This is a genomic window from Allopusillimonas ginsengisoli (assembly GCF_004153455.1).
Taxonomy (GTDB): domain Bacteria; phylum Pseudomonadota; class Gammaproteobacteria; order Burkholderiales; family Burkholderiaceae_B; genus Allopusillimonas; species Allopusillimonas ginsengisoli.
This window is the reverse complement of the sequence record NZ_SDQE01000002.1, coordinates 568,113-624,500: the sequence shown is the minus strand read 5'-3', so window position 1 is coordinate 624,500 and position 56,388 is coordinate 568,113. Positions and strand designations below refer to the sequence as shown.

At 54.0% G+C, this 56,388-nt stretch carries 59 protein-coding genes (2 of these 59 running past the window's edge); 26 read left to right on the top strand and 33 right to left on the bottom strand.

The annotated features are described in order from the left end of the window. The 6 genes from ERE07_RS07960 to ERE07_RS22340 form a co-directional block, all read right to left on the bottom strand. Positions 1–634 carry the 5' portion of a phosphate signaling complex PhoU family protein gene (locus ERE07_RS07960; RefSeq protein WP_130008245.1) on the bottom strand. 59 nt of this gene lie to the left of the window's left edge, so only the first 634 of its 693 coding nucleotides appear in the window; it begins with the start codon at positions 632–634; its stop codon lies beyond the left edge, outside the window. 28 nt (positions 635–662) lie between these two features. Beyond that, positions 663–1,559: a phosphate ABC transporter ATP-binding protein PstB gene (gene pstB / locus ERE07_RS07955; RefSeq protein WP_113933168.1), complete on the bottom strand. Its 897-nt coding sequence runs from the start codon at positions 1,557–1,559 to the stop codon at positions 663–665. A gap of 31 nt (positions 1,560–1,590) precedes the next feature. Beyond that, positions 1,591–2,559, bottom strand: coding sequence for a phosphate ABC transporter permease PstA (gene pstA / locus ERE07_RS07950; RefSeq protein ID WP_130008244.1), 969 nt, complete (start codon positions 2,557–2,559; stop codon positions 1,591–1,593). Continuing rightward, on the bottom strand, positions 2,560–3,498 hold the full coding sequence (pstC, locus tag ERE07_RS07945; protein ID WP_130008243.1) for a phosphate ABC transporter permease subunit PstC: 939 nt from the start codon (positions 3,496–3,498) through the stop codon (positions 2,560–2,562). It lies immediately after the preceding gene. 92 nt (positions 3,499–3,590) lie between these two features. Further along, the gene (locus ERE07_RS07940) at positions 3,591–4,580 is read right to left on the bottom strand and encodes a PstS family phosphate ABC transporter substrate-binding protein (protein WP_209021104.1); all 990 of its coding nucleotides are present in this window, start codon (positions 4,578–4,580) and stop codon (positions 3,591–3,593) included. Between the two features lie 124 nt (positions 4,581–4,704). Beyond that, positions 4,705–4,962 carry an ArsR/SmtB family transcription factor gene (locus ERE07_RS22340; RefSeq protein ID WP_167670772.1) on the bottom strand — a complete coding sequence of 86 codons (258 nt, stop codon included), beginning with the start codon at positions 4,960–4,962 and terminating at the stop codon, positions 4,705–4,707. A 274-nt stretch (positions 4,963–5,236) separates the two neighbouring features. On the opposite strand from ERE07_RS22340, the gene ERE07_RS07930 reads away from it, so the two are divergent. The 3 genes from ERE07_RS07930 to arsH all read left to right on the top strand — a co-directional run bounded on the left by ERE07_RS07930 (position 5,237) and on the right by arsH (position 6,905). Beyond that, positions 5,237–5,587 (top strand): ArsR/SmtB family transcription factor, encoded by a 351-nt coding sequence (locus ERE07_RS07930; RefSeq protein ID WP_209021103.1) that lies wholly within the window; start codon positions 5,237–5,239, stop codon positions 5,585–5,587. Between the two features lie 76 nt (positions 5,588–5,663). Beyond that, entirely contained in the window at positions 5,664–6,089 is a 426-nt protein-coding gene (gene arsC / locus ERE07_RS07925) for an arsenate reductase (glutaredoxin) (protein WP_130008240.1), read from the top strand. 57 nt (positions 6,090–6,146) lie between these two features. Next, the gene (gene arsH, locus ERE07_RS07920; protein ID WP_130008239.1) at positions 6,147–6,905 is read left to right on the top strand and encodes an arsenical resistance protein ArsH; all 759 of its coding nucleotides are present in this window, start codon (positions 6,147–6,149) and stop codon (positions 6,903–6,905) included. Positions 6,906–6,961: 56 nt separating this feature from the next. Here arsH and ERE07_RS07915 read toward each other — a convergent pair whose 3' ends face one another. The 3 genes from ERE07_RS07915 to ERE07_RS07905 are packed head-to-tail and all read right to left on the bottom strand — an operon-like array spanning position 6,962 to position 10,805. After that, on the bottom strand, positions 6,962–8,353 hold the full coding sequence (locus tag ERE07_RS07915; protein ID WP_130008238.1) for a sigma-54-dependent transcriptional regulator: 1,392 nt from the start codon (positions 8,351–8,353) through the stop codon (positions 6,962–6,964). After that, positions 8,350–9,846 carry a sensor histidine kinase gene (locus tag ERE07_RS07910; RefSeq protein WP_130008237.1) on the bottom strand — a complete coding sequence of 499 codons (1,497 nt, stop codon included), beginning with the start codon at positions 9,844–9,846 and terminating at the stop codon, positions 8,350–8,352. Before ERE07_RS07910 ends, ERE07_RS07915 begins: the two co-directional genes overlap by 4 nt. Beyond that, positions 9,843–10,805: a substrate-binding domain-containing protein gene (locus ERE07_RS07905; RefSeq protein WP_130008236.1), complete on the bottom strand. Its 963-nt coding sequence runs from the start codon at positions 10,803–10,805 to the stop codon at positions 9,843–9,845. The genes ERE07_RS07910 and ERE07_RS07905 overlap by 4 nt, the downstream gene beginning before the upstream one ends. Positions 10,806–10,917: 112 nt before the next feature. Between ERE07_RS07905 and ERE07_RS07900 the strand changes: the two genes are divergently transcribed. The 3 genes from ERE07_RS07900 to moaA all read left to right on the top strand — a co-directional run bounded on the left by ERE07_RS07900 (position 10,918) and on the right by moaA (position 15,142). Then, on the top strand, positions 10,918–11,448 hold the full coding sequence (locus ERE07_RS07900; protein WP_130008235.1) for an arsenate reductase (azurin) small subunit: 531 nt from the start codon (positions 10,918–10,920) through the stop codon (positions 11,446–11,448). Between the two features lie 16 nt (positions 11,449–11,464). Further along, positions 11,465–13,957 (top strand): arsenate reductase (azurin) large subunit, encoded by a 2,493-nt coding sequence (locus ERE07_RS07895; protein WP_130008234.1) that lies wholly within the window; start codon positions 11,465–11,467, stop codon positions 13,955–13,957. Between the two features lie 84 nt (positions 13,958–14,041). Then, a complete protein-coding gene (gene moaA / locus ERE07_RS07890) occupies positions 14,042–15,142 on the top strand; it encodes a GTP 3',8-cyclase MoaA (protein ID WP_130008233.1) in 1,101 nt (366 codons plus the stop codon). Between the two features lie 185 nt (positions 15,143–15,327). On the opposite strand, the gene ERE07_RS07885 is transcribed toward moaA, so the two are convergent. Beyond that, complete coding sequence (locus ERE07_RS07885) at positions 15,328–16,734, bottom strand: Cu(+)/Ag(+) sensor histidine kinase (protein WP_130008232.1); 1,407 nt, start codon at positions 16,732–16,734, stop codon at positions 15,328–15,330. Positions 16,735–16,737: 3 nt separating this feature from the next. Then, entirely contained in the window at positions 16,738–17,421 is a 684-nt protein-coding gene (locus ERE07_RS07880) for a heavy metal response regulator transcription factor (protein WP_013742891.1), read from the bottom strand. 276 nt (positions 17,422–17,697) lie between these two features. Between ERE07_RS07880 and ERE07_RS07875 the strand changes: the two genes are divergently transcribed. Then, positions 17,698–18,033: a four-helix bundle copper-binding protein gene (locus tag ERE07_RS07875; RefSeq protein ID WP_130008231.1), complete on the top strand. Its 336-nt coding sequence runs from the start codon at positions 17,698–17,700 to the stop codon at positions 18,031–18,033. 89 nt (positions 18,034–18,122) lie between these two features. Here ERE07_RS07875 and ERE07_RS07870 read toward each other — a convergent pair whose 3' ends face one another. Continuing rightward, positions 18,123–18,323 carry a heavy-metal-associated domain-containing protein gene (locus ERE07_RS07870; RefSeq protein WP_130008230.1) on the bottom strand — a complete coding sequence of 67 codons (201 nt, stop codon included), beginning with the start codon at positions 18,321–18,323 and terminating at the stop codon, positions 18,123–18,125. 303 nt (positions 18,324–18,626) lie between these two features. Here ERE07_RS07870 and ERE07_RS07865 point away from each other — a divergent pair, with 303 nt between their 5' ends. The 7 genes from ERE07_RS07865 to ERE07_RS07835 all read left to right on the top strand — a co-directional run bounded on the left by ERE07_RS07865 (position 18,627) and on the right by ERE07_RS07835 (position 24,010). Next, entirely contained in the window at positions 18,627–18,917 is a 291-nt protein-coding gene (locus tag ERE07_RS07865) for a DUF2933 domain-containing protein (protein WP_130008229.1), read from the top strand. Between the two features lie 113 nt (positions 18,918–19,030). Further along, the gene (locus ERE07_RS22335) at positions 19,031–19,192 is read left to right on the top strand and encodes a protein-disulfide reductase DsbD domain-containing protein (RefSeq protein ID WP_130008228.1); all 162 of its coding nucleotides are present in this window, start codon (positions 19,031–19,033) and stop codon (positions 19,190–19,192) included. A gap of 171 nt (positions 19,193–19,363) precedes the next feature. Then, entirely contained in the window at positions 19,364–21,226 is a 1,863-nt protein-coding gene (locus tag ERE07_RS07855; RefSeq protein ID WP_129968235.1) for a copper resistance system multicopper oxidase, read from the top strand. Further along, positions 21,223–22,449, top strand: coding sequence for a copper resistance protein B (locus ERE07_RS07850; protein WP_129968234.1), 1,227 nt, complete (start codon positions 21,223–21,225; stop codon positions 22,447–22,449). The genes ERE07_RS07855 and ERE07_RS07850 overlap by 4 nt, the downstream gene beginning before the upstream one ends. A 76-nt stretch (positions 22,450–22,525) precedes the next feature. Continuing rightward, positions 22,526–23,035, top strand: coding sequence for a cupredoxin domain-containing protein (locus ERE07_RS07845; RefSeq protein WP_129968233.1), 510 nt, complete (start codon positions 22,526–22,528; stop codon positions 23,033–23,035). A gap of 14 nt (positions 23,036–23,049) precedes the next feature. Further along, positions 23,050–23,523: a c-type cytochrome gene (locus tag ERE07_RS07840; protein WP_129968232.1), complete on the top strand. Its 474-nt coding sequence runs from the start codon at positions 23,050–23,052 to the stop codon at positions 23,521–23,523. Between the two features lie 70 nt (positions 23,524–23,593). Then, entirely contained in the window at positions 23,594–24,010 is a 417-nt protein-coding gene (locus ERE07_RS07835; protein WP_129968231.1) for a DUF411 domain-containing protein, read from the top strand. Positions 24,011–24,046: 36 nt separating this feature from the next. Here ERE07_RS07835 and ERE07_RS07830 read toward each other — a convergent pair whose 3' ends face one another. The 5 genes from ERE07_RS07830 to ERE07_RS07810 are packed head-to-tail and all read right to left on the bottom strand — an operon-like array spanning position 24,047 to position 28,431. Further along, the gene (locus tag ERE07_RS07830) at positions 24,047–24,781 is read right to left on the bottom strand and encodes an amino acid ABC transporter ATP-binding protein (RefSeq protein ID WP_129968230.1); all 735 of its coding nucleotides are present in this window, start codon (positions 24,779–24,781) and stop codon (positions 24,047–24,049) included. Positions 24,782–24,805: 24 nt separating this feature from the next. Then, positions 24,806–25,489, bottom strand: coding sequence for an amino acid ABC transporter permease (locus ERE07_RS07825; protein ID WP_129968229.1), 684 nt, complete (start codon positions 25,487–25,489; stop codon positions 24,806–24,808). A gap of 4 nt (positions 25,490–25,493) precedes the next feature. Next, positions 25,494–26,228, bottom strand: coding sequence for an amino acid ABC transporter permease (locus tag ERE07_RS07820; protein ID WP_041682645.1), 735 nt, complete (start codon positions 26,226–26,228; stop codon positions 25,494–25,496). A 4-nt stretch (positions 26,229–26,232) separates the two neighbouring features. Further along, on the bottom strand, positions 26,233–27,132 hold the full coding sequence (locus ERE07_RS07815; protein WP_013742875.1) for a transporter substrate-binding domain-containing protein: 900 nt from the start codon (positions 27,130–27,132) through the stop codon (positions 26,233–26,235). Between the two features lie 60 nt (positions 27,133–27,192). Further along, a complete protein-coding gene (locus ERE07_RS07810; RefSeq protein ID WP_013742874.1) occupies positions 27,193–28,431 on the bottom strand; it encodes a trans-sulfuration enzyme family protein in 1,239 nt (412 codons plus the stop codon). 31 nt (positions 28,432–28,462) lie between these two features. Here ERE07_RS07810 and ERE07_RS07805 point away from each other — a divergent pair, with 31 nt between their 5' ends. Further along, the gene (locus tag ERE07_RS07805) at positions 28,463–29,374 is read left to right on the top strand and encodes a LysR substrate-binding domain-containing protein (RefSeq protein WP_013742873.1); all 912 of its coding nucleotides are present in this window, start codon (positions 28,463–28,465) and stop codon (positions 29,372–29,374) included. A gap of 56 nt (positions 29,375–29,430) precedes the next feature. On the opposite strand, the gene ERE07_RS07800 is transcribed toward ERE07_RS07805, so the two are convergent. From ERE07_RS07800 to cadR, 3 genes are all read right to left on the bottom strand, one after another. Then, complete coding sequence (locus ERE07_RS07800; protein ID WP_425330963.1) at positions 29,431–31,764, bottom strand: heavy metal translocating P-type ATPase; 2,334 nt, start codon at positions 31,762–31,764, stop codon at positions 29,431–29,433. Between the two features lie 334 nt (positions 31,765–32,098). Then, the gene (locus tag ERE07_RS07795; RefSeq protein WP_130008226.1) at positions 32,099–32,470 is read right to left on the bottom strand and encodes a hypothetical protein; all 372 of its coding nucleotides are present in this window, start codon (positions 32,468–32,470) and stop codon (positions 32,099–32,101) included. 93 nt (positions 32,471–32,563) lie between these two features. After that, positions 32,564–32,974, bottom strand: coding sequence for a Cd(II)/Pb(II)-responsive transcriptional regulator (gene cadR, locus ERE07_RS07790; RefSeq protein WP_130008225.1), 411 nt, complete (start codon positions 32,972–32,974; stop codon positions 32,564–32,566). Between the two features lie 124 nt (positions 32,975–33,098). Here cadR and ERE07_RS07780 point away from each other — a divergent pair, with 124 nt between their 5' ends. The 5 genes from ERE07_RS07780 (at position 33,099) to ERE07_RS07760 (ending at position 38,452) form a co-directional block, all read left to right on the top strand. After that, on the top strand, positions 33,099–35,813 hold the full coding sequence (locus tag ERE07_RS07780; protein WP_280634363.1) for a heavy metal translocating P-type ATPase: 2,715 nt from the start codon (positions 33,099–33,101) through the stop codon (positions 35,811–35,813). Between the two features lie 203 nt (positions 35,814–36,016). Continuing rightward, entirely contained in the window at positions 36,017–36,220 is a 204-nt protein-coding gene (locus ERE07_RS07775) for a hypothetical protein (protein WP_130008224.1), read from the top strand. Positions 36,221–36,269: 49 nt separating this feature from the next. Further along, the gene (locus ERE07_RS07770; RefSeq protein WP_130008223.1) at positions 36,270–36,908 is read left to right on the top strand and encodes a M23 family metallopeptidase; all 639 of its coding nucleotides are present in this window, start codon (positions 36,270–36,272) and stop codon (positions 36,906–36,908) included. Positions 36,909–36,985: 77 nt separating this feature from the next. Then, positions 36,986–37,510: a copper chaperone PCu(A)C gene (locus ERE07_RS07765; protein WP_130008222.1), complete on the top strand. Its 525-nt coding sequence runs from the start codon at positions 36,986–36,988 to the stop codon at positions 37,508–37,510. Between the two features lie 294 nt (positions 37,511–37,804). Continuing rightward, positions 37,805–38,452, top strand: a complete 648-nt coding sequence (locus tag ERE07_RS07760; protein WP_130008221.1) for a cation efflux transmembrane domain-containing protein — start codon at positions 37,805–37,807, stop codon at positions 38,450–38,452. A gap of 71 nt (positions 38,453–38,523) precedes the next feature. Here the strand turns inward: ERE07_RS07760 and ERE07_RS07755 are convergent, their stop codons facing one another. From ERE07_RS07755 to ccmA, 13 genes are all read right to left on the bottom strand, one after another. Next, a complete protein-coding gene (locus ERE07_RS07755; RefSeq protein ID WP_245153529.1) occupies positions 38,524–39,174 on the bottom strand; it encodes a DsbA family protein in 651 nt (216 codons plus the stop codon). Continuing rightward, positions 39,171–39,605 (bottom strand): disulfide bond formation protein B, encoded by a 435-nt coding sequence (locus tag ERE07_RS07750; RefSeq protein ID WP_130008220.1) that lies wholly within the window; start codon positions 39,603–39,605, stop codon positions 39,171–39,173. The genes ERE07_RS07755 and ERE07_RS07750 overlap by 4 nt, the downstream gene beginning before the upstream one ends. 127 nt (positions 39,606–39,732) lie before the next feature. Then, complete coding sequence (locus tag ERE07_RS07745; protein WP_130008219.1) at positions 39,733–40,479, bottom strand: cytochrome c biogenesis CcdA family protein; 747 nt, start codon at positions 40,477–40,479, stop codon at positions 39,733–39,735. A 46-nt stretch (positions 40,480–40,525) separates the two neighbouring features. After that, positions 40,526–41,140, bottom strand: a complete 615-nt coding sequence (locus ERE07_RS07740; protein WP_130008218.1) for a TlpA family protein disulfide reductase — start codon at positions 41,138–41,140, stop codon at positions 40,526–40,528. Next, entirely contained in the window at positions 41,137–42,015 is an 879-nt protein-coding gene (ccmI, locus tag ERE07_RS07735) for a c-type cytochrome biogenesis protein CcmI (protein WP_130008217.1), read from the bottom strand. Before ccmI ends, ERE07_RS07740 begins: the two co-directional genes overlap by 4 nt. Continuing rightward, positions 42,012–42,467, bottom strand: a complete 456-nt coding sequence (locus ERE07_RS07730; RefSeq protein ID WP_130008216.1) for a cytochrome c-type biogenesis protein — start codon at positions 42,465–42,467, stop codon at positions 42,012–42,014. The genes ccmI and ERE07_RS07730 overlap by 4 nt, the downstream gene beginning before the upstream one ends. After that, on the bottom strand, positions 42,464–42,988 hold the full coding sequence (locus ERE07_RS07725; protein ID WP_130008215.1) for a DsbE family thiol:disulfide interchange protein: 525 nt from the start codon (positions 42,986–42,988) through the stop codon (positions 42,464–42,466). Before ERE07_RS07725 ends, ERE07_RS07730 begins: the two co-directional genes overlap by 4 nt. Then, entirely contained in the window at positions 42,985–44,946 is a 1,962-nt protein-coding gene (locus tag ERE07_RS07720) for a heme lyase CcmF/NrfE family subunit (protein ID WP_130008214.1), read from the bottom strand. The genes ERE07_RS07725 and ERE07_RS07720 overlap by 4 nt, the downstream gene beginning before the upstream one ends. Beyond that, positions 44,943–45,392: a cytochrome c maturation protein CcmE gene (gene ccmE, locus ERE07_RS07715; RefSeq protein WP_130008213.1), complete on the bottom strand. Its 450-nt coding sequence runs from the start codon at positions 45,390–45,392 to the stop codon at positions 44,943–44,945. The genes ERE07_RS07720 and ccmE overlap by 4 nt, the downstream gene beginning before the upstream one ends. Then, complete coding sequence (gene ccmD / locus ERE07_RS07710; protein ID WP_130008212.1) at positions 45,376–45,570, bottom strand: heme exporter protein CcmD; 195 nt, start codon at positions 45,568–45,570, stop codon at positions 45,376–45,378. The genes ccmE and ccmD overlap by 17 nt, the downstream gene beginning before the upstream one ends. Then, the gene (gene ccmC / locus ERE07_RS07705) at positions 45,567–46,304 is read right to left on the bottom strand and encodes a heme ABC transporter permease CcmC (protein ID WP_130008211.1); all 738 of its coding nucleotides are present in this window, start codon (positions 46,302–46,304) and stop codon (positions 45,567–45,569) included. Before ccmC ends, ccmD begins: the two co-directional genes overlap by 4 nt. Positions 46,305–46,310: 6 nt before the next feature. Then, complete coding sequence (ccmB, locus tag ERE07_RS07700; RefSeq protein WP_130008210.1) at positions 46,311–46,994, bottom strand: heme exporter protein CcmB; 684 nt, start codon at positions 46,992–46,994, stop codon at positions 46,311–46,313. Continuing rightward, positions 46,991–47,605, bottom strand: coding sequence for a cytochrome c biogenesis heme-transporting ATPase CcmA (ccmA, locus tag ERE07_RS07695; RefSeq protein WP_245153528.1), 615 nt, complete (start codon positions 47,603–47,605; stop codon positions 46,991–46,993). Before ccmA ends, ccmB begins: the two co-directional genes overlap by 4 nt. A gap of 1,036 nt (positions 47,606–48,641) precedes the next feature. On the opposite strand from ccmA, the gene ERE07_RS07690 reads away from it, so the two are divergent. From ERE07_RS07690 to ERE07_RS07665, 6 genes are all read left to right on the top strand, one after another. Next, entirely contained in the window at positions 48,642–49,175 is a 534-nt protein-coding gene (locus ERE07_RS07690) for a JAB domain-containing protein (protein WP_130008209.1), read from the top strand. Positions 49,176–49,740: 565 nt separating this feature from the next. After that, positions 49,741–50,541, top strand: a complete 801-nt coding sequence (locus ERE07_RS07685) for a DUF3560 domain-containing protein (protein WP_130008208.1) — start codon at positions 49,741–49,743, stop codon at positions 50,539–50,541. Positions 50,542–50,617: 76 nt separating this feature from the next. Next, on the top strand, positions 50,618–51,094 hold the full coding sequence (gene ssb, locus ERE07_RS07680; protein ID WP_130008207.1) for a single-stranded DNA-binding protein: 477 nt from the start codon (positions 50,618–50,620) through the stop codon (positions 51,092–51,094). Between the two features lie 400 nt (positions 51,095–51,494). Beyond that, positions 51,495–53,198, top strand: a complete 1,704-nt coding sequence (locus ERE07_RS07675) for an ATP-dependent nuclease (RefSeq protein ID WP_130008206.1) — start codon at positions 51,495–51,497, stop codon at positions 53,196–53,198. 198 nt (positions 53,199–53,396) lie between these two features. Continuing rightward, positions 53,397–55,604 (top strand): AAA family ATPase, encoded by a 2,208-nt coding sequence (locus ERE07_RS07670; protein ID WP_130008205.1) that lies wholly within the window; start codon positions 53,397–53,399, stop codon positions 55,602–55,604. A 150-nt stretch (positions 55,605–55,754) separates the two neighbouring features. Then, positions 55,755–56,388 carry the 5' portion of a hypothetical protein gene (locus ERE07_RS07665; RefSeq protein ID WP_130008204.1) on the top strand. The gene runs 182 nt beyond the window's last position, so 634 of the gene's 816 nt are visible here — the first part of the coding sequence; the start codon lies at positions 55,755–55,757; the stop codon falls past the right edge of the window.

The window sequence follows — 56,388 nt, the reverse complement described above, 5'->3', positions numbered from 1 at the left end:
AATATCGGGTTTGAGCGATGTGAGAAATATGATCGCCGATTCGGTCCATGTTCTTAAGGCAAAAAAGTAGGTGCGTCAAGTCGCCCGTTCGATCGGGATGATTTGCCAGCCCAATGATAATGATGTCCAATATTTGTGCGTACGCGTCATCGACTAGCCTGTCCACCTGACATAGCTCTTTCAGCTCTGGAATGTCCTTTGATGCATAGGCAAGGGACACTCTTGAGAGGAAATCCGATAGCATCATGGACAAGGTTTCAAGGCCTTGATGAAGATTGTCGGCAGGAGTGGGGCTGTGCAATTGGGTTGAACGCTCTGCAATATTTCGCGCTAAATCGCCGATGTGCGAAAACTCGTTTGCACTGCGCATGGCCGCCAATATTTCCTGCAAATCTTGACTCATCGGCTGGCGCTTTGTCATGAGCAACAAAATATCCTTATCCGCCTGAGCGCATAGCTCATCTATTTGGCCGTCGATTTGGATCGCCTCTTGCGCAGCAAGTACATCTTTGTGCAATAACGCTTTGGAAGCCGCCGTGAATGCATCGACGACGAAATGGCCGACTTGCATCAAGATTTCGCTTAGTGCAGCGAGCTCTTGATCATAGGCACGTACCGTATGCGGATTACTCACTGTGTGAACTCCTTATATACAAGCTGAATTACCCAAAGCGACCCGTAATGTACTGTTCCGTTCGCAGATGGGATGGATTAACAAAGAAATCGTCTGTCGCCTGGAATTCGACCATTCGACCCAAGTGCATAAACGCCGTATAGTCGGAGATACGTGCTGCTTGTTGCATATTGTGGGTCACGATGACAATTGTGTAGTCGGAGCGTAGGTCGTGAAACAGATCCTCAATCTTGGCGGTAGCAATGGGGTCTAACGCTGAGGTGGGTTCGTCAAACAAAATGATTTCAGGATTAGGAGCAAGTGTTCTTGCAATGCAAAGCCGTTGTTGTTGTCCACCCGATAATCCTAGTGCAGATTGGTGAAGCCGATCTTTTACTTCGTCCCATAATGCCGCCTGGCGTAACGAGGACTCCACTCGTTCATCCAGCGCAGCCCGTTGAGTAATCCCCCGCACTCGTAATCCTGACGCTACATTTTCATAGATCGACTTTGGAAACGGATTTGGCTTTTGGAACACCATGCCGATACGTAGCCGAACCATAATCGGGTCTATTTTTACACTCACAATATTCTTTTCTTCGGGTAGCAGCATGATGTCGCCATCGTACCGAGTGCCCGGGTATAGATCATGCATGCGGTTGAAACAGCGCAACAAAGTGCTTTTGCCGCATCCCGAAGCTCCGATGAGTGCGGTCACCCCATTATTTACCACGGGAAGATTGACGGCATGTAGGGCTTGAAAATCTCCGTACCAAAACGATAGCTTGCGGACATCAGCCCGCAACTCACGTTTAGGGTGCACCAGCACAGGAGGGGCCGTTAGTCCTTGTTCCTTTTCATCCTCATCAATGTTTGAGGCAGGTGCTCGAGACAACGAAGGGCGGTGCTTTTCAATAGGAGGTGTGGGGAGTGCGAGTTCGCTCATGGGATACCTTAGAGAGATGTCAACGTGCGTTCTATGCGACGTTTTGTCGGCGTAGCCGATAACGGATAACGATGGCAATGAGATTCATCAAAAGCGTCATGATGATCAACACAAGGCCCGTTGCCGCGGCATTAATATGAAAATCGGTCTGTGGGCGCGATAACCAATTGAACATTTGTATCGGCATGACGGTAAACGCCGAGTTAAGCCAGTCAAAATTAAGGAATGGAAATTCTGACTGAAGAGGCGAATTAGGCAAAAATGCGATGTAGGTTAGGGCCCCAATGGTGATGACCGGAGCCGTTTCACCTACCGCTCGTGATAACCCTACGATCGCACCCGTCAGTATGCCTGGACGCGCTGCCGGTAGGATGTAATGAGCAACGGTTTGCCATTTGTCCGCGCCAATACCGTAGGCGCCTTCTTTGGTGATTTGTGGAATGCTTCTTACCGCTTCACGAGTGGATACGATTACGACTGGGAGTATGAGCAGCGCCAAAACCATGCCCGCCACCAATACCGTTGAACCCATGTCAAACATATAGACGAACAGGCCTAGCGCCAATAAGCCATAAATGATGGAGGGTACGCCCGCGAGATTACTGATGTTGATGTCAATAAGTGTCGTCACCCAATTTTTTGGCGCGTATTCCTCAAGGTATATTCCTGCCATTACCCCGAGCGGTACTGAAAGAATTGCAGTGACAATCATGACCAGCGTGGTTCCCACCCAAGCGGAAAGGATGCCTGCATCTTCGGCACGGCGAGAGGGGAAACTGGTTAGAAATTCAAAATCGATTCGACTGGCACCACTGAGGGCAAGGTCAAACAAGAGGGCTAGTAACAGGCCCATTGAAAGAAAGAGAACAATGAGCCCTCCGACTGCAAAAAGCCAGTCGGATCGTCGGGATTTGCGCGCAATGGCACGGTCGCGTTCCTGCTCATTATCAGGCGCTGCTGCTTGCGTGGGCGTCTGTTCAGTTTGAATTTGCGTTGTCATTTAATACACCTCGCGATAGCGTTTACGCAAGTAGTAGCCGGCTACGTTAAAGAGCAGCGTAATCAAGAACAGTACTAAGCCAACAGCAAAAATACTTTGATACGCCAATGACCCATGGGGCAAATCGCCCAGGCTCATTTGAACAATATAAGCAGTGATCGTGGCGGCTCCTTCGCGCGGATCTAACGTGAGATTTGGTCCTTGGCCGGCAGCCACTGCAAGCACCATGGTTTCCCCCACAGCCCTGGACATCCCCAAAACGTATGCGGCGGTAATACCAGAGAATGCACCAGGAACAATCACCCTGAGCCCCGTCTGCAAGCGTGACATGCCTAGTGCGTAGGCGCCTTCGCGTAAGGAGCTTGGAACGGCGCGCATTGCATCCTCACTTACTGAAACGACATACGGCAAAATCATAATGCCCAAGACAATTCCCGGCACCAAGAGGTTAAAACCACCAAGTCCTGGGATGAATTTCTGGAAAAAGGGCGTAAGGACCAAGAGTGCGAAATACCCATATACAATCGTGGGTACGGCTTCGAGCATCTCTAAGCACGGTTTTACCGTCTCCCTGACCGAGGGGCGCGCAAATTCACTGAGGTAAATGGCTAATACGGTACCGAGGGGGATGGCAATCAGCAAAGCAATGCCGGCAGCCCACAATGTGGCCGTTAATAAAGGCCAAATACCGAATCGAGGATTGGCAAAGACGGGCGTCCATTGCGTATCGGTAAGAAAATCCAGCAGCGGCACTGTGGTGAAAAAGCCCCAAGACTCTGATACTAGAACATAGACGATGCCAGTGGTGATCAATACTGAAAGCGCCGCCGCACAAAACATGGCTATGCGGCTGATCCGATCCATGGCAATGCGCCGGGCGCGATACGCTGGCGTTGGCATAAAACGGTGGATGGGGGGACGAGCAATGGCATCATCCATGCGGAGCTCCACGTTGCATAAAATTAAAGTTGGCCGACCTTGGAGGCGTCGTGCTGAGCCCCAAGGTCGGCCAAGGTTTCAGGTTTGCTTAATTATTTAACCAAATCATCCATTTTTACGCCGACCTTGGAGCCACCGCCGAAGTGGGTACCGGTCGTGCGATTGTCAAACTTCTTGGTTGCTGCCACGGCAATGTTTTCAGGCAACGCAACGTAGCCTACTTCGCTCACAAGCGCTTGCTGGTTTTTAGGATTGAAGGCGAAGTGGATATAGTCAGCAACATGCTTCTGGTCGGCTTTCGATTTATCGACATAGTAGAAAATCGGGCGAGTTAGAGGCTGGTAGGTGCCGTCAACTGCCGTTTCGACCGAAGGCAACACGCATGAGCCGTCAGCTTGACGAATCGCGACGCGTTTGATCTTGTCTTTGTTGTGGTCGAAATACGCCAGGCCCAGGAAGCCCAGAGCATTCTTGTCGCGCGAAACGCCTTGTACGGTGACGTTATCATCTTCGGTGGCGGTGAAGTCGCCACGGCTGGAGTGTTCTTTTCCGACGATGGCAAACGTATAGTAATCATACGTTCCGGAGTCCGTGCCTGCCCCGAACAAAACCAATGGTGCATCGGGAAATTTCGGGTTAATCTGGTTCCAGTTTGTGATTTTGCCTTGAGCTTCGGGCGCCCACATGGTCTTTAACTCATCGACTGACAGGCATTCGGCAAACTTGTTGTCGGGATTAATAATGGTGGCTAATGCGTCGATGGCGATCGGCATTTCAATATATTCGACGTTGTTCTGCGCGCACAGCTCCATTTCTTCTTTTTTGATGGGGCGCGAAGCACCAGTAATGTCAAGCTCTCCGCGACAAAATTTCTTGAAACCACCGCCTGTACCCGAAACGCCCACTGTGACGCGAGTTTTTCCTTTTTGCTCCTTCTGGAACTCTTCTGCAACTGCTTCGGAGATGGGGAACACGGTGCTGGAACCGTCGATTAGTACCGTGGGAACATTCTGAGCGTAAGCAACCGATGTGGTGCCGGTAAGAGCAAGAGCAGCTGCACCGACGAAGACGTTAAATTTCATTAAAAACTCCTGGCTTGATAAGGAACCCAACGCCGACGCATAGGTCGCCACTGGCTTGCATGGATATCTATCCATCGATAAATTATGAAACATCAAAATGACATGCTTATGACGCCTGTCGCATTTAGTTATGACGCCGTGCGCCCGGGGCAAATCGCCAGTCCGTCTCAATGCCCAGGACGTAGCACAGCAAGTCTTCTACTGCTTGGGGATTCGAGCGGTAGACAACAGCATGTTTTTGGCGCTGACCGACTATTAGGCCAGCGCGCGAGAGGACAGCCAAGTGCAGTGAAATGTTGCTTAAAGGACCTGAAAATCGGCTTGCTATAACATCCACGCACTCCCCATTGGCAGAGTTGTGCACCATGCGGAAAATTTCCATTCTTGTGGGCTGATTCAAGGCTTTAAGGGCCATAAAAGGGTGGCATCTATCGTCTTTACAGGACGGGGGGCAATCTTGTTGCGCAAAGCGTGGTGCCTGTTGGCCGTGTTGCATGGTCATAGTCATCAAACTATTCGAGAATTGATGAAATAATGAACCGTAAATATGACAATAGTGTGACGACTGCGTTTCGCGACGCGGGTCGATTTAATCTTTGATCGCTTCCATATTTCGACTATTCTATTATTCTTGTATAATGGTGGGCATGATAAATATGCATGCCGCCGTGGCCGTTTTTGAATGCCTTTCGTCTAGCGTGCGCTTGGATGTATATAAACTGTTGGTTCGCAATGCGCCGCACGGATGTGTGGCCGGCCAGATTGCCACACAGCTTCGTATCCCCGCAACAAGTCTGTCATTCCACTTAAAAGCGATGACGCAAGCTAGTTTGTTGATCGCCACTCATGAGGGTAGATACATACGTTATCAGGCCAATCTGCCGTTGATGTTGAAGGTCATCGATTTTCTTACCTTGGAGTGTTGTGCCAGTACGGCTGATAACATGGTTGGCAGTGCGTCGGATACGACCTCCATTGAGCAAGAGAGTGGGGCGAAATCATGGTGATAGCACTTACTCACATGGCGACTGAAGCGCTCAATGCGATAAAGCAAGCGTTTCAGCTGATAAAAATGGGATTCTCATGAACAACATCACGATCTACCACAATCCTAATTGCGGGACCTCACGCAACACGCTGGGCTTGATCCGCAATGCCGGTATAGAGCCTACCGTCATCGAATATCTGAAAACGCCGCCATCGCGCGACGCGCTTGCCGATTTAATTCAACGTGCCGGGTTAACGGTGCGTCAGGCGTTACGTGAAAAAGGCACTCCATATATGGAGCTGGGCCTGAATAGCACGGCACTTACGGATGCGCAATTGCTCGACGCGGTGCAAGAGCATCCCATTCTGATGAATCGGCCTTTCGTTGTTACGCCATTGGGAGTACGCCTGTGCCGGCCTTCAGAGATGGTTCTCGATATCCTTCCACAGGCCCAACAGGGGCCCTTTACCAAAGAGGACGGGGAAGCTGTCATCGATGAGCGCGGCCAACGCGTGCGTTAACGACACTTCACCTTCCTGCGCCACCCAGTACTTTTTTCTGCTAGTTTGAGAACGTTGATGACCAGTTATTCTTCACCCGTTGATTTGACCTTGCCCATAGCCGACGAGACCCTCTTGGATACGCCCACTCATGACAAGCTTTCTCTGTCGGGTGGGGCAACGCATCCGCCTCGTATTCTTCTACTCTACGGCTCACTGCGTGAGCGCTCATACAGTCGCTTACTTACCGAAGAGGCGGCGCGCATCCTGAACCGCTTGGGTGCCGAGACCCGGATCTTCGATCCGCATGGACTACCGCTGCCCGATAGCGTTCCTGCAGATCATCCTAAAGTCCTTGAGCTGAGGGAACTGTCGAATTGGTCGGAAGGGCACGTGTGGTGCAGTCCCGAACGCCACGGGACCTTGACGGGTGTGTTCAAAAGTCAGATCGATTGGTTGCCCCTGGAGGTGGGGAGCGTGCGTCCGACGCAAGGCCGTACCCTGGCTGTCATGCAGGTCAGCGGTGGATCCCAATCCTTTAACGCGGTCAATGCGCTGCGTGTGCTTGGTCGTTGGATGCGTATGGTGACGATTCCGAATCAGTCGTCGGTGGCGAAGGCCTACCAGGAATTCGACGAGGACGGACGGATGAAACCTTCGCCGTACTACGACCGCGTCGTGGATGTTATGGAAGAACTGATGAAATTTACCTTGCTGGTTCGAGACCGCAGCGATTATTTGACCGACCGGTATAGCGAACGCAAGGGCGTGGCTGCCGAGGTCGCCCGCTTGGCGCAGCGCGCCATGGAGCAAGAGACGCAAACCACGGAAAGCTAAATCAAGGGAGTGCCAATTAGCTACGGTGTGCTTTGGGTATAGTCGGAGCACGATGGTCAGCATCCGCTCACCCGCTCATCTTGTGCGCTTTGTTTTGGTAAGCGTGCGGCCTCAATTTTGTGCCGCTTCATTTTTTCCCATAAGTTTTTCCGCGAAATCTTAAGCGCGTTGGCTGTTTCGGTGATATGGCCCTGAAAACGTATCAACATTTCTTCGATATAAAGCCGTTCGCAGGCATCTTGGTAAATATTGAGCGCTGCATCTTCACCGGGAAAGGACGTGTTCAGAGGCACGGTTCGTTGCCAATCGGAAGCGAAAATGTCGTTAGGAAGTAGAACGGCGTTCGGACTGACCAGACAGGCGTGCTCGATTCTGTTGTGCAATTCGCGGATGTTGCCCGGCCATGAATATTCTTGTAGTCGTAATTGGGTGAGCGGATGCAAAGATTTTGGAGGCTCATTCAGACGCTGGGCCATAGCTCTGATAAAGCGCTGCGCTAGCCAATAAACGTCTTCCGGACGTTCCCTAAGGGGTTTGACATGCAACGTGACAACATTGATTCGGTAGTACAAGTCCTCTCGAAATAGACGTTCCTTGACCATGTTTTCCAGATCACGGTTCGTGGCACAGACCAGATCGAATTGCGTTGCAGTATCGTGTTCGGCGCCAAGACGTCGAATGCATTTTTCCTGTATTGATCTCAGCAACGTGGCTTGTAGGGGAAGGGAGAGTTCGCCGACTTCATCCAGGAACAGCGTTCCACCGTTGGCCTGCTCAAGATAACCGCGCTTTTGCTTATCCGCACCCGTGAAGGCACCCCGCTCAACGCCAAAAAACTCCGCTTCAGCTAGCGTGGGAGCCACCGCTCCACAGTTCACCGCTACAAACGGACGTTCGGTGTCGGCTGAGTCGGCTCGCCGATGAATCAGCCGCGCAAGGACCTCCTTGCCAACCCCTGATTCTCCTGTAATGAGCACCGAGGACGCTCGTCCGGCAATTCGAGGTACGAGCTGGGCCAGCTCTTGGGCGGCGGCGGAAACCCCCAGGATATTATCGTCGGACACTTGCGTGTTCGCGTCATGGTTGACCGTCAATTCTCGAACAGTTTGCACTAAGCGGGGTAGGTCGAAGGGCTTCGTTATGTAATCTCGCACACCCAGCTTGAGCATGTCTACGGCGCGCTCAACAGTGGCATATGCCGTCATGAGGATGAAGGGCGGAAGACTATGGCCGTCCTGAAGCATCTGCATATATAGCGCGTCACCATCCAAATCGGCCAGCCGCACATCGCTGAGGACCACTGCGTAGTCATTGGCAAGGATGGCGGCTCGTGCCGCATAAGCACCAAGGTGCCAATCCACCTTGAAGCCCTCCAATTGAAAGCGTTCAACCAGAGACTCGCCCATGATCGGATCATCTTCGATCAGGCAAATATGAGGACCAATCATGCTGGACCTCCCAAAGATGGTGAGTTTAAAGGAAGGGTAACCGTAAAGCGGGTGAACCCCGGCTCACTGCTTACTTCAATCGTACCGCGTAACTGCGTAATGATCTGATATGTCACCCACAAACCGAGGCCATGTGAATTACGGTTCAGTGTTGGCTCTACGGGATATGGCTCGAAGAGTTGGGGTAGAGCAGCTTCGGGAATATGCTGTCCTGAATTGGATATCTCGATAGTGAGCGATTCGGTAGTGCGCTGAACCAAGCAACTCACACTGCCTTCTGGCTCGACAGCATTTTTCGCGTTAAGAAGCAGGTTAAGCGTCAGTTGCCGTACTGAGTGGGCGGGCAACTCAACAGCAAGATTGGGTTGAACATCCCATAGCAACCTGGCGTGCCGTGCATTGAGCTCCGGCTCAATGAGCGTGCGTAGATCCTCCCAGTCGGCGGGTGACATTCGCGAGGCATCGAGTCGCGCTTCCACAAGTAATGCCCCCACCGTATGACGGATCTGGTTCAATCCGCGGCGCACCAGTTCAACAGTCTTGGTGGTCAGTTTGTCAGGCGTTCCGTGCGTCTGGAGCGTGTCAAGCGCATTGATCATCCCGCCAAGTGGATTATTGATTTCATGCGCAACGCCAGTGGCGACCCGGCCTACCGCCGCCAGCCGTTCAGCAGCCACCATCTCGCGCTCAAGCGCTTCTTTGGCTTCAAGCTCGTTCAACATGCCTGAAAACTGCTGGCCCAGTACGCCTATCTCATCGGTGCCTGTCGTGTCCAAGGAGTGCCGAATACTGCTCAGCGGCTCGCGGCCTACGCGTTTCATTGCTTTTGCCAGTGAAAGCAGAGGTCGGGCGACTTGATTGCCCCATGCCCATCCGATGAGCAGCAACAGAATAATCCCGGGGATACTGATCCAAAATACTCGAGTGAGCAGGCTGGAAACACGCTGTCGCCAAGCGCTTACATCGTATGAAACCAACACGTATCCGGCGATGCCTGCGTCGTCGGACCGAACGGCGGTTCCCGCAACCCCCGGGACTTGAGAAAAGTAACCCGAATATCGAAAATAAAACGACTGCGACGGATCGCGAAGTGCGGCGACTGCGTGCGTCAGCTCATCAGGTAGCGCAGCGAGCGATGTCGAGATCGGGTAGTGTTTAGGGTCGGATGCTGCGTATACGTTGAAATCTTGATCCAGAACGATGATCGCTTGCACGCCCGAGACAGGGCCTGTTGCATCGACTGGAATTCGAATGGCTTCATATGCACGCCAAAGATCATCGCGTCTAAGTGGTTCGCGCACTGATAAGGCCAGCATGCGAGTAAGGGCTTGTGCCCCTTGGCGCATATCCTGGCGCATTGCCGAATATGAGGTCTGTACGAAGGTTGCTGTCACCACGAGCTCTGTGGCCAGAATGGCTGCGGCCAATGCTAAGGGAGCCTTGTATCGATAGCTCATGTGGCGAAATGGACGACGCCAACTGAAGGAGCTCATTTCGCACTCATCGAGTTGGCCTCCACGGCCAACGTACTCGCTCCAGCGGTCTGGTTCAGCTTTCTGATGCCATCATACAAAGAATCCGTGCCGTTCACGAATCGATCAAGAGCGAGTCGGCCAAGTATCATTTTCCCATCGTGGCGTTCATGCATTTGCAAAAGCGCGGCATTCAATGCGTCGAAGGTTGATGCAGGCATTTCTTTACGTGCCACCAGAGGCGGGAAGCCGTATTCGGGAGATTGCCATACCTTGCGCGCGCCAGAGGCCCAGGCTGGAAACTGGGCAATAATCGTATCCCACACATAGCCGTCTACGGCACCACCATCTGCCAGCCCGGCAGCGACCGCTTGCACCACTTTGCGATGAGCAAAAGTAAAGAATGACTTGCGAAAGAAAGTTGACGGATCCTCATGGTGAGTCAATAACTCAGTGCGGGGAATGAGAAATCCCGAATTTGATAAGGGGTCACTATAGGCGAAAACTTTATCCTCTAGTCGCGTAATGGCTTTCGTTTTTTGATCGCTATCCGGAACGATTAAGTAAGAACGATACAAGGGTGCTCCCTTGTATTGGGGTACAGCCACCAAGCGCAACTGATTTGAATTAAGCACGTAGGGGTAACCGCAAATCCAGGCGGCATCAATGTGACCACGCAGCAAAAGTTCAACAATCTCTCGATAGCTTCGACGCTGCACGAATTGCACTGCTTGGCCCAGCGTTGCTTGCAAATCAGCGCGCCAAATGTCCAATAACTGGAGCTGATTGTCGAGAAAAACGGCTGTGGTGCCAATTCGCAAGGTGGTCTGATCAGCTTCCCGGCTCCATGCGGGAGCCACGCCTGCGCCCACGGCGGCAATGCCAGCAGTAAGCAGACGACGACGGACGTTACCGTTCGGTAACGAAAAACCTGGATTGCCACCGAGAGCGTTACCGTTTGGTATCCGGATTCCCACCATTTTTTGTCTTCTCCGAGCGTACCTAGCGTGAGTTGATAGTTGGCACGCGTATTGCGTAAACAATGTGTACAGGTTACCGACCACCGTCCATTGTTTCAATAGGAATTGCCCCATGTCCGACACTACAACTATCAACCGACGCGGTTTTCTTAAGCTCAGTGGAGGCAGCGGTGTCGCAGCGGCCGCTACCTTGGTGCCATTCACAAGTGCCAATGCTCAGACATCACCGGCCGACCCCTCCAAAACCACGTTGGATTATCCGAGCAAAGCCGTCACGGCTGCCCAAAAGCTGACGGTTGAGGCGCCGCTCTCATTCAGTTATCCAGACGAACGCTCACCGTGTACCGCGATCAAACTGGGATCCCCTGTCCCAGGAGGAGTCGGCCCTGATCGCGATATTGTCGCGTATAGCACTCTATGCACCCATATGGGCTGCCCGACAATCTATGACAACAACACTAAAACGTTCAAGTGCCCATGCCATTTCAGCGAGTTCGATGCAGAGAAGGCCGGCCAGATGATTTGCGGACAGGCAACAGAGAATCTCCCGCGCGTGCTATTGCGGTATGACGAAGCCACTGACACCGTTTCAGCCGTTGGTGTCGATGGGCTGATCTATGGACGTCAAGCCAACATAATTTAATTCGGAGATAAATGTCATGCCAGCCAAAAAAGATCGCATCACCTTGCCGCCAGTAAACGCCCAGCGTACAAATATGACCTGTCATTTCTGTATCGTCGGCTGCGGCTATCACGTGTATAAGTGGCCCGAACAGAAAGAGGGCGGTCGAGCGCCCCAAGACAACGCCTTGGGCCTAGATTTTCGTCAGCAGCTGCCGCCATATGCCACCACGCTGACCCCAGCCATGACCAACGTCATTACCGAGCACGATGGCAGTCGTCACAATATCATGATCCTGCCGGACAAGGAGTGTGTCGTGAATGGCGGGCTCAGCTCGACCCGCGGTGGCCGGATGGCAACGTATATGTACACCCCTGAAGGCGATGGCAAGGATCGGCTCAAGCAGCCGCGTCTATATGCTGCCGATCAGTGGGTGGATACCTCTTGGGATCAAGCCATGGCGCTCTACGCCGGGTTGCTCAAAAAAACGCTGGATAAGGATGGACCGGAAGGCATTGTGTTTTCCTGTTTTGATCACGGTGGGGCTGGCGGCGGGTTTGAGAATACATGGGGTACTGGCAAGCTGATGTTCTCGGCATTGCAAACCCCCATGGTTCGCATCCACAATCGCCCCGCGTATAACTCTGAGTGTCACGCCACCCGTGACATGGGCATCGGCGAGCTAAATAATGCTTACGAAGACGCGGAGCTCGCGGACGTGCTTTGGTCCATAGGCAATAATCCTTACGAGTCGCAAACCAATTACTTCCTTCAACATTGGGTGCCAAACCTCTATGGTCAAACCAGTGGCAAGAAGAAAGAACGGTTTCCCGATGAGGAGTTGCCCCCGACACGGATCATATTTGTAGACCCCCGCGAAACGCCGTCCATCGCCATTGCGCGCCAGGTTGCAGGCAAGGAGCGTGTGCTGCATTTGGCGATTGAACCGGGCACGGACACCGCTCTGTTTAATGGCCTTTTTACCTATGTGGTGGAGCAGGGCTGGATAGACAAACCGTTCATTGAACAGCATACATCTGGATTCGATTCGGCCGTACAGACCAACCGCCTATCACTTGAGGAGTGCAGCAAGATTACTGGCGTGCCCCTCGAGGACCTCAAAAAGGCGGCGGAATGGTCATATAAGCCTAAGAAGACAGGCCAGATGCCGCGCAGTATGCACGCCTATGAAAAAGGCATCATTTGGGGCAATGACAATTACGTCATTCAGTCGGCACTGCTCAGCCTGGTTATAGCGACCCATAACGTTGGCCGTCGCGGTACAGGATGCGTACGCATGGGTGGTCACCAAGAAGGCTACACTCGGCCGCCATACCCAGGCGACACAAAGATTTATATCGACCAAGAGCTGATCCAGGGCAAGGGTCGCATGATGACCTGGTGGGGCTGCAATAACTTTCAGACCAGCAATAATGCGCAAGCATTGCGAGAAGCGGTACTAAAGCGATCAGCCATTGTCAAAGAGGCGATGCAAAAGGCGCGAGGCGCCAGTACCGAAGAAATGGTTGATATCATTTTTCAGGCAACAGAGAAGGGTGGGTTATTTGTCGCGAGCATTAATCTTTATCCGACCAAGCTTGCCGAAGCCGCCCATCTATTGCTGCCGGCAGCACATCCTGGAGAGATCAACCTGACCTCGATGAATGGAGAGCGGCGTATTCGTTTATCCGAGAAGTTTATGGATGCTCCAGGTTCTGCGATGGCCGATTGCCTCATTGCGGCAAAGATCGCCAATACAGTACGCGCGCTTTACGAGAAAGAAGGCAACTCGGCGATGACCGAGCGTTTCAATGGCTTTGACTGGAAGACGGAAGAAGATGCCTTCAATGATGGATTCCGTCAAGCGGGTCAGCCAGGAGCGCCGAAGATCGATAGCCAAGGCGGCGACTCTGGCCATCTGGTTACCTATGAACGTCTGCGGGCCACCGGCAATAACGGCGTACAGCTTCCCGTCAAGTCTTATACCGATGGAAAGTTTGTAGGCACAGAGATGCTCTATACCGACTCAAAGTTCGACACAGAGGACGGGAAAGCGCATTTTCTGCCCGCACCATGGAATGGTTTGCCTGAAACCGTTGCGGCTCAAAAGAAAAAATATAAGTTCTGGCTCAACAATGGGCGAAACAATGAGATATGGCAAACCGCTTATCACGATCAATACAATAGCTTCGCCCAAGAGCGCTATCCCATGGCCTACATCGAGATTAATCCCGATGATTGCCAGGAGCTCGGTGTAGCGGCCAGCGACATCGTGGAAGTCTATAACGACTTCGGTTCCACGTATGCCATGGTGTATCCAGTCGCACAGATCAAGCGCGGCCAGACGTTCATGCTGTTCGGTTACGTAAACGGCATTCAAGGCGACGTAACCACGGATTGGACTGATCGAAACATAATCCCTTATTACAAGGGCACATGGGGCAACATTCGTAAGGCCGGCACCGTCGAAGAGTTCAAACGAACGGTCAGCTTTAAAGACCGTCGATTTGCGATGCCCAAGCCGGCATAAAAAGGAGTACTTCGATTAGTCGTATGCCGCCCTGCTTTATGAAAACTTAAAGCGGGGTTTTTTGAAAAAACGATAAAGCCAAGCATGAACGAACACTTATTGCATGACCATCGCCCAATACGTATACCGGCAGTAGTCAAAGGCGATGTGGCCCCAAGCGAGCCTATCTTACTGGACCAACATGCGAGGCCATTACGAGACCTGCGTATCTCCGTCACCGATCGATGTAATTTTCGATGTACCTACTGTATGCCACGGTCGGTGTTCGGGAAAGATTTTCAGTTTCTTCCGCGCAGTGAGCTATTGACTCACGAAGAGATCGAGCGGGCTGCCAAAGTATTCGTGAGTTTAGGAGTAGAAAAAATCCGTATCACAGGTGGCGAACCACTACTGCGCAAAGACGTGGACATGTTGGCCTCAAGGCTTGTGGCGCTCACAACAACCGAGGGGCGCCCTGTTGATATTTCATTGACCACAAATGGGGCGTTGCTAGCGCGTAAGGCACAAAGCCTTGCGAAAGCAGGTGTCAAGCGCTTGAATGTAAGTCTGGATGCGATAGATAACGCGGTATTCCAGAGAATGACGGACGCTGACTGGACCGTCGATGACGTGCTGCAGGGTATTGAGGTTGCAAGATCTGCAGGTATTGCTCCCATAAAAATCAATATGGTGGTCAAGCGCGGCGTCAACGATGACCAAGTTCTCCCCATGGCCAAGTATTTTCGTGGCACCGGCCACATCTTGCGCTTCATCGAATTTATGGACGTGGGAAATACCAATCAATGGAACAGAAGTGCGGTATATCCGTCGTCAGAGCTCATAGCTCTGTTGCATCGGTACTTTCCGTTGGAGCCCGTGTCACCTTCTGCTAAGGGAGAGGTGGCTAAGCGTTGGCGATACGTAGATGGCCAGGGGGAAATCGGAGTGATTTCTAGTGTGACCCAGCCATTCTGCGGGGATTGCACTCGAGCCCGGTTAGCATCGAACGGCAGGCTTTATCTCTGCCTATTCGGCCAGCAGAGTGTGGACTTGCGCGCCTTGTTACGTGAGTCAGACGATGATGATGCCTTACGGGAAAAAGTCGCATCCGTCTGGTCCCAAAGGACAGATAGGTATTCAGAAGCGCGGGGATTTAGTCCTCTTATATATTCGCCACGAGTCGAAATGAGCCATATTGGTGGATAGCTATAAACGTTTTCGGTGTCCTGGACACCGTTGCGTTCGAGCATGCGAACGACACTTCGCATGCTCGAACTAGGGGCGCGTTCCTGAGTTTCCGGCCAGTGGTGAAAAGCGGCTATCCCTTCGAAGGCTGCCGCGCTGATGTAACTGATGTTGAGCATACGTCGTAGCCGAACTCTGACGTATGGTCAACATTTCGTTGCTGGTGACAATATCTCGAATGTTGTCGCCTCAGCAGTCGAGCGTGCACTAATCTTTCCCCCATGTGCTTCCACAATCGATTTAACAATCGCTAAGCCAAGGCCTGCGCCTTCACCAGTACGCTGTCGCGATGCGTCAGGTCTATAAAAACGCTCAAAAATGTGTGTGATGTGTTCGGGAGGTATGACGGGACCGGGGTTCTGAACACAAAGCCTGATATTCGTAGATTCGACTTCGAAGATTGCTATAACGGTGCCTCCTGCAGGCGTGTATCGAATCGCGTTCGATAACAGGTTGCTCAATGCCCGGCGTATCATCAGCCGATCTCCGATGATGCAACCCCGTGGCCCCACAAGCTTTAAGCCCACCTCGCGCTCTTCGGCCCAGGCGCCAAAGTAGTCGAAAAGGATGCGCATCTCGGCCTGAAGGTCGATTTTAACGAGTTCGGGTTTGAGTAGATTGTTATCCGCTTGCGCCAAAAACAGCATATCACCAAGCATTTTCGCCATGCGCTCGTACTCTTCTAAGTTCGAATACAGGATCTCCCGATACTGTTCGACGCTGCGGGACTGAGAAAGCGCGACTTCGGTTTGGGTTTTCAGATTCGTGATGGGGGTTCGAAGCTCGTGCGCGATGTCACCTGAAAAATCGGAGAGACGGCGGAAGACGCCCTCAAGCCGCTCAAGCATTCCGTTGAAAGACATTGCAAGCCCGACCAGTTCAGTAGGAACGGCGTGTGGCTCGAGTCGCATATAGAGCTGATCGGGCCTGATTTTTCCGATTTCGCGGCTGATGCGCCGTATCGGTGCATGGCCTTGGTGCACCGCGAGCCATGTAGCCAAAATCGCAATGAGACAGGCCGCTACTGTGATGATTCGGAGATAGTCCCGAAAGCTGTCCAGATAATGCAGATGGAAATTAATGCCCGTGGCCACTGCGATGGTTAAGGTGCGCGGCGCAGGGAAACTATCCGTTCCGGTCCGTAGTACAGCTCCTCGAAACGTCTCGCCGTGATCTTGCCATATGCCAACCGTGTCAATAGTGATTTTCTCTACAGGCTGAGCGATTTGAGCAAACCTGTCCAAATTCGATCCCGGCGTAGCATAGATGAGTGCACCGGCGTCCGAGGAGATACGATATTGAGCGTTATGGTGGCCCGACACGGCATTGGCAAGCGGCTGATGCAATTCGGCAGGTGCTATATCAGGCGGTAGCGTGGCTAGCGTGTGCTTTAAGGCCTGAACGACTGCATTCAGTTCATCAACATCTTGCTGGATAAAGTGGTTGTTGATTGACCGCTCTACGATCCAGCCGAATGTGAGTAGTACGACTGTTATCACCGCCCCAATAGAAACGGTAAGCCGTACAGCTAGGGATGCCGGCCGTCTTTTCATCAACTATTCGGGGAGCGTCACGTCCAGCATGTAACCCATGCCGCGTACCGTGTGGATAAGCTTAGGATCAAAATCGTCATCGATTTTGGCGCGTAGGCGTCGGATCGCGACATCAATGACATTGGTGTCGCTGTCAAAGTTCATGTCCCACACCTGGGAAGCAATCAACGAGCGAGGCAGTACTTCGCCTTGCCGACGTACCAAGAGTTCCAACAAGGCAAACTCTTTGTTCGTGAGATTAATACGCACGCTTTTGCGTTGAGCTCGACGTCGAGGAATATCGAGAACGAGATCAGCGATCTGTAACTGATCCTGGAAGGCGGGAGCGGCGCCCCGCCTTAATAACGTACGTACACGCGCTAGGAGCTCTGAAAAAGCGAACGGTTTTACCAAGTAATCGTCTGCGCCCAGCTCCAGCCCTTTGACGCGGTCTTCTACACTATCCCGGGCAGTCAGAAATAATACCGGCGTCGACGATTTCGCATCACGTAGTGCCTGGACGATACGCCAACCGTCTACATCGGGCAGCATGACGTCCAAGATAATCAAATCATAAGAGCCAGTCAGGGCCAAATGATGTCCGTCCAAGCCAGTGCGCACGAGGTCCACAACGAAGCCGGACTCGACTAGCCCTTGGCGTACATAATCACCGGTTTTGGTCTCGTCTTCGACCAACAGCAATTTCATGGGTTCGATCCTGTAAGTCCTATCACGAAAGGAAGAGCATTCTGCCGTCCATTGTCAAACTGTAATGCGATGCCGCTGACGGCAACATGACGTCAGCATTACAAAATTGTAATGCTACGGTAGAAGCCATCACCGGTAGAGCTGGGTTTGAACGAAAATTCCAGCTTTTGCAGGCAAATTACTGCCCGTACGGCATCCAAGTTGCTGCATGAGGGAAGTGGCGCCGCATGACGGTGGCCACATGATGATCACACCTCAACCTTGTTGGAGATCGATATGCCTCATGAAAAGTTTCAATCCTGCATAGACGCTTGTTATGCCTGCGCGACGGAGTGCGACCACTGCGCAGCCTCATGCCTGGGGGAACAAGATGTTAAAGCTATGGCGCGCTGCATAAAGCTGGATATGGATTGCGCACAAATTTGCCGCCTGTCGGCCAGTTATATGGCCAGGGGCAGTGAATTCACCCAAGCCCTTTGCCGTCTGTGCGCTGATGTCTGCCAAGCTTGCGGTGATGAATGCGTAAAACACCAAATGGATCACTGCCAGCGTTGCGCCGAGGCTTGCCGCAGATGTGCTGAAGAGTGTAGGCGGATGGCGCAGACGGCCTGAGGGGCCAAGCAAGCAGGATCGCAGCCCTCACCAGCGGTGCGGGCGAGAGAAAAAATTGAGGCCAGGGTGCATCATTGCACCTTGGCCTTTTAAAATTTACGTGACGGACTGTAACCCGCCTCGCGAATAGCTTGTTCTACTACATCTGCGTCGGGAACCCCCTCCACGCGCACGGTGTGCTCGGCCAGGTCAACCGAAATGATAGCCTCGGGTGCGACGTCTTTGACAGCGGCGGTAACGGCGCCCACGCAGTGCCCACAGGTCATATCGTTTACTTCAAACTGAATCATTTTTTCCCTCTATTGGTAATTCGCCGAGCCGGATAACTACAGGATAAACATTCCCACAGTGGGAATGTCAACGGATATGGTGTTTTTTGCCGCCTCTTGCAAATAGAACGGGACTTTGCCCCGGACAGGGTGAAGTGATGTGGTGCTTCATACATATCGCAACAAATTTATTACCTCTGTGGCGTTCTTTTTAAAGATGACAAAGATGTAATGCCCGCGCAACCTTTCTGACAGCGACGGACCGTTACAGTAGGCTCGTTCCTAGACTGAATTCCAGTGGCGCAAGTAAAAGGAGAGCCGACAATGAAATGCGATGTGAAGACGATGTTGAAAGGCGGTCTTGGGCTGGCCGCGCTGATTGCAGTGGCGTATGCGGCCCTGCCTGTCGCGCGGGAGTGGATCGCTGCGGTGAGCCCATTCTTATTCTTTCTGATTTGTCCGTTGATGATGCTTTTCATGATGAAAGGCATGCAGTCGTGCCACAGCGACAACGCTTCAAAGAACGGTGGACCCACTCAAGCACAAATACCGGAAGGGACTAATGCTGGCGGGCACTCACGTCCGCCAGCTCCAGCGAACCGCTTTGATGCTTGAGCAGACCATGAGAACCAGACTCACTCGAATAGTCATCCTAGTACTAGCGGCAATTGGGTCGGTCGCTATTTTGGCTTTCGTTTTCATGGGCATCATGATGTTCTGGATGATGAGTGGTTGAAGTGAATTTTATTCGTTTGTTGACAGCCCTGCTCGTAACTGGCACTGGCGTGGCGCTGATTCTGCAAGCGTCCTATCAAGGCTGTAACGATCCCACCGGCGTCTGCTATCCACCGATAGAGAAGACGCTGTCTGTACCACTCGTATCACGCTAAACAGAGTCCGCAAATGAAATCCGCCGCGAATTCTAGATTACAGAAAAGTAATGGAGCCGTCATTCGTGTGACAGCCGTACTTGATTAAAGTTAGGAATAGCAATTTGTCGGTTCGCCCAGAATGCGGCAGACGAAGCTCCGATCAACGATTCATTACAGGATTCTCCCCGCGTGAAACGCTCAACTACGCTAGCGGTTCCCCTCCCGGCTATACCTCGTCGCCGTTTTGTGCAAGGCCTTGTGGCCGGCGGCGTGTTGCTGGGCTTGTCGCCATTTGCCCGTGCCGCTGGAATGCAATCGGGCCGAACTAATACGGGTTCTGCGGCGGTACTGAGTGGGACCGAATTTAATCTGGAGATCGGTGAATCACCTGTGAATTTCACTGGTACGCCTCGTATGGCGACGACGGTCAATGGCTCGCTCCCGGCGCCCACGTTGCGTTGGCGCGAAGGTGATGCCGTCACTATTCGCGTCAAGAACCGCCTGAACGAAACCACCTCAATTCATTGGCATGGCATCATCCTGCCGTTTCAAATGGACGGGGTGCCCGGCATCAGCTTTGCGGGAATCCCGCCCGGCGAAACGTTCACGTATCGGTTCAAGGTGCAGCAAAGCGGCACGTATTGGTATCACTCGCACTCGGGCATGCAAGAGGCCACAGGGGTTTATGGGGCGATCATTATCGACCCGGCACAAACTGACTCCATACGGGCCGATCGCGAGTATGTCGTCCAACTCTCTGACTGGACCGACGAGGATCCGATGCGGGTTCTGGCCAAGCTTAAGATGCAGGGCGACTACTACAACTACAACCAGCCCACGGCGGTCGATTTCTTTCAAGACGCCTCCCAGATGGGCCTGAAAGCGGCTATCGACAAGCGCAAGATGTGGAACGAGATGCGCATGAGCCCCACGGATTTGGCCGATCTGTCCGCGAACGTGCTGACCTACCTGATGAATGGGACGACGCCGGCGGGCAACTGGACTGGGCTATTCCGGCCTGGAGAGCGGGTGCGGCTGCGCTTTATCAACGGCGCGGCTAATACTTTCTACGATGTACGCATTCCGGGCCTTCAGTTGACCGTCGTTCAAGCCGACGGGGTCAATGTGGAGCCCGTTACGGTGGACGAGTTCCGATTTGGGCCCGGAGAAACCTACGATGTATTGGTACAACCGAAGGACGACGCTTACACCGTTTATGCGCAAGCAATGGACCGAACAGGGTATGCGCGCGGTACGCTAGCCACGCATGCCGGTCTCGAAGCGCCAGTACCGGCGCTCGACCCCGTGGAATGGTTGACCATGGCGGACATGATGGGCGCTATGGGCGGAGGCATGGCAGGAATGAGCCATGGCGCGGCCAGCCAATCGTCCGGTGGCATGAGCCATGAAGGCATGGCCGGAATGGGCCACGGCAATATGGCTGGGATGAATCACGGCAGCATGCAAGGTATGAATCACGCAGGCATGTCAGGCATGGACCACGGCGCTATGTCTGCGGCCGGCGCCAGCACCCAAGTACGCCATGCCAGGACCGAGTATGGGCCCAGCATTGATATGCGGGTCGATATGCCGCGCACCAACTTGGACGATCCCGGCATTGGACTGCGTAATAACGGCCGGCGCGTATTGACGCTTTCGGACTTGCACACCGTGGGCGGTGCGATGGATCCGCGCGGCGCAGAACGTGAAATCGAGCTGCACCTAACCGGCAATATGGAGCGCTATACCTGGTCGTTCGATGGTGTCGAGTTCGGAAAATCAACCCCGGTTCATTTCCGTTACGGCGAACGCGTCAGGGTCATCTTGCATAACGACACCATGATGACGCACCCCATGCATTTGCACGGCATGTGGAGTGAACTGGAAACGCCGGACGGCCAATTTCAGGCTCGGCGCCACACCATTCCCGTGCAACCGGCTCAGCGTATCAGCTTTCTTGTAACTGCCGATGCGCTTGGACGCTGGGCATGGCATTGCCATCTGATGCTGCACATGGATATGGGCATGTTTCGCGAAGTGGTGGTGGCATGAAGACAACGAACAACACGCTAGGCATCCTGGTCATGAACAATCAATTGAAGAAGAAATTCCTTGCCGCAGCCATCGCTTCAGTAGGGGCGATGCCCGTGTTTGCCTATGCGCAGGCGCACTCGGGCCACGCCGGCCATACCCCATCGCCGCCCACGACAAGCGCGCCGGCGACGGCTTCAGGCATGAATCATGGCTCTATGAACATGTCCGATAAGGATCATGGCTCCATGGGTATGTCGGGTATGAATCACGGTTCGATGGACATGTCTGGTATGGACCATGGCGCGGAGAAGGCTCCAGCTCAGGAGCATGACGCCATGCAAATGCCCATGAAGCAGGCCGATCCTGGCAAAAGTGCCCCCGCCATGCCCGGAATGACGCATGGTCAGTCCAATTCTAATGCGCCAGTCTCTGCGCACAATATGGGTGCCATGGACCATGGCGGCGGCGAAATGGATCATGGCGATATGCAGATGCAGGGTGGCTCGGCCCCGCCAGATGCCCGCGATCCAGACGCCTACTCCGATGGCTACGTGCGTAATGCGGGCAAGTATGCGTTGCCGCCTTCGGATGCGCTAATGATGTCGGACATGCATGCCTTCGGTTCCGTGAGCTTCGACCGGTTGGAATACGTCAGGGCGCGCGGGGAGGAATGGGCAGCCTATGAAGGCGAGGCGTGGTACGGCAGCACCTATAACCGCGCCGTGATCAAGGCCGAAGGGGAAGTGGCCAGCGGCAAGCTGCAAGAGTCCGAGACGCAACTGCTGTGGCGCCATGCGGTCTCAACGTTCTGGGATACGGAACTGGGCGTGCGATTTGACCATGGCCAAGGTGCACCAAACCGGGAATGGTTGGCATTCGGCTTCAAAGGGCTTGCGCCTTACTGGTTCGAAGTCGATGCCACCGCCTATGTCGGCGCTAGCGGGCGAACCGCTCTGAGGCTGAAGACGGAATACGACATCTTACTGACTCAAAAGCTCTACCTTCAGCCAAGCGTAGAAGTGAATTTCCATGGCAAGGACGATGAGCGCTGGGGCATTGGCAGCGGCTTGACAGACGGCACGGCGGGCTTACGCCTTAAGTACGAAGTCACGCGTCAGTTTGTTCCCTACGTGGGCGTGGAGTGGTCCAGCAAATTCGGGAAAACAGCGGATTACGCACGCGCAGAAGGCGAATCCAAACAGGAAACCCGTTTTGTTGCCGGCTTGAGCTTTCGCTTTTGATGTTGTCTTTCACATTTTCACATGGGCGGCTTAAAACGGCTGCCTACCAAAACAATCTCTCCAAGAGACTATTCACATGAAAAAGACCCTTTCTATTCTGGCTTTGAGCGTACTTCCGACCCTCGCATTGGCTGCCGGCAACCATGGCGGGGGGCATGGCGCACCGGCGCATGGCATGCCCGGGCACGACATGTCCACCATGTCGAATGCCCCTTCGCCAACTGGCCAGCCTGGCGATCCGGCCAAAGTTACTCGCACGATTGAACTGACGATGGCCGACACCATGCGATTTACACCGGGTGACATCCAGGTCCGCGCCGGCGAGACCATTCGTTTCTTTATCAAGAACACGGGCAAAATCCCCCATGAAATGGTGATCGGATCTCTCGCCGATTTGAAGGCCCATGCGGCCGAGATGCAGAAGATGCCGGGGATGCAGCATTCGGAACCGAATATGATTACATTGGGCCCGGGTAAGATCGGCGGCTTGGTGTGGCAGTTCGACCAGGCGGGCACTGTCGATTTCGCTTGCCTGATTCCGGGCCACATGGAAGCTGGGATGGTCGGCAAGGTAAAAGTCAGCTGATCTAGCGCATTCAAATGACACCGAGAAAATTGGTTTTTGGAGTGGCTGGCGTCGTCATAATCGGCGCCGCCGCCGTCCTTTACAGCACGATTCGGCCATCTGGCCCGGCATTCATCGACCCTGCGGACCAATCCCTTGTGATGCAGGGCAAGGCGATCTATGCGAACAATTGCGCAGCCTGCCATGGCGAGGCCCTGCAAGGCCAGCCGAACTGGCGTGAACGCATGTCCAATGGCAGGCTGCCTGCACCGCCGCATGACAAGAGCGGCCATACCTGGCACCATCCCGATGCGATGCTGGTCGATATGGTGAAAAACGGCCTGGTTCCAGGAAAGACCGCGCCTCGGGGTTATGTAAGCGACATGCCCGCGTATCGGGACATCCTCAGCGATCAAGAGATCATTGCCGCACTGGCTTATATCAAGAGCAATTGGCCGCCCAAGGTTCTGGAGGCACAAAAAGAAATCACTTTGCAGCGACAGAACTAAGCTGTCTGAGTGTGGTCTTTATCTCTATTCTGAAAAACTGAAATTTTACTTTTTTGCTGGAGTGGATCTTATGAAGTTATGGCTAGTAGCGGCGGCGTTGACCGCCGCATCATCCTTTGCGCATGCGGCCGGCGCGGCCATTACGGTTTACCAGGATCCCAATTGCGGCTGCTGCTCCGGCTGGGTTGATCATATGCGGGAATCCGGCTTTGATGTCACGGCTATGAAGACGGCCGACATGGCCGCGATCAAGCAGAAGCTCGGCGTACCATCAGCACTTAGCTCATGTCACACGGGGGTGATCGAGGCCACCGGCCAAATCATAGAGGGGCACGTACCGGCCAACGCGGTCAACAAGTTGCTCGCTGACTCGTCGGTAAAAGGTGTATCGGCACCCGGCATGCCGTTAAACGCGCCGGGTATGGGAAAGCTTGACGGCAATTTGGTTACTGTTGACTTTACCGGCAAGCCTTTTTCCAGGGATTAAAATGGCTGGAGAAGATTGGCGAGTGTAATGTCCACGTTAATGAGACAAAATCTTCGAAAGAAAATCCTGAGCACGTGCCGAAAGCGTCTGCGTTTGCCTAAAAAAATGGTCTGTGGAGCAATCCTCCACAATACGGCCTTGATCCATGAAAATAACGCGGTCGCTGACTTCTTTCGCAAAGCCCATTTCGTGACTGACACAGATCATGGTCATGCCTTCCCGAGCCAGTCCAACCATGACGTCGAGAACCTCGCCGACCATCTCCGGATCCAATGCGGAGGTCGGCTCGTCGAACAACATAACGATAGGGTCCATGGCCAGCGCCCGGGCAATAGCTACGCGCTGTTGTTGCCCTCCCGATAGCTGCCCTGGAAACTTATCGGCGTGGTTCCCCAAACCGACCCGGTCTAAAAGAGCCACACCTCTTACCGTTGCTTCTTCCGTGCTTCTGCCCAACACTCTTTCTTGCGCTAGCGTTAAGTTTTGCATGACCGAAATATGGGGAAACAGCTCAAAGTGCTGAAACACCATCCCGACGCGTGCCCGTAACGCCGACAGATTGGTTGAAGGGTCGTGGACGGCTTTACCGTCGATGTATATTTCGCCTTGCTGAAGGGGCTCAAGCGCATTGATCGTTTTGATCAGCGTCGATTTCCCTGAACCCGACGGCCCGCACACCACTACGACTTCACCTGTTGCCACGCTGGTACTGCATTGATCCAGTACTTTGAATTCGCCATACCATTTGGAGACGTTGTTTAGCTCTATCATGTTTCTGACCTTCTAAAGCAGTGGCTACGAAGCCACCTGTTTCTTCTTCAATATATTGACCAGCCAAACGCCAAATGAGCAGAGGGCTAAATAGGTAACAGCGACAAATAAGTACATCTCTACCAACGTGCCATCACGATGGGCAACTTTGGTAGCGGCGCCGAGAAAATCATTCAGGCTGATTACATATACAAGTGAAGTGTCTTTGAGTAGAGCAATAGTCTGGTTGATCAGCGAAGGCGTCATATTGTGGAATGCCTGCGGCAGAACGACATGCCGGAGTGCTTGCCAACGAGTCAGCCCCAAGGCTATTGCGGCCTGCATCTGCCCTTTGCGCACACTGTTGATGCCGGCACGAACAATTTCGCAATAATAGGCTGCTTCGGCTAAAACGAATGCAGACAGCGCTGCGTAGATTGGTCCGACGCCAGCATAGGGATTTCCTGTGACTGCCCGTAAAACAAACGGCACCAGAAAGAAGAACCAAAAAATGGTGAGAATAAGCGGAATCGCACGAAATAGATTGACATAGAACGCTGCCGCCAGAGAGACCCACCGTGGGCCGAACAAGCGGGCGAGTGCCAAAACGACCCCTAGCGCGATGCCGAGCGTCATACCCACGCTTACGAGAAGGGCAGTCGTTGCCATGCCGTCGAGTATGAACGGCCATCCTCTTACGAGCGTCCCCCAATCGAAAGAATAGTCCATTTGGTTAGGCTCCCCAATAGCCAGGAATACGCGTGGCCTTCTCGATACGTCGCATAAACCAGATGACTGAAAGGGTGACGAGTGTATATATGACGGTTGCGGCAATATATGCTTCAAACGGCTGGGAGCTGAAATCCCCGATCTGGCGTGTTTGGCCAGTGAGCTCCATGAAACCTATAGTCAGCGCGACTGAGGAGTTTTTGAACACATTCAGGAAGTCAGAGGTAAGGGGCGGCATAATGATGCGAAATGCCTGAGGCAGGATGACATGACGATACGAACCAGGCTCTGTAAGCCCAAGAGCTGAAGCTGCTTGCTTCTGGCCGATGCTTACCGCTTGTATTCCTGAGCGGATGACTTCCGCTGCTTTGGCTGCCGTGTATAACGAGAGGGCGATAAGAACGGTCAGGAACTGCCCTAATGTGGGATCCATCCGTTTGATCGCGGTGCCCCATTCGCTCGGTAGCAATTCCGGGACAACGTAGAACCAAAGGAACACTTGGACCAGTAGAGGGGTGTTGCGAAAGCAATGCACGAATACTGCCGCAGGCAAGCTCAGCCAGCGAACAGGTAGTGTGCGTGCAATACCCAAAGCAGTACCCAGACTTAATGCCAGCACCCATGAGAGCAGCGACAAAAAGACAGTGCGGCTCAGCCCCTGTAAGATCAATTCCCAGTAATATCCTTCACCGGTAAGTGAAGGCTTGAAATAGATCAAAAAATCCCATGAGTACTGCATTGCTTTACAACACTTTGTCGTTCGGATTGGCGAACAGGTCCTGTATTACAGGCGACATGGGTGCGTTAATGTTGAACCCACCACGCACTTTAATCGGGCTAGTGAAGTATTTGCCATAAAGCTTAGCCATCTCACCGGAATTCATCATGCCGGTAATCACGTTATCGACCAATTCTTTAAACTCAGTGTCGTCCTTACGAAGCATGCAACCGTAGGCTTCAGGTTGCAATACCTCTCCGACTACTTTCCATTTTTTAGGGTCGGGCGATCGAGCGATTAGACTGTACAGAACCATGTCGTCCATCATGGCTGCATCGGCCCTGCCCGTATCCACAGTCATAAAGGTGTTGTCGATATCTTTACTAAGTATGATGTTCACCCGCAATTTTTTTTCGTCATTTACTTTACGCAGCAAGCGCTCTGCGGTTGTTCCTGCGCTGACGACGACGTTTTTACCCGCCAAGTCTTCCCAGTTCTTGATGGGTGAGTTGGCCAGCGTCAGCATGCGGGTGCCTACGATGAAGAAAGAAGTTGAGAAACTTACTTGGTTCTCACGCTCCCGATTGTGTGTAGTAGAGCTGCACTCCAGATCCACTGTTTGATTGGCCACAAGTGGAATACGCGTTTGAGGCGTGACTTCCATTGGACGTACTTGAATGTCATCGCGCGCCACGGTTTCTTTCACTTTGTCGGCCACACGCTGTGTGATTTCCCAAGCAAATCCGCTTTGTTGGTTGTTATCATCCAGGTAGTTGAAAGGGATTGATGCAGCGCGCGTACCTACTGTAAACGTTCCCGTCTGTTCAACTTTTTTCAGTGTCGTGGCCCTGTCCTGGGCCTGGATGGGGGCAGCCGCTGATAATGCAATGGTTGCTGCGGAAATAAAGATCCATAGGCGTTTCATTCTCTTGTCTCCTTAGAGTTGGAAGGGCGACCGCAGCTCTGTGTATGCGATCATTCAAAACTATTTAGCGCCGCTCTTTGCGCTATCGATACAAACCGATTCGAACGTTTCCAGCGATTGGTTTAGCTCGGTAGCAAGGACGCTGTAGTCTTCCAGGCCAATGGCAAGACGAATAATAGGTGCCTGGATACTGGGAAAGAGGCGGCTGGTCTGCTGTTGTGCGTGATAAAAGGCTGCGAGGCTGTGAAGCCCGCCGTAGCTTGCGCCAATGGCAATGTGACGAAACGAGCCGAACATGGCGCGGAAAGCGTCCAGAGGCGCATCCTGTAGCACTAAGGAAAAAAGGCTGCCGCTACCGCTAAACTGATCTTGCCACAAGCTATGTGTTTTGAAGGTACTTAGTGCGGGATGGAGCACTTCTCGAACCATGGGATGCCGCTGCAAATGCTCTGCAAGACGTAATGCCTTGACGGATTGGGCCTCAAGCCGCAAAGTCATGGTATCTAGCCCGCGTTGGACAAGAAAGCAATCTTCAGCGCTAACCGCTTGCCCCATGGTCGCCTGCAAAGCACGTAGTGCGGTGTGTAGTGCAATATCGTTTGTGCTAACGGAACCCATAAGCAAGTCGGAGTGACCACCCATGTGCTTGGAGCAGGCCTGGATACACAGATCCACGCCAAGCGATAGCGGCGAAAAATACAAAGAACTAGCCCAACTGTTGTCGATTGCGGTCCTGATTCCGTGCGAGCGAGCCTGTGAAACAATGGCGGGCACGTCCTGCACCTCCATCGTGACAGTACCCGGTGACTCCAACCATATCAGCTGGGTATTAGATCGGATGAGGTCTGCGATCCCCGACCCTATACACGGATCGTAGCGCTCCACCTCCACGCCCATGTGTGTAAGGTGCGTCGCGAAATCGTGTGCTGGGCCGTAGGCGGAATCCGTAATAAGAAGATGATCCCCGGCTTTCAACATGGTGAGCATGACAAGGCTTATCGCAGCCTGTCCTGAAGGCAGCACCACGCAATGGCTTGCCTTGTCCAATGCAGCGATGCGCGCCTCCAGCTCACGGTGGGTCGGCGTGCCGGTAGTTCCATAGGTATAGCCATCCGGTAATCGCGATTTACGAGCCACGAATTCATCCAGGCTTGAGAAGGTAATCGTTGACGCCCTCCAGACAGCGGGCGACAGGCTTGAGAAGCCAGTGAGATATTTGCGTTGAACGGCTAGATGAGCGGCTGTAGCGTTTTTCATAAATCGAAGTATAGTTTTATAGCTATAAGAAATAACTTCCATTATGTTATTGGTCTAGAAGTAGAGGTTATATATGTTGCTAAGAGAGATTGAGGTTTTTCGTACGGTCATGACTTCGGGTACGGCAAGCAAGGCGGCCAAGCTGATGGGCGTGTCGCAGCCTGCAATTAGTCAGGCATTGCGGCGGTTAGAGCAACATGCCGGAATTGTTCTCTTTCTCAGGATGCGGGGCAGGCTACAGCCCACGCCGGCGGCTCAGGCCTTGTTAATTGAGGTGGATCGATGCTTTGTTGGATTAGATGTGATTGAGCACCGTTTACGTAGCTTGCGTCAGTTCACTGGAGGCCGCCTAAATGTCGCCAGCTTGCCTGCTTTGGGCGTAGGTTTTCTACCGCGCGTCTTGCGTAATATGAAATTGCTGGCGGAGCAGCGTACGGTGTCCTTGCAAATCATGAGCTCCCGCGAGGTCCGCGAGCGACTCTTGTCGGGGCAGTGTGATCTAGGGCTTATGGCGGACGAAGTGTCGACCATTGGTTTGGAACACTCGATTTTCAGTCGCTTGGATGGGGTTATCGCCATACCCGCTTCTCATTCGCTGTCATGCAAACCGGTGATCAAGCCCCAGGATCTGAACGGCCAAGCCTTTATTGCACTCAATCCCGAGGACACTTCGCGTCGTCAGCTGCAGAGTGTGCTGGATAAACACTCTGTCGTGCCGTCCGTAGTGGTCGAAACTCCTTACTCGGTCAGCGTATGCGAACTTGTGCAGCAGGGCGTGGGCCTTGGCTTGGTAAGTCCGGTGACGGCTTTGGATTACGCTCAGCGTGGCATTGTGCTCCGCCCCTTTTCCGAACAGGTGGTATTCACCGGAATTCTAGCCTTTCCAGCGGGAACGCAACTCACAGCGTTCATGCAGACGTTCATCTCTGCAATGCGTACGCAGCTTGCAACGGATATGAGCCAACTGACTGCACTGATGTCTTGACCGAGCGAATAGCTCAATTGGTGCTTTGCTGACCGGCGGCACGTTACCCTCCCTAGTCATACCGACTTGCGCAGTCTAAGGGCATTGAACACGACCGATGCTGAACTCAGGCTCATCGCCAGTGCAGCGAACATGGGTGAAAGCAGCAGGCCCAGAAACGGGTACAAAACGCCGGCAGCTAACGGCACGCCCAGAGCGTTGTAAATGAATGCGAAGCCTAGATTCTGCTTCATATTGGCGATTGTTTTGTCCGAGAGGTGGCGCGCAATCGAGATGCCGCGCAAGTCTCCCTTGACCAGCGTGACCTGCGCGCTGTTCATCGCCACGTCGGTTCCGGTACCCATCGCAATCCCGACATCCGCTTTGGCTAGGGCAGGTGCGTCATTAATGCCGTCGCCGGCCATCGCAACAACTCGGCCTTCTGCTTGAAGTTTGCTGACAAGATCGAGCTTGTCGGCCGGCTTCACTTCACCGTGAACCTCGTCAATGCCTAGTTGCTCTGCCACCGCTTTAGCCGTCGAAACGCCGTCGCCGGTTGCCATGATGACCCGGATTCCAGCCGCCTTGAGATCCTTTACGGCTTCGGGCGTACTTTTCTTGATGGGATCAGAGACGGCCAGCAAGCCTATTAATTGACCGTCTGTAGCTAAATACATGACGCTCGCACCTTTGGCGCGCAACGCTTCAGCGCCACTGGTCATGATCGATACATCAACGTTTTCTTGATCCATCAAGGCAGTATTGCCCAAAGCAAGGCGTTTGCCCTCGACCTGGCCACGTACCCCGATACCGCTACCTGATTCGAAGTCATTTACAGCGCTTAGGTTTAAACCGCGCTCCCGCGCTGCTTTGACAATAGCATCGGCCAAGGGGTGTTCGCTGCCCTGATCAAGGCTTGCCGCCAAACGAAGCACCTCGTCGGCCTCCGTGTCACCTGCGGGAATGGCCTGCTCGAACGCGGGCCGGCCTTCGGTTAATGTGCCGGTCTTATCAACAATGAGGGTATCGACCTTGCGAAAGTTTTCGATGGCTGCTGCATCGCGAAAAAGCACCCCCTGGGTGGCGCCACGACCGGTTGCCACCATAATGGACATGGGCGTGGCCAAGCCCAGGGCACATGGGCAGGCGATGATCAGTACAGCTACGGCGTTAATCAAGCCATATACCCAGCTCGGTTGCGGCCCAAAAGTACCCCAAACAAAAAACGTGATGATGGCGATGGCCACGACTGCCATCACAAAATAACCAGCCACTTGATCTGCCATGCGTTGCATCGGTGCGCGGGAGCGCTGCGCTTGCGCGACGAGCTGGACGATCTGCGATAGCACTGTGGCTGAGCCGACCTTTTCAGCTCTAATCACTAGCGAGCCCGACGTGTTCATCGTTGCGCCGATCACTTTGTCACCAGCGCGCTTGCTCACCGGCAGAGGTTCGCCCGTGAGCATGGATTCATCCAGCGAACTCGCACCATCTTCGACGGCGCCATCAACGGGGACCTTCTCCCCGGGACGCACGCGCAAGCGATCGCCTTCATGCACGTGCGTCAGGGGTACATCTTCTTCTGATCCATCCGCGTTGATCCGGCGGGCTGTTTTGGGTGCGAGTCCCAGCAGTGATTTGATGGCAGCTGACGTCTGCGAACGCGCCCGCAGCTCCAGGATCTGGCCAAACAGAGTCAAGGAAATGATCACCACCGCGGCTTCAAAGTAAACAGCCACACGCCCCATGGACATGAAGGTTTCGGGGAAAACGCCCGGTGCGACTGTCGCCACGACGCTATAGACGAACGCAGCGCCTGTGCCAAGACCAATGAGCGTCCACATGTTGGGACTGCGGTTGACAACGGATTGCCAGCCGCGCACGAAGAAGGGCTGTCCAGCCCATAGCACCACGGGTATTGACAACACGAGTTCGATCCACGTTTGCGCGCTCATGTTGAACCAGCCAAGCTGCGGGCCGAACATGGCCAGCACGGTGACAATGACCGTAAGGGGTAGCGTCCACCAGAATCGCCGAGAGAAGTCTTTCAGCTCAGGATTATCGTCCTCCAGGCTGGGCATGAGCGGCTCAAGCGCCATGCCGCACTTTGGGCAGCTTCCCGGATGATCCTGTCGAATCTCCGGGTGCATTGGACAGGTATAAAAGGTGCCAGCAGCTACTTGCTCAAAAGCCGCTTCGGTTGTATTTTTTGGAGCAATGAACTGCTCAGGATCGCGCTTGAACGTTTCCAAGCACTTCGCGCTGCAAAAAAAGAAAGACTTGCCTTGACGCTCAACATGATGTGGTGATTCTTTTGTCACCTGCATACCGCACACGGGGTCGGTGAGTTGAGAGCCGGAGGGCTGCTTCATGTTGTGATCATGAGTGTGTCCAGAACTGTTCTGCGCCATGGCGATAAAACCTTCTAAAGGTCGGGACGCAAGGTCATGGCGTACTGCACGCACGGCTAAATGCTCTTAGCGCCCCAGGGACATTTGGGCCAAATTTCATCATGCCACATATACACACGTTTCCAGTCGTTAATTCAGGGCCTGCCACATTACATTTTTGTCATGTATTGGGTCCTGCATCCGTTATGGTTCGATTACGACTCTGCGCGACGGACATTGATCGGTACGTCCTGCTTTCGGAAGCGCGCTGTTAAGTTGCACCCGCCCCGACGCGCAGGCCGCTGGGGCGAAAGTCGGCCGGTTTCAACGCATGACACTTCAGAGTGTCCGATGTTCAAAGCTGTGGAACAGAGGTTTGATTCACGCGCGAAGGAGGCGAGCTCATGTCAGGAATAAATTGACTAAGAAATGGATCGCTCGGCGAATGTTGTATCGCCTTCATGGCGAGAACAACTGGCGGAAACATACTCGGTGAGGCGGCAATGCCGCATAAAAATGGATGTGCAAACAGTCGAGTGAAAAGCCGGTAGAGCAGCGCGAGATTGCTTCTCGCACGGCTGGCTTGGGTTTCTTTCGTAGCCGTATCCATCGATACATATGGCGGTGTTTTCGCCATGTCGCTACACAGCGAGGCCTGCGCAACGGGGCCTAAGAAAGACCACCATGCGATCAAAATGCCGACAACAGTTTTGATCCATGATTTCATCGGATCAGTATAGATCGGCGGGGCGGTGCCGGCTAGTACACGCTTCCGCGACAATCGACCCAGTCTCGCGGTTACATCACCAGACTAGCGCTTCTACACATGGCAAGATCGATCGGAGAGGGCACGCAATATCCCGCACGAGTTGGTTGGCGTTGTGTTTGCACATTTTTGGCGCAAAACAACCAGATGCCCTTTTAATTGCATTAACTCTTCCATGCGCACTTCCACCGCGTGGATATGCTCATCAAGCAAGTCGTTCACGTCGCCGCAATCCTCAGTAGGCGTATCACGGTACTGAAGCAAGGTTCGTACTTCGTCCAACGCCATGTCGAGCGTACGGCAGTGCCGGATAAATTGCAGGCGTTCAACATGTTGCTCGCCATACAGACGATAATTGCCATCGCTGCGAGAAGGCTCCGGCAGCAGACCCTCCTTTTCGTAATACCGAATGGTTTCCACCGTGGATTCTGTACGTTTGGCGAGCTCACCGATCTTGATTGGCATGAGGGTCTCCATCGTCTAAAACATTACAGTAACTATAGGCTTGAACAGCAAAGAAATCAAGGTCATTGGATTGGGTGCAGGTGGAATGAAAACGCTTGACTCTGAAGTCGCAAGAGGGTTTCTAATGACTGCATTCACAGGAGAAATTCTCATGCAGTTTCATATCGAAGACATGACATGCGGTGGTTGCGCGGGCAAGGTCGTCAAAGCCATCCACTCGGTTGACCCAAACGCGCAAGTCATTACCGATCCACCCACGCGCAGCGTGCAAGTCACCTCATCAGCGACAAGCGCACAGCTTGAAGCCGCCTTGCACCAGGCAGGTTACCCGCCGCGTGGAAGCGATGCGCCGGTCGCTAACAGCGTGGCCCCCGCTCCCGCCCAGAGAATGCCTCTGAGTGTCTCCATGCAGGTAGACGGCATGGACTGTGCAAGCTGTATCGGCAAGATTGAAACGGCTTTGGCACGCATGCCCGGCGTTTCTGATATTCGGCTGAACTTCGCCACAGAGAAACTGGAACTGACGCTGGCGCCCGATTCGGCCACTCAGGTCGGCCACATCGAAAAAACCATCAGGGGCCTTGGCTTTGGCGTATCTGCCAGCACAAGCCAAAAGACCGCGTCGGACATTGATGTCGCCCAGGAGATGCATCCGAGCATCTCCTGGCAGGTAGAAGGCATGGACTGCGCAAGTTGCGTCGGCAAGATAGAAACGGCTCTAACACGCATGCCTGGAATCTCTGACATTCGACTAAATTTTGCCACAGAGAAGCTGGAACTGGCGCTCGCGCCCGATTCAGCCACTCAGATCGGTGACATCGAAAAAACCATCAAGAGTCTTGGCTTTGGCGTCTCCGCCAGCACCAGCCAAAAGACCGCGTCAGGCATTGAAGCCGACAATCCAGCCGTCGCACGCCACCCGCGTTGGTGGCAAACCAGGAAAGGCAAACAGGTCGTCGGACTCGGCATCTTAATGGGCGCCGCTTACGCGATGGCGCTGTTTTTCCCCGATTATGGAAGCTGGGTGTTCTCTGCAGCCGTGATTGTCGGGGTTTTCCCCTTTGCGCGCAAAGCGCTTGCGCTGGCCAGGTCTGGCTCGCCATTCTCGATCGAGACACTGATGTCTGTGGCCGCGCTTGGCGCCCTCTTCATTGGTGAAGCGGAAGAGGCAGCGGCCGTCGTATTTCTGTTCTCCGTCGGTGAGCTGCTGGAAAGCGTGGCTGCCGGCAGCGCTCGCGCCGGTATCAGAGCCTTGGCCTCATTGGTTCCGAAAACGGCGGTTTTACTCGATCCAGCGGGTGGGCAACGCGAGGTCCCCGCAACTTCGCTGCGCGTGAATGACCATGTGCTCGTGCGCCCTGGTGACCGGGTACCGGCCGATGGCGTCATTATCGAAGGCACATCCAGCCTTGATGAGTCGCCCGTCACCGGTGAGTCCATTCCTCGCGCGAAGGCTGCGGGCGACAGCGTATTTGCGGGATCCATCAACGTCGATGGGGTACTTCAGGTGCGCGTCGACAAAGCCGCCGCCGACAATACGATTTCGCGCATCATTCAGCTGGTCGAGCAGGCGCAGGCCTCCAAAGCGCCCACCGCCCGTTTCATTGAACAGTTCAGCCGCTACTACACGCCGGCCGTGTTGGTCATTGCCGCGCTGATCGTGGTCGTTCCGCCGCTGGCAGTGGGGGCAGACTGGGGAACCTGGCTTTATCGCGGCCTGGCGCTGTTGCTGATTGCTTGCCCCTGCGCACTCGTGCTCTCAACACCGGCGGCTATCGCTTCAGGTCTGGCTGTCGGGACGCGCCGTGGATTGCTCATCAAGGGCGGTAATGCCCTGGAAATCATCGGTCGGGTGAAAACGATTGCGTTCGACAAGACCGGCACCCTGACCGAAGGCAAGCCACGCGTGACCGATGTCGTTGCCTTTACGCAAGGGGGCGAGGACGAGGTTCTGGCGCTCGCCGCAAGCGTGGAGTCCGGCTCTAATCACCCGCTGGCCAAAGCTATCGTCAACCATGCCGAAGCGGCCAGCATCATCATCCCTGCGGCCTCGCACGCCTCCGCTACGGCGGGTAAAGCCGTGCATGCGACCGTGACCGGACGCCTTCTGGCCATAGGTTCGCCTGTCTACGCCGCCCAGGCAGAAACCCTAACACCCGGACAACGCGCGCGCATCGAAGCGCTGCAACATGACGGAAAAACCGTTTCCGTTCTGCTGGACGAGCAGACCCGTGAAACACTTGGGCTGGTGGCGCTGCGCGACGAGCCCAGGCAAGACGCGCAAGAAGGCGTGGCCCAGCTCAAAGCCATGGGCGTGCGCTCAGTCATGCTCACGGGCGATAACCGCCTTACCGCCCAGGCCATCGCCGGCCACTTGGGCATGGAATGGGAAGCCGAACTCCTGCCTCAGGACAAACTGCGCCTGATCACTGAGATGAAGCAGAACGCCAAAGTCGCCATGGTGGGTGATGGCATCAACGATGCACCGGCGCTGGCAACGGCTGATGTCGGTATCGCGATGGGTGGCGGCACCGACGTGGCGATCGAAACGGCCGACGCGGCCCTGCTTAAAAGCCGCGTCACGGACGTAGCCCACCTAGTCGCGCTTTCACGGGCAACGATGGCAAACATTCATCAGAACGTGATTTTTGCGCTCGGTTTGAAGGGCATATTCCTGATTACCACCGTGCTGGGCGTCACCGGTTTGTGGGTTGCCGTCATGGCCGATACGGGCGCGACGGCGATTGTCACGCTTAATGCGTTACGTCTGCTGCGTTTCAAGGGAGCGGCGGCGACAAAGCATCATCAGCCGCGCATGCAGCCTGCAAGCGTGCTGTGAACAAACATGAAGCTGATGTTTTCGTTCATATTGATTGCTTTATCCGACAGGTAAACGTGCAATCGAGATGCTGTGCCGTTCTTCGTTGACCAATGTGATCTGCTTCGCAGGGTGTTATCATACCGCTGTTCTCCCGGTCGCATATGGCGAGGGCTTAGTAGTCGGTCTGTGGCCTCGAGCCAGGTCGCAATGATCGACGCGCAATGGGTAATGTCATCAATCGCCCGCATCTGATGCTGTCGTGCATTACTTCGATGCGCCTGCGCCAATGGCATTGGCCGACGTTAAACCCGTCCGATATCTTTGTCGATGACTGCGCTATTTTACCAATCCTCCCGGACAATGCCGCGAGCAGTGCAAAGGGTGAGCGCAAAGGCTCTTCTATGGCGTTAATTCACGATCACTAAAGCGTCATGCAGCCAGTACGCGACTCAACATTAAGAAAAAGCAACCGTTATGCCCTGGTATAAAAAGTTAAAATTCCTCATTGTGCAGCGAAATTGTCTTTTAGCAGCAGCAATTTTTCTAAGCGCAAGCGTACTGACAGGTCAAAGTGTCTCCGCAGAAGTTCTCAGTTTTTCTATTATTCATGAGAGTTTTCAACTTAATGGCACCAGCGTGGACAAGGATAATCAGCGAACGGAACAACTGCGAAAATCATTCCTTCTCGCGCCTCTCGAAGGACGTGAGCTGACGATAAGCTCTGGTTTTGGCTTACGCGTTCATCCTGTTCTGAACAAACAGAAAGTTCATAACGGAGTCGATTATGCGGCGCCAAAAGGCACACCTATCCGAACGACAGCAGATGGCACCATCGAGTTTATCGGTCGCCAAAGGGGTTATGGAAAGGTCATCGTGGTCAGGCACATCGCTAATTTCACCACAATCTATGCGCACCAAAGCCGCTTCGCCCGAGGCGTTAAGAAAGGAGATTTCGTTTCTATGGGCGATACCATAGGATATGTCGGGTCCACGGGCACAGCGACGGGCAACAACTTGCATTACGAGGTGAGAATCGACGACGAGCCTGTTGATCCGTTACAGGTAGATAGACTGTTTGTCGAGAATGAATATGTTGGCGAGGGCGTAAATTAGAAGAAGCACGGCGCACGCGAGAATGCTGCGCGACATCCGAGCATTTATGGAAGGTCTTGTTTTTTTAAGGTAACCGTATGAGAAAAGTGATTATTGGCGTTATTGCTCTATGTGCAGGCTCCTTTGTTTATGCTGCAAGTCCACACGATGCTCACGTACCTGCCCCAGCTCATGCACAGACAACGCAACACGTCAGCAAAGCCCCCGAAGGCGGTGCCGAGTTGTCTAAAACATTGACGGTTTCAGATTGCTGGATTCGCTCCTTGCCAAGGCCGACTCCTTCTGCTGGCTACTTCGTGATAAAAAACGCTGGCAATAATGAAGCGAAGCTCGTCTCGATGTCTATTCCCGCTTTCGGCCAGGTGTCCTTACATCAAACGATCGATCAGGACGGGAAAAGCAGAATGGCCGTGGCTGACGCTGTTTCGATCCCTGCTGGTGGCGAACTGCATTTTAAGCCCGGCAGCTATCATGCGATGCTTGAGAAGCCTACTCAAGCGCTTGCTGTCGGTGCCGAGGTCGAAGCCGGTTTTGAGTTTCAGTCAGGGGAAGCAGCGAAGGCGCTGTGCGAAGTTAAGCCTGCCAACGCTCTCTCGAGGTAGTGCCTATCCAGCCGATAAGTCCAGTGCTCGCCCGACAGTTCGGATGCCCGGATCATGGGCGGCTTTGCATTTCGCTTAGGCGAAGCAGCTGACAAGGAGGCACCCCTGTAAAGGAAGCGTATGTATGGGGCCTGAGCGTGGAGGGAAGACACCCAGGTGAAGCGCGGACAGAATAGGCACGACCCTTGCCTGATATCCCACCTCTAGCCTGAGAAAACGGGGGAAGTGCTTTCTCTCGCATGCGCACAGCATCCAATAGTGGCTTGTAATCAGCAATGTAGGGATGGCCTTGATATGTCTAACGAACGCGAAAGTAGCGAGGACAACTCTGAACTGAACCCGAGCGACGCCGCCCAACGGCGCACGCTGATCAAGGTGCTTTTCATTAATTTGGCGCAAGCCATTGTCGTTGGCGCTGTCGGCGCTCTGGCGAATTCCACTAGTTTGATGGGAGCCGCGCTAGATAATTTTGCGGATGGCATCGTGTATGGCTTAAGTATCTATGCGGTTGGCCATACCGTGGTCGCCAAAGCCCGTGTCGCGCGTTTATCGGGGACATTTTTGATCGTCCTTGCCGTAGCGTTATTGATTGAGGTGTTGCGGCGCTTCTTCGCTGCAGGCGAGCCAATTGGATTGGCGATGATTATCGTGGCGCTCGCGAATGCGGCGACCAATATGTTCTGTCTGCGTCTGCTGCGTTCTCATCGCCATGAGGATGTGCATTTGCGGGCCTCATGGATCTTCACGACGAATGACATGTATGTCAATTTGGGGATTGCTGCTTCAGGTGTGGCAGTGATACTGTTTCAGTCATCCCTTCCCGATCTGTTAATAGGGCTGGTGGTCGTCGCTATTGCGTTCAAGGGTGGTCGGGAAATTCTGGGGCAAGCACGCGAGGCGCGTCGCCCTGAAGCATCGACGGCAAGCGGACCACGCTCTTAAGCGCGAATTCGAAAATCGGTTCACAGCGCGAGCGTAGTTTCATTCGAGTGTGTTGAATGGAAAGTTTGGCCTTAGGGATAGGCCGCCTTGACCTCTTGCTCCACTAGAGCCTTAAGCTGCTCATAGCCAAATTTAGGTAAAGGCTGGCCATTGACAAAAAAGGTGGGCGTCTGCTTTATATTCAAGGTACGAAGATCTGTCTTGTCTTGTTCAATAACGGCCGCAACGGTTTCCTTACCCGCGTCTTTACGCGCCTTTTCAACGTCCAAACCGCTTTCCTCGAGAAAGCCCCAAATTAGATCTGGCTGCGGATTGTCATGCGAGGCCCACTGGGGCTGCATGCGCAGGACCGTCTCGAGAGTCGGCCAGTACTTATCTTGCATTCTGGACGCCTCAAGAATCTTGATCATGTCTTCGGAGCCCTCATGAAAAGGGGCATAGCGAATGACGAGTTTGACCTTTCCCTCATGAGCGTTGACGAGATCTTTGACGCCGGGGTAGAAAGCCCGGCACGTTTCGCAGGATGGATCGAAAAATTCAACGATCGTGACCTTCGCGCCGGCCGTGCCGTAAACAGGCGAATGCATTCGAACGAGCTCACTCATCTTGGTGCCCGGCACGTTTTGATTGCGGATTTGGCTCTGTTCATATACGAAAGCGCTCACGGCAAAAGCCATGACCGCGACGATGCTGGTAAGAGTAAGAAGAGTTCGTTTTTTCACTTTTTAGGACCTTTTTTAACTATAAGAAGAACAGCGAGCGTGGTGAATGCGACCAAAGACAGGAGGGGAATCGAAATAAAGCCGAGCAGGTTCAGATCGGCCTTCGCACAGGAAGGGCCTGCGCCACAGGGCTGAAGCGCTTCCGGAATAACCTCCATGTACAGAAGGTTGTGATAGAAAGCCACAAACCATCCGGCCGCTACAAGCGGCACTGCATATTTGAAGACCTGTGTGTCGGAGGTTGCCAAGCCGACCGCCAAGATGAAAACGAGCGGAAACATGAAAATTCGTTGATACCAGCAAAGCTCGCAAGGAACGAGACCCATGACTTCACTGAGAAACAAGGCACCCAGCGTTGATACAAGAGCAATAATCCATGCTGTGAAGAGCCAATACCAACGTGACCCCGAAAGGCGCATAACGGTACTCATAGAATGTCAGTCCTTAACGGAATAGTCCAAGGGAAACAAGCGCGGCTCATAATGGCGAGGCCTTCGTCATGGCGCGTACGGGTTGCATAACGCAGGTATTGGATTTGCATTGCGAACATTGATTTTGTTAACCAATGCTTCCAAGCGCCGGGAATGTCCTGAGCAACCAGATCGCAAAGCGCATCAATTGCCCGCTGGCCACAGCAATCCCCATCACAACCAGAATCGCACCGGTCACCCACTGCAGATAGCGGCCCGTTCGGCGCAGCGCGCTTAAGCGCTGCATAAAAGGCGTCATGAAATATGCGGCAAGCAGAAACGGCACGCCCAGCCCTAAGGCATAAGCGCCTAATAGCACTGTTCCGTGTCCAACACTCTCAGAGGTTGCGCTAAGCACCAGGATGCTGCCCAGCACGGGCCCGATGCAAGGCGTCCAGCCAAACCCAAAGGCCACGCCAAGCAATGCCGCCGACCAGGGGTTGCCCCCGCTCGTGCCGGGCTCAAAGCGATAGTAGCGTTGCGCCCATAGGGGCGCACGCACAACACCCATGATCATGAGACCGGCAAACGTAATGATGACGCCGGCTGCGATATTCAACTCATAGCGATAGCTTAAGAACAGCCGCCCGATTGCAGTAATGCTGGCGCCAAGAATCAGGAATACCAAAGAAAATCCGAGGACAAAGCATGTGCTTAGTCCAAGCGTTTGCCAGCGCCTCACGCGCACTTCAACGGGTGTTGCCGTCGGCGTAAGCGCGCCGCCCGCGACATAAGAGAGGTAGCCTGGTACGAGCGGTAAAACGCACGGCGACAAAAAGGAGGCGATGCCCGCAACAAAGGCCGTGAGCAATCCGATGGTGGTTAGCTCAAGCATCGCATAGCCTCAAACGTTCGTTTCTTAGCATTGAAGGTTCCCATTGTCATGAGCCTTTACCCGGCGAGCGCGCCAATGCGGCATCGATCAAGGCTTCTACTTGTGCACTATCCCAAGCGGCAGGCCCCATTGCGCGACCAATTTCACGACCCTCTTGATCAATGAGCAGAGTCGTTGGAACGCCTGGGGCGCGAAGCGCATTTGGAATCTGTGCCGACGGATCGAAGTAGCCGCGCAAAGCCTGTATCCCGAACTCTTCATAGAACGGCTTGACCAAGGCGGTGTCACGATCAATCGACAAGGCCACCACTTCAAAGTTCTCGCCGCCCCGTTTATCATTCAGCCGATCGAGCGAGGGCATTTCTTCTCGGCAAGGTGGGCACCAGGTAGCCCAAATATTAAGCAGCACGACCTTTCCACGGAAGGCCGTCAGGCTCATCTCCTTGCCCGCTTCGTCCTGAAAGGTGATGGCGGGCAGGTCGCGCGGCGTATGCCAGCGCATAAAGCGTTGGTCCCCAATATCGACTGCAACATTGACTATGCCTGCGAGGGGATTCTTCGACGCATTGCCACGCTGATAAAAATACAAGGCGGTCGCGATGGTAATGACGCCGATAAGCGCTAGCGCCGACCAGGCGAATATCTTAAAGGAGCTCTTCATGATGGCTGCTCAACCCCTACCTTATCGGAAGTTGTGTTTTGATCCCGTTGCCCGCGGGCGCGCTCAATACTGTCGTTGACAGCGCGCGCGGTGTCTGAGTCGGGGGGAAGCAGTTCGTGCAACTGTTGCCAATAAGCGATGGCCCCATCGTAGTCACGGCGTTCCAGCGCTGCAGCCCCTGCCAGGGTCAATGCAAAGGGTTCTTTAGGGTTAAGAGCGAGCGCGCGCCCAAGTAGCGCGGTAGGCTCGCCTGCGAACCCATTCGGGCTGCTTCGTGCAAGTGCTTCGGCATATTCAGTCAAAGCAAGTGGGTCTGATTCGATCGCGCTACCCGCTTTCGCGAAAGCATTAGCGGCGTCCTCATACCTGTCAAAATAGCGATACGAACGCGCCAACATCAGCCAGCCTGCAGGATCATCGGGGTTGAGCGCCAGGCGGGCGGCGAGCGAACCCACCATGGCTCGCACATCCGCCTGCGTGACGTTTGGGATGCTTTGTATTGGCACTGGGTTGATTGCCGCAGGAGTTCCCAAACGAAGGTACATCAACGTGGATGCGAGGGGCAGTACGATGGCTAGGCCTAGCGCTGCATACTTGCTGCTTGGCCGGCGGCTCACGATCGTTGTGGGCGGCTTTGCCTCCTCGAGAGCCCGGCGTTGTAAGTCTTGAACCGTTTCTTCGTGGTCTTGCTCGGATAAGGTGCCGTTTCTGCGGTCACGGTCCAGTTCAGCTAATTGGTCACGCAGTACGGACGCATTAACAACGTGGTGCTCTAGATGCCCGTCTGTGCGCGGCCCCCGCCATAGCACGAGCCCAAGGCGCAGCACGACTGCTGAAACCATCAGCGCGGCAAGTACAATAAAGATCAGATTCATCGGGGGTTCCCAGTGTCGGCAGATTGGTCCAATAGCGCGTCTGCTTGTTGGCGCTCTTCAGCGCTCAACGACGAGGTGACGATTCGAGCCCTGCGTCGTCGTAGCGACACCATTAGTATCGTGAGGCCAAAGAAAAAGAGCAGCATCGGTCCGAACCAAAGCAGCAGAGTGGTGGCTTTGAGCGGCGGGCGATAGAGCACGAAATCACCGTACCGTTCGACCATATAGGTTCGAATTTCATCGTTAGTCTGACCGGCTTGGATCTGCTCGCGGATTTGCTGACGTAAATCTACCGCCAGATCGGCCCGTGATGCCGCAATGGATTCGTTCTGGCATACCAGACAGCGCAATTCGGCTGCGATACCGAGCATACGTTTCTCAAGATCGGCGCTCGTCGCCAGGGAGGGCATTGCACTCAGTAGGCAAAACACCGCCAGCCGCCAATATTTCATTGCTGCAACTCCCTTATCAGCGGCAAGAGTGTGTCGCGCACAGCACTTTGCGTCACTGGCCCTATGTGTTTGTAGCGAATAACGCCTTGCCTATCGATCAAAAATGTTTCAGGCACGCCATAGACGCCGTAGTCGATGCCCACGCGCCCTTGGGTATCGGACACTGACAGCGTATACGCATCGCCGTTCCGTGCCAGCCACGCGAGGGCTTCGCTGCGCACATCCTTGTAATTGAGCCCTACGATGGGCACGATGCCCGATTTAGCCAGTTCCGTGATGACAGGATGCTCATCAAGGCATGCAACGCACCATGACGCCCAAACGTTTAATAGCCACACCTGACCCTTCATCGCTTCAGGCGTAAAGGTCTTCTCGGGCGCCGCCAGCTGGGGCAGGGAAAAGGTCGGCGCTGGCTTACTGATTAAAGGTGAAGGCAGTTCGCTCGGTTTTAATGTAAGCCCTATCGCAAGAAAACCCACCAACACGATAAAGCCGGCCAAGGGCCAAAAGAAACGATTCACGATGTTGCCCCTTTCAATGCCGTAGAGGCGCTATGCCGCTTTCGCTTCAGGCGGTAGCGCCTATCGCTAATAGCCAGCAAGCCGCCTAGTGCCATCAAGATGCAGCCCGCCCAGATCCAGTCGACGAAAGGCTTGTAATAGACGCGAATACTCCAAGCGTCGTTGGCAAGCGGTTCGCCCAGCGCCACGTACACATGGCGAAGTCCATTGGCATCGATCGCCGCTTCGGTCATCGGCATAGCGGACGATGCATAGGTTCGTTTCTCCGGATGGAGCAAGCGTAGAACCTTCCCTTCGCGCGACATCTCGATGTCGCCCACTTCGGCGACATAGTTCGGCCCGCGAGCCTTTCGCACGCCAAGGAACTTCAACTCGTAACCACCCGCGCTCACGGTTTGTCCGGGCGCCATGCTTACGTCTTGTTCGGTCTCGTAGCCCATCACAAGCGTGACGCCGACAACGAACACAGCAATTCCCAGATGCGCCACATGCATACCAAGCCAACTGCGCGGCTGCGCGAGTAAACCACTACGGGTGGCCCGCATGCGCTCATAAACGCCCAGGACTACGGCAGCAGCGATCCACGTAGCCAACGCGACGCCTAAAGCAACCATTAACGACCAGCGTCCTAGGACAAACGGCACGCCAATACCAGTGGCAACAGCCAAGACTGCCGGCACATACAATCGTTTCATCATGGCTGGCAGTTTGGCCGACTTCCAGTTAGCAACCGGACCCACGGCCATGAGCAACAAGGCAGGCACCATAAGTGGCACAAAGACGGCGTTAAAGTAGGGGGGTCCCACAGACAGCTTGCCCAACCCCAGCGCATCGATAAATAATGGATACAGGGTGCCCAGGATCACGGATCCGGCGGCTACCGCCATCAAGACATTATTGGTAAGCAATAGGGATTCGCGGGAGATGAGATCGAACCGACCGCCTAATCCGATTTTAGGCGCCCGCAGCGCATACAGGAATAACGAGGTTCCCACTACCACCGTAAACAGCAGCAAGATGAATACGCCTCTACGTGGATCCGTGGCAAAGGCATGTACGGAGGTCAGCACGCCCGAGCGAACGAGAAATGCACCGAGCAATGAGAGCGAAAAGGTACTAATGGCAAGCAGCACCGTCCAACTTTTGAAGCTGTTGCGCTTTTCGGTGACGGCCAATGAGTGAATGAGGGCGGTGCCCACCAGCCAGGGAATAAACGACGAGTTTTCCACCGGATCCCAAAACCACCAGCCACCCCACCCCAGCTCGTAATAGGCCCACCAGCTACCCAACGCTATGCCAAGGGTAAGGAAGAGCCACGCAGCCGTAGCCCAAGGCCTGGACCACCGCGCCCAGGTCGCATCCAACTGACCGGCAAGAAGGGCAGCAATAGCAAAGGCAAATACCACCGAAAACCCGACATAGCCCATGTACAGCAGCGGAGGGTGAAAAATCAGCCCGACGTCCTGCAGCAATGGATTCAAATCGAGTCCTTCCATCGGAGCGGGCGAAAGACGCTCAAAAGGATTTGATGTGAGCAAGACAAAGAGCAAGAAGCCGGCTGTAACCAAACCCAGAACGCCGAGCACACGCGCCACCATTGCGTCGGGCAATTGTCGAGAAAACATACTGACGGCATATGCCCAACCCGTTTGCATGAGCAGCCATAGCAGAAGCGACCCTTCATGTCCACCCCACACCGCGGCGATACGGTAAACCAGGGGTAATTGCGAATTGGCGTTTTGCGCAACATAAGCAACCGAAAAGTCCTTGGTGATAAAGGCCCATGTCAGACTTAAGAAAGCAATAACGGTCAAGAAGAACTGGGTACCTGCGGCGGGTCGCGCCAAAGCGATCCATGCTGCGTTACCGCGTGCCGCGCCCGGCAGGGTCAAAGCGCCTTGAGCAAGCGCGACGAGCAGCGTCAGGATAAGAGAAAAGTGGCCAAATTCAGCGATCATTTTTGTTCCGGCCTCGCAGATTCGGTGTTCATCGCTGCCTGATCCAAGGCATGTTGGGCTTCGGGCGGCATATAGTTTTCATCGTGCTTGGCCAGAACTTCGTCGGCACGAAACCAACCGTTGCTCTCCAGCTTGCCTTGTGCCACCACCCCCTTGCCTTCGCTAAACAGGTCAGGCAGTATCCCGGTATAGCTAACCGGAATGGTCTTGGCCGAGTCTGTAACAACAAACCGGACCATCAGGCCATCGCGTTGCACGCTGGCGGTTTGGACCATGCCACCAATGCGAAAGGTGCGATTCTCGGGCGCCTCTCCAGCACTGACTTGTGTGGGCGTAAAGAAAAACACCAGATTGTCTTGGAAAGCGTTAAGCACCAATGCACTGGCGATCCCTAGCGCGGCCAAGCCACCGCCAATGAGTGCCATCCTCTTATGTCGAGCTTTCATTGAGGCCTTTCCTTTCCAAAGTTAATTCATGTTTTGATTGCAACAAAGCGCCTTTTCGGCGCTGTCGAAGCAGGGACAACTCCACAGCCAGTGCGATAACACTGACGCCGACCGAACCCCATACGTATTGCGCATAGCCGCCCATTGCGAAAAACTCAGCGACACTATTCCAGGTCATCGTTTCACCTCGTTCAGTTGCCCAACCCATTCGGCATGCCCTTCACGCTCCAAAATGATGCAGCGCACGCGCATCAGGGCGACAGCCACTGTGTACATCCAGGCAGCCAAAGCCATGAGCAGCATTCCGACCAGCATGATCGTGGCCATGGAAGGAGCTCGGGTCAGTGATACCGATGCACCTTGGTGCAGGGTGTTCCACCATTGAACCGAAAAATAAATAATGGGAATATTCACGACACCGACAAGCGCAAGCACGGCGCCTGCTTTATCGGCGCGCCGAGGATCATCAGTAGACGACTGCAGCGCCATGAATGCGATGTATAGAAACAGCAAAATCAGTTCAGAGGTCAATCGGGCATCCCATACCCACCACGTCCCCCACATCGGCTTACCCCATAGGGCGCCAGTCCAAAGCGACAAGAAAGTGAATAAGGCGCCAGTTGGCGCCAGAGCGCTGGCCATCATGGCCGAGAGCCGACTGTTGAGCGCGAGACCCACGGCGGCCCAGAATGCCATGATCAGGTAGATGAACATGGACATCCACGAAACCGGCACATGCACAAAAATTATTCGATAGCCTTCGCCTTGTTGGGCATCGGTAGGAGCCAAGAAGAACCCGACATAAAGCCCAGCGATTGCCGTCAACACGGCGCCCACCGTGAACCACGGAACCATACTTCCCGCGAGAGGATAAAACGTCCTTGGCGTTGAGTACTTAAACCAGTTGATCATTTCTGCCTATTCCAACGCGATCCGCAGTGCCACGGTAGTGGCCCACGGCGCAAAAAAACCGGCGAGCACCAGGCCCGCTGCCAATAATGAGAGATGCGACTCCCCGCCCAAGCCAGCGCTAACCGAGCTCACCGCGCCCGCGCCGAAGATAAGCACGGGCACATAAAGCGGCAACACTAATAGCGCCACGAGGACGCCGCCGCCTCGCAAGCCGACAGTCAGACTTGCTCCAATCGCACCGATTAGACTGAGCACCGGGGTACCGATCACCAGAGACGCCGCCAAAGTGAGTAAGGACGCGGAGGGCAGATCGAACTGCAAAGCCAATAGCGGCGCAAGCAGCACCAAGGGTAGGCCAGAGAGTAGCCAGTGCGCTGTCACTTTGCCGGCCACTAGAAGGCCAAGTGGAGCCGCCCCGAGTACGAGTTGCTCTAGCGTGCCATCGGCGTAGTCCTGTTCGAACAGGCGATTAAGTGAGAGCATGCTTGCCAATAACGCCGCGACCCAAAGGACCCCCGGGGCGATCTGACGCAGCGTGTCGCGCTCTGGCCCGATGCCTAGCGGAAACAAGCTCACTACGATGGCGAAGAAAAAAAGCGGCGTTAACGCATCGGCCTTACGGCGCATGGCAAGGCGCAAGTCCCGACGTATCACTGCAGAAAGAGCAGTCAACCCGAATGTGTCGGTCATAGGTTTATCCGTAAGGTACGCGTGGCGCCGGACAAGGGCATGTCCAGGTGACTGGTCCAAACCACGATGCCGCCGTCTCTGAGGTGATCCGAAATCATTCGGAGTACCCATTGGGTAGCTTCGTCGTCCAGTGCCGTCAAAGGCTCATCAAGTATCCAAAGAGGCCGCCGATGTAACAGCAGTCTCGCCAGACTTGCGCGACGCTTCTGACCTTGCGACAGCGTCCGCACCGGCAGATGTTCTCTACCTTGCAAACCACTCTGATGTAAGGCCTCCAGCACCGCTGCATGGCTAATAGGTTTGTTAGCCAGCGCCGTTGCGTAAACTAAATTCTCCGCTGCTGTCAGGTCATCTTTGAGGCCCAGGAGGTGTCCGTAATAACAGAGGCCACGTCGCCACTCATCTGCCTGCTTTTGAAGGGAATTACCCTTCCAGCGGACAGTTCCAGCACTAGGCGGGGTGAGTCCTGCCAGTATACGCAGCAGGCTTGTTTTTCCGCTTCCGTTCTGACCTCGCACGAACAGGCTCGCGCCAGCTTCGAGCTCAAAGCTCAGGCTATGAAATAAGCGGCGTTTTCCGCGCACGCAGTCGAGATTGATGGCTTCAAGCACTATCGGTCCCAGCTCCAGCAATAGCTTTAAATGTTGGGCAACGTCGGTGAAGGCCTGGCGCTAGAAGACCGGTAGTCCAGTGCATTTGGCGCTAGGCGATTTTGAGATGGCTGGAAGAGGGCGCGCACAGTGAACTGCGTGCGCTTTCACGCCCCGAACGCGGGATCAATCAAGCAAATGAGTTGAGTTAGCGGCGTGCCAGCTTAGGCAAGAGAAAGCCACTGGGGCCGATCGGGCCGCTCTGCGAGCATACCCAAACTTAGCGTTGCCTCTGGAAACCGGGGAGCCAAATTGGAAATGTGCAGGAAAGTAGTTTCGTGTGAAGACGAAATGAGGAACGCAGGAGAAGCATGGCATGAATGCTCATAGTGATCCAGCATGCCAGATGTTGGGGCTGATTGCTTCGCCACATCGGTTGAATAGACTTGTTGCTCCGGATTGGTGGGATAACAGGGGTCAATGCAGCCCACCTGTTCTGGCCCACAATACATGCTCACAACCGCCCAGGACGCCTGGAGCGGGACAAGAGCAAGCATCACGATGAGGATAAGTCTATTCAACACGCTCGACATTGTACCGGGTTGGCATAGGTCTCGCAAACGGCTATGGGACCAAAGCTTTCGTGTTCATGCTAACGGACCTAGCCATTAAAACCAATTTCGATTAGATCGCCCATCGGGCGATGGTGGCGCTCGCCGCGCGGGCCAGCATTCGCAATCAGTGCATATCGGGCCGTCGTTCCCATTGCCCTGAGTGCGCCGCCCAAAACACCGACTGTACCGCCAACCGTGTCCGCTGCCCTGGCTTTCGCGGCATAAACGGCATCCTCCCCGCCAGGCGGGTCCCCTCCATTTATTCCACGGTCCTGTTCATCAGCCCCGGCCAGCAGTTCAGCACGGCAAGGCGACGAACTCACGGCAACGGCGGCAACACCGCAGGAACCGTATTACTGCGAACGCCGAAAACCTACGACCAGGCTCGGAATCTTCGGCCCCGGTCAGCAGGAAAACCAACCGGCTTTTGAAGGAACAGGAAAATGGAACACGTTAACCACAATGCAGCTTTGGGCTATGACAACATGAACGCAGGGCAGACGCTGTATGTGCGTAGCCCGTCAGGCCGATATCATGCCGCGACCGATTCGCACGTACTGGCCGCCGCGAGGGTTGCCGCTGAAAGTTTGATTGGAGATCGGGCGGATATGGGAAACCCGAACGCCGTAAAGCGGTATTTTCAGGCCAAACTGTCTGGCATGGGGCATGAAGTCGCCGCTGTGCTGTATCTGAACAGCCAGTTTAAGGTGATCCGTTACATGGAAATGAGCCATGGCACGTTGACGCAGGCCAGCGTATACCCGCGCGAAATCGTTAAAACCGCGCTACGCCTGGATGCCGCTGCAATCATCATGTCACATAACCATCCTAGCGGTATACCTGAACCCAGCGAAGCCGATCTGGCACTGACGCGGCACTTAAAACATGCTTTGGCGTTGGTTGATGTTCGTTTGCTGGATCACATCATCGTGACCGGGCAGAACACTACTTCGATGGCCGAACGAGGTCAAGTGTAAACCTGGAGCAGGGCGGGTGAGAGCCCGCCTGCACAGGTAGACGCTGCGCGTTGCGGCGCAAGTTGGACTTGTGCTGCCGCACAAGTGTTATCCGTTTTCTTCCTTCTCGACAAAAGCAGCCCGTCCCGGTGTACCAGGACGGGCATATTGGCTTGCTGGCGCAAGCTGGATACATCTTGAGTAACTACCTTCAATTTAGATCACCGGCTCGGTGATGGTGGCGCTCGCCGCGCGGGCTGCTGCCGGGTTGTGCGTCGTGACACAGCATGCCTGGTCCTAAGAGTTCCATCGCCCTAAAACGCCGACTGTATCACTGCGTTCCGGCGCTTCAAGGGGGTGTTCATAAAACCCGCTACGCGACTTTTACAAATCTTCCCCCTTTCCGCTAGTCACTGCCTGATTCAGCACGGCAAGGGCGATGGAACTCACAGGACTGGCGGCAAAACGCGATGGAACCAACACACAACCAGGCAGCAAAAACCTACAAACGGGCTCAAGAATCTTCAGGCCCGGTCAACAATGACATCACAACCGCGCCACTGCGCACTTTTTGAAGGAAAGCGACATGAACCACTACGAAGCAAAGCAGGCAGATCGTAAGGCCAGGCTAGAGGCCAGGGCAGTGCAGGCCGAGGCACAGGCGGCAACCACCTATGACCGCGCAAAGCAAATGGGTGAAGCGATTCCGTTCGGACAGCCGATCCTAGTTGGCCACCATAGCGAAGGCCGAGACCGCAATTACCGGCAGCGGATCCATAACACGTACGGCAAAGCCTTTGATCTGCAAAAGAAGGCTGACCACTATGTGCAGAAGGCGGCTGCAGTAGGCGATGGGGGAGTTTCCAGCGATGACCCGGATGCAATAAGCAAACTCATGCGCCAGGTGGAGCAACTGACAGAAAATCAGGAACGCATGAAAAAGAGTAACCAGGTGATCCGTAAGCACAAGGGCGATGCAGAGGGCCAACGGCGCGCTTTACTTGAGCTTGGGTACTCGGAAGAAAGCGCACAGAAGCTGATCGCGCCGGACTATGCCGGGCGTGCGGGCTTCCCGTCTTTTACCTTGACTAACAATAACGCGAACATTCGCCGCATTGGGCAACGGATCAAACAATTACAGGCCAACCAGGAGCGCGCGCCAGTCAGCATACAGGGGATGGGGTATGCATACGCCGAGGACGTAGAAGAGAACCGTGTGACGTTTATGTTCGAAGGCAAGCCGGAAAAAAGCACTCGCGAAATTCTAAAGCGCCATGGTTTTCGATGGAGCCCAACTCGTGGCGCGTGGGTGCGGCAATTGAACAACGCCGCTATTTGGCAGGCTAAAGCCGTCATGCAGCTTTTGAACGGCTCGACCGATAACTAAACCGAACCCCCAGGCCGCTTTATCGGCCTGGGAAATTTGTCGGCTAGCAGGCCGAACCACTACTAGGAGCAACAACATGGCATCAGTCAACAAAGTCATCATTATCGGTAACTTGGGCCGTGATCCAGAGATCCGCTATAGCGCGGATGGAGCCGGGATCTGCACCATTTCCGTTGCCACATCAACAAGCTGGAAAGACAAGGCGACAGGCGAGAAACGAGAAGAAACCGAATGGCATCGGATTGTGTTCTATAACCGCTTGGCAGAAATCGCCGGCGAGTACCTGCGCCAGGGAAGTGCGGTCTATGTCGAAGGGCGCTTGAAGACTAGAAAATGGCGGGATAAAGAAACAGGTGCTGACCGCTACAGTACCGAGATCGTAGCAGAGCAGATGCAGATGCTCGGGGGCCGTGGTGCAGACGGCCAGGTGTCGTCAGCTAAGCCAGCAGCGCGTAAGGCCGCTGCTGCTGCCCCCACGAGTGGCGGTGCTGTCGTGGCAGACGATATACCGTTCAATCTGACCGGTGCGGGACGCAGCTGGCTTTGCATGTAAAAAACTCTGCCCCAGCTTTAGCTGGGGCATCAATTAAGACGGGAGAACAGAAGGCCATCCGAACCACGAAACGATTGGGAAAGCGCTGTATATGATTTGCTTAGTGAGCAGGGCGACATGACATGGTCAGATGCTCAGGCGATGATAGAAGCACAGGAATTACAGGGTAATGACGTGTTGTCGTCTGCCTGGGCCTGGGCAGACGGGCTGACAGTGTCTGAGGTGGTACGGAGTTTGCTTTAGACGCATTTAGGTACGCATTGTTAAATGCGGTAAAGTAAGGGGCTGGTAACGGGCCAAGAGCGGACGTTCACAAGGCGCAAAATTAGCGATTCGCGAGGCACAAATTTGATCGGTCTGACTACGGTTACTATAGGTAACTTGCACGTTAGGATAGACGATGAATCTCTCAGCCTTTTCTGTTACAAACTTCCGAAGCATTAACGGAACGAATCGCATCTCTCTAGGGGACTTTGCTGTGCTCCTTGGCAAGAATAACGAGGGCAAATCGAATATCTTGAAGGCGCTAGCAGTTTCTATGCGTATTCTCACAGAGCATGGTGAGGAGTCGTCACGCCCGCTTCGACGAAATCGACAGGAAGAGCGGTATGTTTGGAAGCGAGATTTTCCCATCTCATTACAAGGCCGAAAGAGAGAGCTAACATCCAAATTTCGTTTGGAGTTTTCCTTAACGGATTCAGAAGTTGATGAGTTCAAAAGCTCAATAAAGAGCAATTTAAATGGAATATTACCAATCGAAATAACAGTGGGCAAAGAAAATGAGCCGAGTATTAAAGTCCTAAAAAAAGGCCCCGGCGGTGCGGCTTTGTCTAAGAAATCTACTCGGATAGCTCAGTACATAGCAGAGAGACTCGATTTCAATTACATCCCGGCGGTGCGTACCGCAGAAGAAGCCGAGGCAGTAGTGCAAGAAATGCTATCTAGGCAGTTAGCAACTCTAGAACGGCAGGAAGCGTACAAGAATGCACTCCAAGTTATCGCAGAACTTCAGCAGCCGATACTGGATAGGGTCGGAACGTCGATCACTAAATCGCTGAAGGAATTTCTTCCAGGGATAAACAGTGCACATGTAATTGTTTCCGCGACCGCTAGGCGCCTCGCATTGAGAAGCCAATGCAGAGTGGAGATCGACGATGGGACCCGCACGCTGCTAGAGCATAAAGGAGATGGAGTAAAAAGTCTCGCTGCCCTTGGATTATTAAGGCATAAACAGCGGGCTGCTGGAGCAGCGTCTGTGATAGCGATCGAAGAGCCCGAATCTCATCTCCATCCCGGCGCGATTCATAGCCTACGTGAAGTCATCCTAAATCTTGTCTCCGAGAACCAGGTCATTCTGACGACGCATTGTCCCCTATTTGCCGATCGTGAAAAAGTGTCGCGCAACATTCTTATCGACGCAAATAGCGCGACCCCTGCCAAGAGCATCGCAGATGTTCGTGAGCTGCTGGGTGTGCGAGCATCAGATAATTTAGTGAATGCAAGTTTCGTCCTCGTAGTAGAAGGAGCAGATGACGCACTTGCACTTAGGGCACTGCTATCTCATTTGAGCCCAAAAATTGCGTCTGCGTTAAAGAAAAGTTTAATGGTGATCGAGCCTATTGGAGGCGCTAGTAAACTTTCATACAAGCTCAGCATGTTGGCGAATGCGCTATGCAACACTCATGTGGTCCTCGATAACGACGAAACTGGACGGGAGAGTTATGAGGCGGCTGAGAGAGATTATTTGCTAAAAATCGCTGACCTCACGTTCATTAACTGCAAAGGCATGAAAAATGCAGAGATGGAAGATTGTTTTGATTTGAGTATTTATAAGGATCAAGTTCAAACAGAATACGGAGTAAATCTTTCAGTGTCTGCATTCAAGGGAAATAACAAGTGGTCTGATCGCGTCAAGGAATGCTTCCGTGCGGCAGGAAAACCGTGGGGAGACCGGGTTAAATCGAAAGTTAAACTTACTGTCGCGGAGGCTGTAGCAGCTGCACCAGGAGATGCGCTGAACCAGCACAAGCGACAACCAATCGACGCATTGGTGCAAGCAATAGAGGAAAAACTAGAAAAATCCGCCAACAGGTCAATCCCGTAAGAGCATTCCCTAACTGGTGCGGCACGATATATCGACTAAGCAAACGAGTGACTGCAATGGGTCGCTTTGAGACGTAGATAATAGACTTCAATCAGCCGTCCGCCGCTCTTGCAATTGTTGTTTCAAAAGCACTTTTAGTTACGGATCCCGAATAAGATTGTCCAACGTTCTTTTTTTGGAATAGGGGATAAGCTTGCCATGATCGAATCTTTGAGCATTGCGAAGACCGCGACCTATGGCATCGCGCCGCAAGTCCTCGACCGCCTCGCACGATTTAATTTCCTTTTCGGCACTAATGGTGCAGGCAAGACTACGATCACGAGAGTCATCGCCAACCCGGGTGCCCACCCGAATTGCGCTATTGGTTGGAAAAAGGGGACGCCTTTGGAGCCGATGGTCTACAACCGCGACTTCGTCGAGCGCAACTTCAACGCTGTCCCGCATCTCAAAGGAATCTTCACTTTAGGCGAGCAGGATATCGCCAATCTCGATGCCATTGCGACGAAGAAGACCGAACTAGATGGCATTGTCCGAACCAAAGAGCAATTGACCAACACACTGCAAGGGCAGGATCAGAAGTCGGGAAAAAAAGGGGAGTTGGCCGAGCTGGAAGCACACATCAAGGACAAATGCTGGGACCAGAAGCAGAAGCACGACGAGGCTTTCAAAGAAGCGTTCACGGGCGCGCGGAATAGTTCGGAAAGATTCAAGGAACGCGTGCTGGCAGAGTTGGTATCGAACAAAGCTGAGTTGAAAACCTTGGATTACCTGAGAGACAAGGCAAAAACGGTGTTCGGCGCGACGCCTGTCGTCGAGGCGCTCGTTCCGGAACTCGGCTCCGCCGACATCGCAAGCCACGAGTCGAATCCCATCCTTGCCAAGAAGGTCATTGGCAAGGAGGATGTGGATATCGCCGAGCTGATCCAGCGCCTGGACAATAGCGACTGGGTTAAACAGGGCCAGGTGTTCTACGAGCAAAGCAAGCCCAGTTGCCCATTCTGCCAACAGAAGGTTAAGGATAGTTTTGAGGGCAGTTTGTCGAGCTACTTCGATGAGGCCTTCGCGAGGGACACCAAGGCCATCGCCGAGCTGCATAGCGCATACGCCCGAGATGCCGACGCCCTGCGCGCCAGGTTGTCGGCGATCTCGGACGGGGGCTCTCGGTTTTTAGACATGGATGCATTCGCAACTGAGCGCTCAGCCATCGACGCACGCCTCGCAACCAACGCGCTGCTTCTGGCGAACAAAGTCAAGGAGCCAAGCCTCCCCGTCCAAATCGAGCCAATGTCCGAAATGCTCGCCGCTGCCTCTAAGCTGATCGCGGTGGCTAACATAGCAGTGGCCGCTCACAACGAGATCGCGAAAAACATCACTATGGAGCGGGCGGACCTGACTAAGCAAGTCTGGAAGTACATTTTGGAGGTCGAGCTCAGGCTCGAACTGTCCGCCTACGCCAGCAAGCGCGCGGGCCTCAACTCTGCCATCGCTAAACTGGGCGCACAGATTCAAGAGGCTGACGCGTCGAGGGTGGTCAAGACGAAGGAGATCAATGAGTTGGAGAAGGCTGCGACGAGCGTCGAGCCGACGATTGAAGACATCAACGGCCTGCTGAGATCCTTTGGCTTCCAAAACTTCAGCATCGCTAAGGCCGACGGCGGCCCGTTCTACAAACTGATCAGGGCGGATGGGAGCGACGCCAAGGATTCGCTGAGCGAGGGTGAGCGCTCGTTCGTCACATTCCTCTACTTCTTCCACCTGCTCAAAGGCAGCGAGAGCGAAAGTGGCATGACAACTGACCGCGTCGTGGTGTTCGACGATCCAGTGTCAAGCATGGACAGCGACGTTCTATTCATCGTCAGCAGCCTCATCAAGTCGCTGTTCGATCCGGTGCGTAAGAATACTGGTGGTATCAAGCAGATTTTTGTACTGACCCACAACGTCTACTTTCACAAGGAGGTGACTTATACCTCAGACAGAGGCGACGACACCAAGGCGGGAGAACGCAGCTATTGGACCGTCAGGAAATGTGCTGGCGGCCCTGTGGTCGAGCGCCACAACTCGAATCCGATCAAGACCTCCTATGATTTGCTGTGGGCAGAACTGCGCCGCGCGGAAAAGTCGCCTCTGACCGTGCAGAACACCATGCGACGAATTTTGGAGAACTATTTCAAGATTTTGGGGCGAATGGACTTCGACAAGATTTGCGACCAGTTCGAGGGGCAACAGAAGGCGATGTGTCGGTCCCTGTTGGCCTGGGTCAATGACGGATCTCATTTCTCACATGACGATGCGTTTTACACCTTCGACCAGGCCTCCATCGACACCTATATGGACATCTTCAAGCAGGTCTTCGTGAAGACCAATCAGCAGGCCCACTACGACATGATGATGGCCGGCGCGAACTAATTGGGCCGACCTATGGTTAGACTTATCTACAAAAACTCTCTAGAAAGTGCGCGGAGCTCCCGGGCTATTTATACACGTATCTCTAGATCGCCCCTCAGTCCGCTAAACCATACGGAATCACCTGAATGATTTCGCTCACAGATCAAACACATGAGTCAATTACACTGCGATATCACAACCTACGCATGGCTTGATAATGATTCAGTTGGCTTTCCTAGCGGTCATTTGCAGTCTCTAAAGCTCTTCAAGGAAAGTGTCGTTCAGCCTTCGCTTCGAGCGCTCGATGCAGAGATAACGAAATTTCAAGGAAGCGACGAACCCTTGGCAGATTTTTTTGCTGATGAATATGCTGAGCTCTTCCAAACCACTATCGAAGGTTACGTAATCGCAGTACAGTCGATGTGGGAGCGCGGGCTGCGAGCTATGCTCATTCGGCGGGACAAGAAGCTAACTAAATTTCCCCAACCCCAGACGTTAGAGCGCGCAACTTGGGGAGGAAGAGCCTCCAGCTTGCAAGATCACTTCCTTCGGCTGATGGGCGTTCCGCTGCATGCCTTCGACTCGTACTCAGACCTCGACTTATTACAGAATCTGGGCAACGCTATCCGGCATGGCGATGGTGCCGCTGCACGCAAGGTGCATGAACTTTGCCCGAACCTTTGGTTCAACTGGTTAGCTCCAGGGACGGAAATAATGGCAGGGCCCTTTCACTTCGTCACTTCGCAAGATGGCCCCAAGAATCCCCCCTTCGCCTCGATCACGCTACCCGAGCGCGTACTTGAAC

Bases quoted from the DNA above. Each gene is read 5' to 3' on its own strand.
- pstB (WP_113933168.1), bottom strand. From the start codon at position 1,559: ATGAGCGAACTCGCACTCCCCACACCTCCTATTGAAAAGCACCGCCCT.
- ERE07_RS07910 (WP_130008237.1), bottom strand. From the start codon at position 9,846: ATGAGCTCCTTCAGTTGGCGTCGTCCATTTCGCCACATGAGCTATCGA.
- ccmI (WP_130008217.1), bottom strand. From the start codon at position 42,015: ATGAATCTGATCTTTATTGTACTTGCCGCGCTGATGGTTTCAGCAGTC.
- arsH (WP_130008239.1), top strand. From the start codon at position 6,147: ATGACCAGTTATTCTTCACCCGTTGATTTGACCTTGCCCATAGCCGAC.
- ERE07_RS07900 (WP_130008235.1), top strand. From the start codon at position 10,918: ATGTCCGACACTACAACTATCAACCGACGCGGTTTTCTTAAGCTCAGT.
- ccmB (WP_130008210.1), bottom strand. From the start codon at position 46,994: ATGACCGACACATTCGGGTTGACTGCTCTTTCTGCAGTGATACGTCGG.
- ERE07_RS07845 (WP_129968233.1), top strand. From the start codon at position 22,526: ATGAAAAAGACCCTTTCTATTCTGGCTTTGAGCGTACTTCCGACCCTC.
- ERE07_RS07690 (WP_130008209.1), top strand. From the start codon at position 48,642: ATGGAACACGTTAACCACAATGCAGCTTTGGGCTATGACAACATGAAC.
- ERE07_RS07795 (WP_130008226.1), bottom strand. From the start codon at position 32,470: ATGAAATCATGGATCAAAACTGTTGTCGGCATTTTGATCGCATGGTGG.
- ERE07_RS07880 (WP_013742891.1), bottom strand. From the start codon at position 17,421: ATGAAATTGCTGTTGGTCGAAGACGAGACCAAAACCGGTGATTATGTA.
- cadR (WP_130008225.1), bottom strand. From the start codon at position 32,974: ATGCCAATCAAGATCGGTGAGCTCGCCAAACGTACAGAATCCACGGTG.
- ERE07_RS07850 (WP_129968234.1), top strand. From the start codon at position 21,223: ATGAAGACAACGAACAACACGCTAGGCATCCTGGTCATGAACAATCAA.
- arsC (WP_130008240.1), top strand. From the start codon at position 5,664: ATGAACAACATCACGATCTACCACAATCCTAATTGCGGGACCTCACGC.
- ERE07_RS07760 (WP_130008221.1), top strand. From the start codon at position 37,805: ATGTCTAACGAACGCGAAAGTAGCGAGGACAACTCTGAACTGAACCCG.
- ERE07_RS07670 (WP_130008205.1), top strand. From the start codon at position 53,397: ATGATCGAATCTTTGAGCATTGCGAAGACCGCGACCTATGGCATCGCG.
- ERE07_RS07885 (WP_130008232.1), bottom strand. From the start codon at position 16,734: ATGAAAAGACGGCCGGCATCCCTAGCTGTACGGCTTACCGTTTCTATT.
- ERE07_RS07895 (WP_130008234.1), top strand. From the start codon at position 11,465: ATGCCAGCCAAAAAAGATCGCATCACCTTGCCGCCAGTAAACGCCCAG.
- ccmD (WP_130008212.1), bottom strand. From the start codon at position 45,570: ATGACCTGGAATAGTGTCGCTGAGTTTTTCGCAATGGGCGGCTATGCG.
- ERE07_RS22340 (WP_167670772.1), bottom strand. From the start codon at position 4,962: ATGGAAATTTTCCGCATGGTGCACAACTCTGCCAATGGGGAGTGCGTG.
- ERE07_RS07750 (WP_130008220.1), bottom strand. From the start codon at position 39,605: ATGAGTACCGTTATGCGCCTTTCGGGGTCACGTTGGTATTGGCTCTTC.
- moaA (WP_130008233.1), top strand. From the start codon at position 14,042: ATGAACGAACACTTATTGCATGACCATCGCCCAATACGTATACCGGCA.
- ERE07_RS07720 (WP_130008214.1), bottom strand. From the start codon at position 44,946: ATGATCGCTGAATTTGGCCACTTTTCTCTTATCCTGACGCTGCTCGTC.
- ERE07_RS07875 (WP_130008231.1), top strand. From the start codon at position 17,698: ATGCCTCATGAAAAGTTTCAATCCTGCATAGACGCTTGTTATGCCTGC.
- ERE07_RS07830 (WP_129968230.1), bottom strand. From the start codon at position 24,781: ATGATAGAGCTAAACAACGTCTCCAAATGGTATGGCGAATTCAAAGTA.
- ERE07_RS07775 (WP_130008224.1), top strand. From the start codon at position 36,017: ATGGGTAATGTCATCAATCGCCCGCATCTGATGCTGTCGTGCATTACT.
- ERE07_RS07930 (WP_209021103.1), top strand. From the start codon at position 5,237: ATGCATGCCGCCGTGGCCGTTTTTGAATGCCTTTCGTCTAGCGTGCGC.
- ERE07_RS07940 (WP_209021104.1), bottom strand. From the start codon at position 4,580: ATGAAATTTAACGTCTTCGTCGGTGCAGCTGCTCTTGCTCTTACCGGC.
- ERE07_RS07800 (WP_425330963.1), bottom strand. From the start codon at position 31,764: ATGGCGCAGAACAGTTCTGGACACACTCATGATCACAACATGAAGCAG.
- ERE07_RS07915 (WP_130008238.1), bottom strand. From the start codon at position 8,353: ATGATTGGTCCTCATATTTGCCTGATCGAAGATGATCCGATCATGGGC.
- ERE07_RS07905 (WP_130008236.1), bottom strand. From the start codon at position 10,805: ATGGTGGGAATCCGGATACCAAACGGTAACGCTCTCGGTGGCAATCCA.
- ERE07_RS07685 (WP_130008208.1), top strand. From the start codon at position 49,741: ATGAACCACTACGAAGCAAAGCAGGCAGATCGTAAGGCCAGGCTAGAG.
- ERE07_RS07805 (WP_013742873.1), top strand. From the start codon at position 28,463: ATGTTGCTAAGAGAGATTGAGGTTTTTCGTACGGTCATGACTTCGGGT.
- ccmE (WP_130008213.1), bottom strand. From the start codon at position 45,392: ATGAAAGCTCGACATAAGAGGATGGCACTCATTGGCGGTGGCTTGGCC.
- ERE07_RS07810 (WP_013742874.1), bottom strand. From the start codon at position 28,431: ATGGAAGTTATTTCTTATAGCTATAAAACTATACTTCGATTTATGAAA.
- ERE07_RS07745 (WP_130008219.1), bottom strand. From the start codon at position 40,479: ATGCTTGAGCTAACCACCATCGGATTGCTCACGGCCTTTGTTGCGGGC.
- ERE07_RS07870 (WP_130008230.1), bottom strand. From the start codon at position 18,323: ATGATTCAGTTTGAAGTAAACGATATGACCTGTGGGCACTGCGTGGGC.
- ERE07_RS07825 (WP_129968229.1), bottom strand. From the start codon at position 25,489: ATGGACTATTCTTTCGATTGGGGGACGCTCGTAAGAGGATGGCCGTTC.
- ERE07_RS07835 (WP_129968231.1), top strand. From the start codon at position 23,594: ATGAAGTTATGGCTAGTAGCGGCGGCGTTGACCGCCGCATCATCCTTT.
- ERE07_RS07820 (WP_041682645.1), bottom strand. From the start codon at position 26,228: ATGCAGTACTCATGGGATTTTTTGATCTATTTCAAGCCTTCACTTACC.
- ERE07_RS07740 (WP_130008218.1), bottom strand. From the start codon at position 41,140: ATGAAGAGCTCCTTTAAGATATTCGCCTGGTCGGCGCTAGCGCTTATC.
- ERE07_RS07780 (WP_280634363.1), top strand. From the start codon at position 33,099: ATGACTGCATTCACAGGAGAAATTCTCATGCAGTTTCATATCGAAGAC.
- ERE07_RS07730 (WP_130008216.1), bottom strand. From the start codon at position 42,467: ATGAAATATTGGCGGCTGGCGGTGTTTTGCCTACTGAGTGCAATGCCC.
- ERE07_RS07770 (WP_130008223.1), top strand. From the start codon at position 36,270: ATGCCCTGGTATAAAAAGTTAAAATTCCTCATTGTGCAGCGAAATTGT.
- pstA (WP_130008244.1), bottom strand. From the start codon at position 2,559: ATGACAACGCAAATTCAAACTGAACAGACGCCCACGCAAGCAGCAGCG.
- ERE07_RS07840 (WP_129968232.1), top strand. From the start codon at position 23,050: ATGACACCGAGAAAATTGGTTTTTGGAGTGGCTGGCGTCGTCATAATC.
- pstC (WP_130008243.1), bottom strand. From the start codon at position 3,498: ATGGATGATGCCATTGCTCGTCCCCCCATCCACCGTTTTATGCCAACG.
- ccmC (WP_130008211.1), bottom strand. From the start codon at position 46,304: ATGATCAACTGGTTTAAGTACTCAACGCCAAGGACGTTTTATCCTCTC.
- ERE07_RS07865 (WP_130008229.1), top strand. From the start codon at position 18,627: ATGAAATGCGATGTGAAGACGATGTTGAAAGGCGGTCTTGGGCTGGCC.
- ERE07_RS07765 (WP_130008222.1), top strand. From the start codon at position 36,986: ATGAGAAAAGTGATTATTGGCGTTATTGCTCTATGTGCAGGCTCCTTT.
- ssb (WP_130008207.1), top strand. From the start codon at position 50,618: ATGGCATCAGTCAACAAAGTCATCATTATCGGTAACTTGGGCCGTGAT.
- ERE07_RS07815 (WP_013742875.1), bottom strand. From the start codon at position 27,132: ATGAAACGCCTATGGATCTTTATTTCCGCAGCAACCATTGCATTATCA.
- ERE07_RS07675 (WP_130008206.1), top strand. From the start codon at position 51,495: ATGAATCTCTCAGCCTTTTCTGTTACAAACTTCCGAAGCATTAACGGA.